This window comes from Streptomyces sp. NPDC059499 (assembly GCF_042749285.1).
GTDB lineage: Bacteria > Actinomycetota > Actinomycetes > Streptomycetales > Streptomycetaceae > Streptomyces.
This window is the reverse complement of the sequence record NZ_JBHYTT010000030.1, coordinates 1-43,363: the sequence shown is the minus strand read 5'-3', so window position 1 is coordinate 43,363 and position 43,363 is coordinate 1. Positions and strand designations below refer to the sequence as shown.

The following is a 43,363-nucleotide window of genomic DNA, read 5'->3' as shown; positions in this document are numbered from 1 at the left end:
CAAAACCCGCCTCCGCCCCCCCCCCCCCCCCCCCTCGCCTACTCGGCTCCCCCCCGCCACGGGCCCCCACCCCAAAGGGCCCGGGGGGGGGGGGTGGCCCCCCCGCCCCCCTACACCCCACTGGGCCCACCCCCCCCCCACCCCCCCCGCCGCCCCCGCCCTGGGGGGGGGGGGGGGCCCCCCCACTTTTCGACACGTCAGAAAGGGGCACGCGGGGTGCTGCGACTCGTCGTACGAAGACTGCTACAGCTCATACCCACCCTGCTCGGCCTGTCGGTTCTGCTCTTCCTGTGGCTGAACCGGCTGCCCGGCGGACCCGCCTCAGCGATCCTGGGCGAGCGGGCGACCGAAGCCGAAGTGGCGCGCATCAACCGGGTGCTGGGGCTCGACGAGCCCGTCCACGTCCAGTACTGGCGCTTCCTCAAGCGCATCTTCGAACTGGATCTCGGCACCTCCACCCAGACCGGTCAGCCGGTGTGGGACGAGTTCGTCCTGCGCTTCCCGGCCACCGTCGAACTCAGCGTCGCCGCGATCGTCATCGCGGTCCTGATCGGCATCCCGATGGGCTACCTCGCCGCCCGCCACCGCGGTGGCTGGCTCGACGTCGCCTCGGTGTCCGGATCGCTGATCGGCATCTGCATCCCCGTGTTCTTCCTCGCGCTGATACTCAAGGGCATCCTCGCCGTCCAGCTCCACATCTTCCCGAGCTACGGACGGCTCTCCACAGGTCTCGACGCCACGAACATCACGGGATTCGCCACCCTGGACGGTCTGCTGACCGGTGAGCTCGACGCGACCTGGGACGCGATCATGCACCTGGTGCTGCCCGCGATCGCCCTCGCGACCATTCCGCTCGCCGTGATCGTGCGCATGACCCGGGCGAGCGTCCTGGAGGTCCTCGGCGAGGACTACATCCGCACCGCCGAGTCCAAGGGCCTGGAGAAGCGGGTCGTTCGCGGCCGTCATGTGCTGCGCAACGCGCTGCTCCCCGTGGTCACCGCGGTGGGCCTGCTGACCGGCAGCCTGCTGTCGGGTGCGGTGCTGACCGAGTCGGTCTTCTCCTTCGGAGGAATCGGCTCCTTCATCCGTACCTCGATCGACGCCCGCGACTACCCGGTGCTGGTCGGGTTCATCCTCTTCATCGCGATGGTGTACGTCCTCATCAACCTGCTGGTCGACGTCGCCTACAGCATCATCGACCCGAGAGTGCGGGTGCACTGACGTGACGACATTGACCAACAGGGCCGACAAGATCGACCGGCTCGCCGAACTGACCCAGCAGACCGAGTCGACCACGGGCGCGAGCCTGTGGCGCGAGGCCCTGCGGCGGCTCAGGGGCAGCAAGATGGCCGTCATCGGCGCGGTCGTCATCGGCGTGTTCGTGGTGCTCGCGATCGTGGGACCGTGGATCGCCCCCTACAGCCCCACCGCCCAGACCTGGCGCGGCGAAGTCTTCACCAACCAGGGCAAGTTCGTCGGAATGCGCGGCGAGAACTGGTTCGGCCTCGACCACCTCGGCCGGGACCTCTTCTCCCGCATGCTCGTCGGCGCACGCCAGACCCTGCTCGTGGGTGTGGTCTCGATGCTCATCGGTCTGGTCATCGGCGCGGTCGTCGGTGTGCTGTCCGGTGCCGCAGCGACTCTCGGCGGCAAGGTCGGACAGCGGATCGACACCGTGATCATGCGCATCACCGACCTCATGCTGTCGCTGCCCTCGCTGCTGCTCGCAGTCTCCATCGCCGCCGTGATGGGCCAGTCCCTGACCACGGTGATGATCGCCGTCGGCGTCGTCCAGATCCCCGTCTTCGCCCGTCTGCTGCGTGGCTCGATGCTCGCCCAGGGCGGCGCGGACTACGTACTGGCGGCCAAGGCGCTCGGCATCCGGAAGAAGCGGATCGTCCTCACGCAGATCCTGCCCAACTCGCTGAGCCCGGTGATCGTCCAGGCGACGCTCAGCCTCGCCACCGCGATCATCGAAGCCGCGGCCCTGTCCTACCTGGGCCTCGGCAACCCCGACCCGGCGATCCCGGAATGGGGCGTCATGCTCTCCCAGGCGCAGCGGTTCTTCGACAACGAGCCGATGATGGCCGCCTATCCGGCCGTCGGGATCATCATCACCGCACTGGGCTTCACCCTGCTCGGCGAGGCCATGCGCGAAGCCCTCGACCCGAAGCTGCGAGGCTGATCTCCCATGGCACTGCTCAATGTTGACCAGCTCAGCGTCACCTTCGGCGGACGCGGCCGCAAGGACTCCGTCGCGGTCGACGGTGTCTCCTTCACCGTGGACCAGGGCGAGGTCGTCGGCCTGGTGGGCGAGTCCGGCTGCGGCAAGTCCGTGACCTCGCTCGCCCTGATGGGCCTGCTGCCCGACAAGGGCGTGAAGGTCGGCGGACGCGTGGAGTTCGACGGCCAGGACCTGCTGACCATGAGCCGGCGCAAGCTCCGCGACATGCGCGGCAGCCAGCTGGCGATGATCTTCCAGGACCCGCTGTCCTCGCTGAACCCGGTGATCCCGATCGGCATCCAGGTGACCGAGATCCTCCAGCGGCACCGCGGTCTGAAGGGGGAGGCCGCCCGCAAGGAGGCCGCCCACCTCCTGGACCGGGTCGGTATCCCGGACCCGCGCCGACGGCTGAAGGAGTACCCGCACCAGCTGTCCGGCGGTATGCGGCAGCGTGCGCTGATCGCCATGGCGGTGGCCTGCGCACCCCGGCTGCTCATCGCCGACGAGCCGACCACCGCGCTCGACGTGACCATCCAGGCCCAGATCCTGGAACTCCTCAAGGAACTGGTCGACCAGGAGGGCACCGCCCTGCTGATGATCACCCACGACCTCGGGGTCGTCGCCGGCATCTGCGACGAGGTCAATGTCCTGTACGCGGGACGGGCCGTGGAATCCGCCGACCGGCGTGAGCTGTTCGCCGCACCCACGCACCCGTACGCGCACGGGCTGCTCGGTTCCATCCCGCGTCTGGACGCACCGCGCGGCGAACCGCTCCACCCGATCCGCGGATCGATCAACGACAAGATCGCCTGGGCCGACGGCTGCGCCTTCGCGCCCCGCTGCGATTTCTACACGATGGAGTGCCTCACGGGCACTCCCGAACTGACCGAACCACGCACGGCCGGACACCAGGTGCGCTGTGTCAACCCGGTCCTGCCCAAGGCGGAGGTTTCGGCATGAGCCTGCTCGAACTCGACGATGTGAAGGTCCACTTCCCCGTCAAGAAGGGTGTCTTCTTCGACCGTACGGTCGGACACGTCTACGCCGTGGACGGCATCTCGCTGAGCGTCGAGGCCGGACAGACGTACGGGCTCGTGGGCGAGTCGGGCTGTGGCAAGACGACCTTGGGCCGGGCGGTGCTGCGCCTCGTGGACATCACCTCCGGTGAGGTCGTCTTCGACGGCACCGACCTGGCCAAGCTGCCGGACGAGGAGATGCGCCGGTACCGCCGCCGGCTCCAGATGGTCTTCCAGGACCCGCTCGGCAGCCTCAACCCGCGGCAGAACATCGAGTCGATCCTCTCCGAGGGCATGGCGGCCCACGGGATCGGCGCCGACCGGGACGACCGCCGGGAGAAGATCAAGGCCATCCTCGCCAAGGTCGGACTGCCCGCGAACTCGCTGTCCCGCTACCCGCACGAGTTCTCCGGCGGCCAGCGCCAGCGCATCGGCATCGCCCGCGCCCTGGTGCTCGAACCGGACGTGATCATCTGCGACGAGCCGGTCTCGGCGCTCGACGTGTCGATCCAGGCGCAGGTCATCAACCTGCTGGAGGAGCTGCAGCAGTCGCTGGGGCTCACCTACCTCGTCATCGCCCACGACCTCGCCGTCGTCCGGCACATCTCCGACGTCATCGGGGTCATGTACCTCGGGTCCCTCGTGGAGGAGGCGCCGAGCGACGCGCTGTACGCCGGCCCGAAGCACCCGTACACCCGGGCGCTCATGTCCGCGGTGCCGGTGCCCGACCCCGAGGTCGAGGACCGGCGGGAGCGGATCCTGCTCCAGGGCGACCTGCCCTCGCCGGCCAACCCGCCGGCCGGCTGCCGGTTCCACACCCGCTGCCCGTGGGTGCAGGACAAGTGCGCGCTCGAGCGTCCGGTCCTGACGGACCTGGGTGACGGGCACAAGGTGGCCTGCCACTTCGCGGCCGAGATCGAGGACGGGACGATCGGGCTGACCCGGGCAACCGGTATCGAGGCGGTCGTGGGGACACCCACCGAGGAGCCGGTCGCCGACAAGACGCCGGCTGTGAAGGTGCCCGCGCAGAAGGCACCCGCCGACTCGGTCGCCGTGGCGCCGGTGGCGGAGAAGTCCGCGGAAGCCGAGGGCGAGGCCGAAGCCGCAGCCGAGGCCGGAGTCGAACCGGAGAAGGCGTCCGGGGAGGCATCCGCGCCCGAGGACGAGGCAGCCGACACCGCCGACGCCGAGGTCGAGGTGGCAGACGCGGCCGACGCCCCGGACGAGCCCGAAGACGCGGCCCCGCCCGTGGCCGAGGCCGGCGCCGAAGGAAAGGCCGGCACCGTCTGACGGCCTCCGGGCGACATCGTGGGCACCGGACGTTGTAGAACTGTCCGGTGCTCAACGAACTCTTCACTCCCTCCGTCCAGCATGCGCTCGACCTCGTCGGGATCTTCGTCTTCGCGATCTCGGGCGCCCTGCTCGCCGTACGCAAGAACTTCGATGTCTTCGGCATCGCGGTGCTCGCCGAGGTGACAGCGCTGGGCGGAGGGATTTTCCGCGACGTGATGATCGGGGCGATCCCGCCCGCGGCCTTCACGGATCTCGGCTACTTCCTGACCCCGCTGCTCGCGGCCGGCCTCGTGTTCTTCCTGCACCCGCACGTCGAGCGGATCCAGGTCGGCGTCAACGTCTTCGACGCGGCCGGCCTCGGCCTCTTCTGCGTCGCCGGCACGGTCAAGGCCTACGACTACGGCCTCGGCCTCACCGCATCGGCCGCCCTGGGTCTGGCCACGGCCGTCGGCGGCGGTGTACTGCGTGACGTGCTCGCCAACGAGGTGCCGTCCCTGCTGCGCTGGGACCGCGACCTGTACGCGGTGCCCGCGATCGTCGGCGCGGTCATGGTGGTGCTCTGTATCCGCTTCGACGCCCTCAACGCCTTCACCAGCGGCACCGCGGTCATCACCGCGTTCGTCCTCCGGCTGTTGGCGATGCGCTTCCACTGGCGTGCTCCGCGCGCCTACAACCGGCGCTCGGCGACCGCGGAGGAGACCCCGGCGGTCATGTGACGCCGGAGAAAAGCTACCGCTCAGTAATGCAATCGGTGTACCGTGCATCGCATGGCACAGGCAGCAGCGCAGGCGCCGCGCACAGCGCAGGCAACCATCGGTGACAGCGAGTTCGACCGCGACACCGCCGTCACACTCCGTGAAGAGGGCGTCTACGACGCCGAGCTCTCCGCGGGATGGACGATCATCCACGCGGTCAACGGCGGCTATCTGCTGGCCATGCTCGGCCGGGCACTCGGAGAGGCGCTGCCGCACTCCGACCCGTTCTCGGTGTCCGCGCACTACCTCACGGCCTCCGTACCGGGCCCCGCCGTCATCCGTACCCAGGTGGTCCGCACCGGCCGCACCCTCTCCACCGGAGAGGCCTCGCTCTTCCAGTACGCGGAGGACGGCAGCGAGATCGAGCGCATCCGGGTGCTCGCCACCTACGGTGACCTGGACGGCCTGACCGGCGACGTCCTCACGTCCGCCGAACTGCCCGCCATCCCGCCGCGGGAGCACTGCCTCGGCCCGGCCGACGGCCCGGCGGCGATCCCCGGCAGTTCCGCCATCACCGAGCGGCTCGACATCAAGCTCGACCCGGCGACGATCGGCTGGGCCATCGGCGCACCGTCCGGCAAGGGCGAGATGCGGGGCTGGTTCGGACTCGCGGACGGCCGCGACGCGGACCCGCTCTCGCTGCTGCTCACCGTCGACGCGCTGCCACCGACGTCGTTCGAGCTCGGCCTGAAGGGCTGGACGCCCACGATCGAGCTCACCACCCACATCCGCTGCCGCCCGGCCCCCGGGCCGCTGCGCGTCTCCATCACCACCCGTAACCTCGCGGGCGGTTTCCTGGAGGAGGACGCGGAGGTCTGGGACAGCGCCGACCGTCTGGTGGCCCAGTCCCGTCAGCTGGCCCGCGCACCACGCGTCTGAGCGGCGGAGGGCCGGAGCGCCGGCCTTCGCGCCGCCCGCACCGGGCGGCGGGTCACGGGTGTGTGCGCAGGAAGCCGGCGAGGGCCGCGGTCAGCTCGGCCGGCGCGTCCTCCTGGACGAGGTGCCCGGCCCCGGCGACCAGCCGGAGTCCGGCGCCCGGAATCAGTGCGGCCAGTTCATGACCGCGGGCGACCGGGATCCAGGTGTCCTCGGTGCCCCAGCAGATCAGTACGGGCAGCTCCAGCTCGCCGTACCGGTGCTGGATGTCGTCGGTGAACCGTTGGTCGTTCTGGGCGATCTGCCGGTAGAAGGCGGGCTGCCCGGTCTCGGTGCACCACGGGGCGACGAGCCGTTCGAGCACCTGGGGGCGCAGTCCCGGATGGCTGGCGGAACTCATGTACTCCGTCACCAGGGCCCGGTGGAGGGCTGCCGGAAGCTGCCCGAAGACCTGGGCGTGGCCGCCCAGCAGCCGGTACGCGGGTGAACCCCACGGGGCCAGTGCCACGGGGTCGACGAGCGCGAGACGCCGGTAGCGGGCGCCGTGCAGGAGGTACGCGCGCAGAGCGACACAGCCGCCGAAGTCGTGGGCTGCCACGGCCGGTTCGGGCAGGTCCCAGTGGGCGAGGAGCTCGGTGAAGACCCAGGCCTGGGCGCGCAGGGACACATCCTGGTCCTCGAACTGGGCGGAAGCGCCGTAACCGGGCAGGTCCCACACGTACACGCGGTGGTCCTGGGCCAGCCCACGGGCGATATCGCGCCATACGTACGAGGAGAAGGGCGTGCCGTGCACCAGGACGACCGGCGGAGCGTGCTCCGGGCCGAGAGCGGCCCAGCGCACCTCGCCCGACGAACTGGTGAAGGTCCGGTCGAGAGTCCATTCGCTCATGGCGACGACCCTATGGGCTGTCCAGCCAGTGGGCCCGGCCCAGCGTGACCAGGCGCAGTCGGCGTCGCGCCTGCCGGACGACCGCCCGCTCGTCCTCGGGGCCCGCGTCCAGGAGCGCCGAGGCGGTGAGCACCATGTGGTCGACGTACAGCCCGCCCAGCATCAGGAGGTCCTCCCGGTCCCAGCCCGCCGACTCCGGCTCCGTACCGAGGGCCGCCGCCACCTCCTCGGCGAAGCGGCGCAGCTGGCAGGTTATGGCTTCGCGGACGGGGCCCACGCCGCCGTGCTGTTCGCGGGCGATGAAGCGGAAGTGGGCGGGCTGCTCGGCCACGTGGCGGGCGATCAGTTCGACGCTGCGGTCCAGTCGCTCCTCGCTGTCGCCCGTCTCGGCGAGGATCGCGCCGATCATGCCGTGCAGGCTGCCCAGGGTCTCCTCGACGAGGGCGACGCCCAAGGCCGCCGTGTCGTCGAAGTGGCGGTAGAAGGCGGTCGGGGCGACTCCCACGGCCCGCGTCACCTCGCGCAGGCCCAGGCTGCTCAGACTCTGGTGCTCCAGCAGCCGCAGGGCGGCGTCGAGGAGTGCCTGACGTGTCTTCAGCTTCTGGGCCTGGCGGATGCCGACGGTGTGACTCATGCCATTCAGTAAACAACCGTTCTCCGAGTCTTGGAAGGGGTCAGGGGTCTAGACTGCAAAGTCAGTGAACAGTCGTACTCTCAACTGCTCGCAGAAAGGGCCACACATGTTCGTCCTCGTCGCCGCCCTGCTCCTGCTGGGGGTCGTCCTCGGAGCGGTCGCGCATCTGCCGCTGCCCCTGGCGCTGACCGCAGGCGCCCTGATCGGTCTCTGGCTGGCGCTCTTCGGAGTCCGTGAGCGCCTCGGCCGCCGGACCCGCTGACCCGGCACCCGACCCCGTATCCCACCGGATCCGAAGGAGCACGCACCATGACCCTCACCACCGCACTCGCCCGCCGAACCCGGAACGGCACCGGGGCGGGGACCGCTCCGCGGACGGGCCGGAAGCCCGGCGTCCGTGAAGACTCCCGCGAGGCCTCCCGTGAGGCGGACGGGCTGGCCGTCGCCTCGTTCGTGCTCGGGCTGCTCGGCCTCCTGGTGATGAACATCCTGCTCGGGCCCGTCGCCATCGTCATGGCGGTCATCGCCCTCGCCCGATCCACCGCCCGCCGCGGCCGCGCCCTGCTCGGGCTCGCCCTCGGCATCGCCGACCTGGTCGTCCTCGCCGTCCTGGTCACCGAGAACGGCACCGTCTCCTGGAACTTCGGCGCCTGACCGGGGCGAGCGGGAAGCTTTCCCGGTACCGGATCGGGCTCCGTGCCGGGGCGGTCCGTACGCCTTCCGGACCCCCTGCGGGAGCCGTGACCCCATGCGCCCGGCATGAGCCCCGCCAAGGACTCGTAGAATCGTGTCCACCATGGCCTACCTCGACCACGCAGCGACCACTCCGATGCTTCCGGAGGCGATCGCGGCGATGACCGCGCACCTCGCCGTCACCGGCAACGCGTCCTCCCTGCACGCCGCCGGGCGCCGGGCCCGCCGCACCGTCGAGGAGTCCAGAGAGACGCTCGCGGACGCCCTCGGCGCGCGCCCCAGCGAGGTGGTCTTCACCTCGGGCGGGACCGAGGCAGACAATCTCGCCGTGAAGGGCCTCTACTGGTCCCGGCGCGACGCGGACCCCCGCCGCACCAGGGTCCTCGCCAGCCCGGTGGAACACCACGCCGTGATCGACGCCGTCGACTGGCTCGCCGAGCACGAGGGCGCCACCGTCGAGTACCTGCCCGTCGACCGGTACGGGCGCGTGCACCCCGAGGCCCTGCGTGAGGCGATCCTCCGCGACCCCGACGACGTCGCCCTGATCACCGTCATGTGGGCCAACAACGAGATCGGCACCGTCATGCCGGTACGTGAACTGGCCGATGTCGCTCGCGAGTTCGATGTGCCCATGCATGCCGACGCGGTACAGGCCTTCGGGCAGCTGGAGGTCGACTTCGCCCGGTCGGGGCTGGCCGCGATGACCGTCAGCGCACACAAGATCGGTGGCCCCTTCGGTGTGGGCGCGCTGCTCCTCGGCCGCGACCACACCCCCGTGCCCGTGCTGCACGGCGGCGGACAGGAGCGGCATGTGCGCTCCGGCACCCTCGACGTACCCGCCGTCGCCGCCTTCGCGGTCGCCGGACGGCTCGCCGCCGAGGGGCGTGAGGACTTCGCCCGCGAGATCGGTGCGCTCCGCGACGACCTGACCGCGGCGGTCCTCCAGGCCGTCCCCGATGCCGTGCTCGGCGGTGACCCGGCCCCCGGCGGCCGGCTGCCCGCCAACGCCCACTTCACCTTCCCCGGCTGCGAGGGCGACTCCCTCCTGCTGCTGCTCGACGCCCAGGGCATCGAATGCTCCACCGGCTCCGCGTGCACGGCCGGAATCGCCCAGCCGAGTCATGTGCTGCTGGCCACGGGCACCGACCCGGACCTGGCCCGCGGCACCCTGCGCTTCTCGCTCGGCCACACCTCCGCCAAGCAGGACGTCGAGGACGTCGCGCGGGCGATCGGCCCCGCGGTCGAACGGGCGAGGACGGCAGGGCTCAGCTAGTCCTTCGCCGCCTCCGCGGCCTTCGCCGCCCTGGAAGCGGCCCGGACCAGCTTCATGTAGCGGTCCCAGTCCCAGTGCGGTCCCGGATCCGTGTGGTCCGTGCCCGGCACCTCGACGTGCCCGATGATGTGCTCGCGGTCCACGGGTATCCCGTACCGCGCGCATATCGCGGCCGTCAGCCGCGCCGACGACTCGTACATCCGGGCCGTGAAGTCCTTCGGGCGGTCCACGAACCCCTCGTGCTCGATGCCGACGCTGCGTTCGTTGAACGAGCGGTTGCCGGCGTGGTACGCCACGTCCAGCTCGCGGATCATCTGCGTCACACGGCCGTCCTGGCCGACGATGTAGTGCGTTGCGGCGCGGTGCGCCGGATCCTGGAAGACCTTGACCGCGCTGGCGAAGCTGCCCTGGGTGACATGGATGATCACCCGGTCCACGCCGTAGTCGTCGGGGCGGTCGGCCCGCCGCCAGTTCGCGTCGGAGGCCGCCACCCACCGGGCACCGGCGAAGTCCAGCTCACCGGGCTTGCGGGGCTTCTCCACGCCCGGTACCCGCCACCAGACGCGCCGGATCTCCTCCGCGGCCAGCGCGGCCGTGCCCACGGCGGTCGCGGCGCCACCGATCAGCAGCGAGCGTCTGCTGATGCCGCGCGACCCGCTCCCCGATCCTTCGCCCCTGCCTCTGGTCCCCATGTGATCGTCAACGCATATCCGCGCGCATTCGGTTCCCGGAGCCCCGTACTCTGGATGGGCTATGACTCAGACCTCCCAGCGCCCCCTCCGTGTCCTCGCCGCCATGTCGGGCGGAGTCGACTCCGCCGTCGCGGCGGCCCGTGCCGCCGAGGCGGGCCACGACGTGACCGGTGTGCACCTCGCCCTCTCCGCGAACCCGCAGTCCTTCCGTACCGGGGCACGCGGCTGTTGCACCATCGAGGACTCCCGGGACGCCCGCCGCGCGGCGGACGTCATTGGCATCCCGTTCTACGTCTGGGACCTCGCGGAACGCTTCCGCGAGGACGTCGTGGACGACTTCGTGGCGGAGTACGAGGCGGGGCGCACCCCCAACCCCTGCCTGCGCTGCAACGAGAAGATCAAGTTCGCCGCACTGCTCGACAAGGCCCTGGCCCTCGGCTTCGACGCGGTCTGCACCGGCCACTACGCCACCGTCGTGCTGAACGACGACGGCACCCGGGAGATGCACCGCGCCTCGGACATGGCCAAGGACCAGAGCTACGTCCTCGGAGTCCTGGACGAGAAGCAGCTCGCGCACGCCATGTTCCCCCTCGGCGACACCCTCACCACCAAGGACGAGATCCGCGCCGAGGCCGAGCGCCGCGGCCTGGCCGTCGCCAAGAAGCCCGACAGCCACGACATCTGCTTCATCGCCGACGGCGACACCCAGGGCTTCCTCGCGGACCGTCTCGGAGGCCCCGCGGAGGGTGACATCGTCGACGAGTCCGGTGCGAAGGTGGGCACCCACGAGGGCGCCTTCGGCTTCACCATCGGCCAGCGCAAGGGCCTGCGCATCGGCCACCCGGCCCCCGACGGCAAGCCCCGCTACGTCCTGGACATCTCACCGGTGAACAACACGGTGACGGTCGGCCCCGCCGAGGCCCTCGACGTCACGGCCCTCACGGCCATCAAGCCCCGCTGGTGCGGTACGGCCCCGTCCGGCCCCGGCACGTACACCGCGCAGCTGCGTGCCCACGGCGGCGAGACCGAGGTGACGGCGGAGCTGACCGACGGCACCCTGCACGTCTCGTTCACCGAGCCCGTACGGGGCGTGGCCCCCGGCCAGGCCGTCGTCCTGTACGACGGCACCCGGGTGGTCGGCTCCGCCACGATCGCCACGACCGTACGCCGCGAGAGGGCGACAGCGGGCTGACGCATAGCCTCGGACCGGGTCGCTCCCCTGCGGCGACCCGGCCGGTTCGGGGGTCCGCTACGACACCTCGCGCAGGAACACGTCCCGGGCGAAGAAGTCCGCCAGGACCGGGGCGATCGCCTGCGGTGCCAGATCGCGCGTCTGGCCGGTCAGAGTGCGGTGCCGCGCCCTGGGGACCGCCGCCGCGAGGGCGAGAGTCGTCTCACGGGTCACGTCGGGACTGAAGCCGCCGCAGACCACCAGCGTGCGCGCCGTCACGGACGCGAACCGATCCGTCGGAATCGTGCCGTTGCCCAGCAGCGTGTCGTCGTACGCCAGGGTGTGCGCCAGCGCTTCCAGGCTCTTCCACAGCGGGGCGTGGCGCATACGGGCGATCGTCTCCTCCGGGACGCCGGTCCGGGACATGTACAGGGCGACGGCGCCGTCGCGGTCCCCTATGGACAGCATCCGGTGCAGCCGGGCCGTGCAGCGGGACTTGTAGAGGAGACCGGCCGGCCCGGGGGTGTACGGCGGCTCGTAGACCGCGAGGAGATCCACGGGCAGCCCCGCCGCCTGCGCCTCCAAGGCCAGCGCACCGCCCGACAGCATGCCGAAGAGCGACACCCGCTCACCCACCCGGGCCGCGACCGCCATCAGGTCCTCGACCTCGCGCCGCACCGCGTACGGACCGCTGTCGCCGCTGGCGCCGCGCCCACGGCGGTCGTACGTGACGACCGTGAACCGCGGCGCGAGCAGTTCGGCGAGCGGCTCCTCGGTCTCCGAGCTGCTCAATGCCCCGCCGACCAAAATCACCGGCGGCCCGTCACCCCGGCGCCGATAGGCGACGGACGTGCCGTCACGGGAGAGAGTCTTGTCCATGTGAGGGTGGACCGAGGCGGCCCGCAGAACTCATCGGTGGTGCCGAGAAATATTTTTGACGATCAGTCGGTGACCACTTCCGTGTCGTAGAAGCAGAAGTGGCCCTTGATCGCCGCCACTTGGTCCTTGGGTTCCTGGTAGGCCCAGACGAGGTCCGCCGCTCCGGGCAGCGACCAGTAGGACGCATCGCCCTTGAACGGGCAGTGCGTACGGGTGTCCGAGGGCGTCAGCAGCTCCGTACGGACGTCCTCGGGCGGCAGGTAGTACCTGACCGGACAGCCCGTCTCGCGCAGGGCGAGCGGCCGGTGGCTCTCGGCGAGCAGCTGCCCGTCGCGTACCGCGCGCACGTGCACGGCTTCGGGCTCGACGGTGATGCGGTGTCCTGGGGCGGAAGTCATGACTGGTTCAGCCGTGCGGCGGGCCGGTTTCTTCCCGCTCCCGGGGAGTGCCGGGGCGGCCCGTACGGTGGTCGCATGAACATCTGTGTCTTTCTCTCCGCCGCCGACCTCGACGACCGCTACACCGTGCCCGCCCGGGAATTCGCCGAACTGCTGGGCCGGGGCGGGCACACCCTGGTCTGGGGAGGTTCCGAGAGCGGGCTCATGAAGGTCGTCGCCGACGGGGTGCAGGCGGCCGGCGGACGGCTCGTGGGCGTGTCGGTGGAGTTCCTGGCGGCGAAGGCGAGGACCGACGCCGACGAGATGGTGATCGCCAAGGACCTGGCCGAGCGCAAGGCGCTGCTCCTGGAGAAGGCCGACGCGGTCGTCGTCATGGTCGGCGGCACGGGGACGCTCGACGAGGCCACGGAGATCCTGGAGCTGAAGAAGCACGGCAAGACCACCATGCCCGTCGTCCTGCTGAACACGGCCGGGTTCTACGACGGTCTGCGCCAGCAGTTCCAGCGCATGGAGGACGAGGGCTTCCTGCCGGTGCCCCTCACCGACCTGGTCTTCTTCGCCAAGGACGGAGTCGGGGCGCTCGCCTACCTGGAGGAGTCGGCCGGCCTGCGGTGAGGACCGGGCGGGGTGACAGCATGAGGGCATGCCTACTCATCTCATCACCGGGGCCGGCTCCGGTATCGGAGCGGCCGTCGCCCGCCGTCTCCAGGAGCGCGGCGACGAGCTCGTGCTGCTGGCCCGGGACGCAGGACGGGCCAAGGAACTGGCCGCCCTCCACCCCGGGGCCCGCACACTCGTCGGCGACCTCGGCAATCCGGACCGGCTCTCCTGGGCCTTCGGGCAGCAGCCCATGCCCGAACGGCTCGACTCGCTGCTGCACATCGCGGGGGTCGTCGAGCTCGGCAGGATCGGCGACCTCACCCCCAAGGCCTGGCACTTCCAGCTCAACGCCAATCTGATCGCCCCCGCCGAACTGACCAGGCTGCTGCTGCCGCAGCTGCGCGTCTCCAAGGGCCACGTCGTCTTCGTGAACTCCGGCGCCGGACTCGAGGCCCACGCCGAGTGGGGCGCGTACGCCGCCAGCAAGCATGGCCTGAAGGCCCTCGCCGACTCGCTGCGCCACGAGGAGCACGGCAACGGCGTCCGGGTGACCTCCGTCTATCCCGGCCGCACCGCCAGCCCCATGCAGGCCAAGGTCCACCAGCAGGAGGGCAAGGAGTACGACCCCTCCCGCTGGATCGACCCGGAGTCCGTGGCCACCACGATCCTGCTGGCCGTCGACCTGCCGCGCGACGCCGAGATCAACAACCTGACGGTCCGCCCCGGACGCTGAGAAACCGGGGGCGGTGCGGCCCGTAGGCTCTGCGCGTGAGCGAGAAGAGCAAGTTCAGCGGGTGTGCCGCCACCGGTATCGGGTCCATGCCGGGCGGCGACGCACGGGAGGCGGCCAAGACCGTCGCCGGGTCCTTCGCCGACGGGCAGGGAATGCCGTATCTGGCGGAGCTGCCCGCGCGGGGGCCCGGGGCGGACATGATCGGGCGGACCATCGGACTGCTCGTCGAGATGTACGGCCACGTCGAGCCCAGCGGCTGGCGGATCAGCGACCGGCCCGGCCGTGACACGCGCCGCGCCCGGTCCTGGCTCGGCGAGGACCTCGACGCCCTGGAGGAGCACACCCAGGGCTACGAAGGGCTCCTCAAGGTCCAGGCGGTCGGCCCCTGGACCCTGGCCGCGGGCCTGGAGCTGCGGGGCGGCGAGGCCATGCTCGGCGACCCGGGCGCATGCAGGGACCTGGCCGGTTCGCTGGCGGAGGGACTGCGCACCCACCTCGCGGACGTCCGGCGCAGAGTTCCCGGCGCCGAGGTCGTGCTCCAGCTCGACGAACCGTCCCTGACCGCCGTACTGCTGGGACGGGTCCGGTCCGCGAGCGGATACCGGACCTACCGGGCCGTGGACCGCCAGGTCGTCGAGGGAACCCTGCGCGAGCTGCTCGCGGTGAACGGCGAGGCGCCGACGGTGGTCCACTCATGTGCCCCGGAGGTGCCCTTCGCCCTGCTGCGCCGCGCCGGGGCGGGCGCCATCTCCTTCGACTTCTCCCTCCTCACCGAGCGTGAGGAGGATGCGATCGGGGAAGCCGTCGAAGCCGGCACCCAGCTCTTCCTCGGCGTGGTTCCCGGAGTCGACGCGGCCTCGACCGCATTGTCGGACCCTGGCGGTAGCGTCATGGATGTCAGGACGTTGTGGAGCAGGCTGGGGTTCAATCCGGGGACTCTCACCGAGTCCGTCGTGATCACCCCGTCCTGCGGGCTGGCGGGGGCGTCGCCCGCGTACGCGCGCGCCGCGCTCGCCCACTGCGCCCGGGCCGCGAGGTCACTCGCAGACAACCCTGAGTAACGGGGCAACGGGTCAACGGGAGGATCGGACGATGGCCGGCGAACAGCAGGCACAGCAGCTGACCGGTGTGCCGGCGGATGCGCAGGAGCAGCACGCGCTCCTGGCCGAGCAGATCGAGGAACACCGCTTCCGGTACTACGTGAAGGACCAGCCGGTCGTCAGCGATGCCGAGTTCGACCGGCTGATGCGAGCGCTGGAGGCCATCGAGGACCGGCACCCCCAGCTGCGTACGCCGGACTCGCCGACCCAGAAGGTCGCCGGGCCGTACACCACGGAGTTCACCTCCGTCGAGCACCGCGAGCGCATGCTCTCCCTGGACAACGCCTTCGACGACGGGGAGCTCGCGGCCTGGGCCGAGCGTGTCGCACGGGACGTCGGCACGGGCGGCTACCACTTCCTGTGCGAGCTCAAGGTGGACGGTCTCGCCGTGAACCTCACCTACGAGCACGGGAGGCTGACCCGCGCGGCCACCCGCGGCGACGGCCGGACCGGCGAGGACATCACGCCCAACGTCCGCACGATCGCGGAGATCCCGCACCGCCTGAAGGGGGAGCGGATCCCCGCGCTCGTCGAGATCCGCGGTGAGGTCTTCTTCCCGATGGAGGCCTTCGAAGGACTCAACGCCCGCCTGGTGGAGGCCGACGACAAGCCCTTCGCCAACCCGCGCAACGCGGCGGCCGGCTCCCTGCGCCAGAAGGACCCGAAGGTCACCGCGACCCGCCCGCTGCACATGGTGGTGCACGGCATCGGAGCCCGCGAGGGCCTCGACATCGACTGCCTCTCGCACGCCTACGACCTGCTGAGCGAATGGGGCCTGCCGACGGCCCGGCACAACAAGGTGGTCGACTCCCTCGACGGCGTACGGGAGTTCATCGCGTACTTCGGTGAGAACCGCCACTCCGTGGAGCACGAGATCGACGGGGTCGTCGTCAAGCTCGACGAGATCCCGCTCCAGGGCCGGCTGGGCTCCACCTCGCGCGCACCGCGCTGGGCGATCGCCTGGAAGTACGCCCCGGAAGAGGTCAACACCAAGCTGGTCAACATCCGGGTCGGCGTCGGACGCACCGGCAGGGTCACGCCGTACGCCCAGGTGGAACCCGTCGAGGTGGCGGGCTCCGAGGTCGAATTCGCCACCCTGCACAACCAGAACGTGGTGAAGGCCAAGGGCGTCCTCATCGGCGACACGGTGGTGCTCCGTAAGGCGGGCGACGTCATCCCGGAGATCCTCGGTCCGGTCGTCGATCTGCGCGACGGCAGCGAGCGGGAGTTCGTGATGCCGGCCGACTGCCCCGAGTGCGGTACGGCGCTGCGCCCCATGAAGGAGGGCGACATCGACCTCCGCTGCCCCAACGCGCGGTCCTGTCCTGCGCAGTTGCGGGAGCGGGTGGCCTACCTCGCCGGCCGTAAGTGCCTGGACATCGACCACTTCGGCTATGTGGCGGCGGCTGCTCTGACGAAGCCTCTGGAGCCCGCCGATCCGCCCCTGCTGGACGAGGGGGACCTCTTCGGCCTGACGGTGGAGCAGCTGCTGCCGATCCGGGCCTATGTCCTGGACCAGGACAGCGGGCTGCCCAAGCGCGATCCGAAGAGCGGCGAGGAGAAGATCGCGACGGTCTTCGCCAATCAGCAGGGCGAACCGAAGAAGAACGCCCTGGCCATGCTCGAAGGCATCGCGGCGGCACGGCAGGCCCCCCTGGCCCGGATCCTCACCGGGCTCTCGATCCGTCATGTGGGTCCCGTGGCCGCCGTGGAGCTGGCCAGGCAGTTCCGGTCCATCGACCGGATCGACGAGGCGTCGGAGGAGGAGCTGGCCGCCGCCGACGGGGTCGGACCGATCATCGCCAAGTCGGTCAAACAGTGGTTCGCCGAGGACTGGCACCGCGAGATCCTGCGCAAGTGGCGGGAGGCCGGTGTCCGGATGGAGGACGAGGGAGCGGGCGAGGACGAGGGGCCGCGACCGCTCGAAGGGCTCACCGTCGTCGTCACGGGCACGCTGGCCACCCACACCAGGGACGGTGCCAAGGACGCGCTGCAGAGCAGGGGGGCGAAGGTGACGGGGTCCGTCTCGAAGAAGACCTCCTTCGTCGTGGTGGGCGAGAACCCGGGGTCGAAGTACGACAAGGCGATGCAGCTGAAGGTCCCCGTCCTCGACGAGGACGGGTTCGCCGTTCTGCTCGAGCAGGGGCCGGACGCGGCGCGTGAGGCGGCTGTGCCGGTGGAGGCGTGATCGAGACCCGATGCCCCGAAGTGATCGAGGCTCGATCGAGACGCTGCGGGGGAGTGGCGGTGGACGAGAAGGGAATAAAGCGGACAAGAGGGGGGCGAGTGGTCCGGCCGAGCCGGTCGCTTTCACTCGTTCGGCGCAAATCGGGCGGTGGGACTGCGGGGTCCGCATTCGGGCAAGAGCTGTAGAGCGCTGCCCGCGAGGGCTGTTGGCGGCCTACTGTTGAACGTGCACCTGCCGTGCCCGGCCGCGTGGTCGGAATTGGGTCGCGGTGGCACGGGAGCGGGGGCCACTGTGGGACATCGGCACCGCCGGCTGTGAGAGGGACGGAATGAAACCGACCGAGAGCGCCGCAACGGTGTCGCGGCTGCAGGTTTTCGTCGGCCTCACGTCAAAAGTGGGAGCTGTCGTCGTGGGGGTTGCCACGGTTCAGCTGGCAACGGGGTTCTACCGGACGGTCCGTGACGGCGAGGCCCTCTTCCCGGACGGCACCGCCGGCTGGTCGCTCGCGGTGCTCACCGGCATCATCGTCGGCCACCTGGTCGCCCTCGGGCGCGACCGCTGGTGGGGCGGCACCGGTTCCGGCGCCGCCCTCACGGTCGCCGTCCTGCTGCTCTACGGCTGGGTGCCCGCCGGTCTGGTCAGCCTGGTCGTCGTGGTGCTCGTCGGCACCGCCCGTCGGCACCGCTGGTGGCAGGGACTGCTCCACGGAGCCGTGGACATACTCGGCATCGGAGCCGCGGCGCTCGTCCTGTCCGCCTTCGGGGAGGTGCCTACCGTCGCCACACCCTGGCGGCCACTCGACTGGGGCATCGACGCCGTCCCCGAAGTGCTGCTCGCGGCCGCCACGTACCTCCTCGTCACCCGTGTCCTGCTGTGGTACGCACGGGCTTCCCAGAGCGGGGGACTGCCGACGATCGCCCGCACGGCGCTCCTTCGCCAGGGACTCGTCGCGGTCGCCCTGCTCGGCATCGCCCCACTGATCTGCGTCGTCGCGTCGGCCATGCCCGTGCTGCTGCCGCTCTTCGCGGTCCCGCTGATCGCCCTCGACTCCACCCTCTGGATCGCCCGCGCCCGCGCCGAGGAGCAGCTGAGAGACCCGCTGACCGGTCTGCCCAACCGCCAGTGGCTGCTGGAGAGGACATGGACGGCGCTGGAGGAGGCCGGGAGCACCGGCTCCAGATCGGCGCTCGTCCTCATCGACCTCGACCGGTTCCGCGCCGTCAACGACACCCTCGGGCACCTGGCGGGGGACCGGCTTCTCCTTCAGATAGCGGACCGGCTGCGGCTCGCCCTGCCGCGCGGTGCGGAGGCCGCACGGCTGGGCGGCGACGAGTTCGCCGTCCTGCTGCCGACCGCGGACTCCACCACCAGCGCCCAGCGGGTCGCCCGTCACCTGGTCGCCGAGCTCTCCTCGCCCCTCGACCTGGACGGGCTCACCCTGGTCCTCGAGGCGAGCGCCGGGGTCGCCGTCCACCCCGACCACGCTCTGGACGCCGAAGGGCTGCTCAGGCGGGCGGACGTGGCCATGTACCAGGCCAAGCGGGACCGTACGGGTGTGGAGGTGTACGAGTCCAAGCGGGACAGCAACACCCCGGACAGGCTCGGGCTCCTCGGCGATCTGCGGCGCGCGCTCGACGCCCAGGAGGTCGAGCTCCACTACCAGCCGAAAGTCAGGTTCGACGGTCAGGTCGCCGGGCTCGAAGCCCTGGTGCGCTGGGTGCATCCCGAGCGCGGGCGGGTCCCCCCGGACGAGTTCATCGCGATCGCGGAGTCGTCCGGCCTGATGCCGCATCTCACCGAGTACGTGCTGGAGACCGCGCTGGCCCAGGTGGCCCGATGGCGCGCGCAGGGGCTGTTCGTCCCCGTCGCGGTCAACGTCTCGCCGCGCGATGTCCACACCCCCGGGTTCGCGGGAAGCGTCGCGGCCCGGCTCGCCCGGCACGGTGTACCGGCGGGAGCGCTCCAGCTGGAGATAACGGAGCACGTCCTGCTGGAGGACCCGCAGCGGGCCGCGGACACCCTGGCCGGGCTGACCGGGCACGGGGTGAAGATGTCCCTCGACGACTTCGGTACGGGCTACTCCTCGCTCGTCCACCTGCGCAAGCTGCCGGTCAGCGAACTCAAGATCGACCGGTCGTTCGTCGCCCGGCTCGCCATCGACAACGAGGACGCGGAGATCGTCCGCTGCACCATCGACCTGGCCCACTCGCTCGGTCTGCTGGTCGTCGCCGAGGGCGTCGAGGACGACGAGACCTGGGAGCGGCTGCGGGACCTGCGCTGCGACGCGGTGCAGGGGTGGCTCGTCGCCGCCGCCATGCCGCCCCTGGAGACGACGGCCTGGCTGCGGGCGCGGGGCGAGCACGGCTGGCGGCGGCCGGCGGAGCTGGAGGCCGCGGCCGCTGCCGCCGCGGCGGCGGTGACGCCCGAGCTGGAGACCAGGCCCGCGGGACGCGCGCTGAACCCCGGTCCCGCGACGGCCTGAACGACGGAGCAGGTGCGCCGGGACCACCCGGCGGGCGTTTTGTCCTCAATCGCCGGACGGGCTCGATGTGCCCCGGGCGCGATTGCGGGGCAGTGGCGGGCGACCCCATAGGATTGGGCCAAAACCACACACCGAACCCTGAGGATCGCTGCATGCCTGGCATCACGCGCGAGGAGGTCGCCCACCTCGCACGGCTGGCGCGTCTGGAGCTGAAGGGCGAAGAGCTCGAGCACTTCGCCGGTCAGCTCGACGACATCATCGGCGCGGTCGCCCGCGTCTCCGAGGTCGCCGACCAAGACGTACCGCCGACCTCCCACCCGCTGCCGCTGACGAACGTCATGCGCGCGGACGAGGTCCGTCCGTCGCTCACCCCCGCGCAGGCGCTCTCGGGCGCCCCTGCCCAGGAGCAGCAGCGTTTCAAGGTGCCGCAGATCCTGGGGGAGGACTAACAGCCATGACGGACATCAGCACCATCATCAAGCTCACCGCGGCGGAGATCGCCGCGAAGATCGCCTCCGGCGAGCTGACGGCCGTCGAGGTCACCGAGGCCCACCTGGCCCGGATCGAAGCCATCGACGAGAAGGTCCACGCCTTCCTGCACATCGACCGCGAGGGCGCCCTCGCGCAGGCCCGCGCCGTCGACGCCAAGCGCGAGGCGGGCGAGAAGCTCGGCCCGCTGGCCGGCGTCCCGCTCGCGCTCAAGGACATCTTCACCACGCAGGACATGCCGACCACCGTCGGCTCGAAGATCCTCGAGGGCTGGGTCCCGCCCTACGACGCGACCGTCACCAAGCGGCTGAAGGCCGCCGACGTCGTCATCCTCGGCAAGACCAACATGGACGAGTTCGCCATGGGGTCCTCCACCGAGAACAGTGCCTACGGCCCGACCGGCAACCCGTGGGACCTCACCCGCATCCCGGGCGGATCCGGCGGCGGCTCCTCGGCCGCGCTCGCCTCCTTCGAGGCCCCGCTCGCCATCGGTACGGACACCGGCGGCTCCATCCGCCAGCCCGCGGCCGTCACGGGCACCGTCGGCGTCAAGCCCACCTACGGCGGCGTCTCCCGCTACGGCATGGTCGCCTTCTCCTCGTCCCTCGACCAGGGCGGTCCCTGCGCCCGTACGGTCCTGGACGCGGCGCTCCTCCACGAGGCCATCGCCGGCCACGACCCGCTGGACTCGACGTCCATCGACGCCCCGGTCCCGCCCGTCGTCGAGGCCGCGCGCAACGGCTCCGTACAGGGCATGCGCGTCGGTGTGGTCAAGCAGTTCTCCGGCGAGGGCTACCAGGCAGGTGTCGTCCAGCGCTTCAACGAGTCGGTCGAGCTGCTGAAGTCGCTCGGTGCCACGATCGTCGAGCTGGACTGCCCGTCCTTCGACCTGGCCCTGTCGGCGTACTACCTGATCGCGCCGTCCGAGTGCTCCTCGAACCTGGCCCGCTTCGACGCCATGCGCTACGGCCTGCGGGTCGGCGACGACGGCACGCGCTCCGCGGAGGACGTCACCGCCCTCACGCGTGAGGCCGGCTTCGGCGACGAGGTCAAGCGCCGCGTCATCCTCGGTACGTACGCGCTCAGCTCCGGCTACTACGACGCGTACTACGGCTCGGCGCAGAAGGTCCGCACCCTCATCACGCAGGACTTCGAGAAGGCGTTCGAGCAGGTGGACGTCATCGTCTCGCCGACGACGCCCACCACCGCCTTCCCGATCGGCGAGCGCGCCGACGACCCGATGGCGATGTACCTCGCGGACCTGTGCACCATCCCGACCAACCTCGCCGGCAACTCGGCCATGTCGCTGCCCTGCGGCCTGGCTCCTGAGGACGGCCTGCCGGTCGGGCTGCAGATCATCGCCCCCGCCATGAAGGACGACCGGCTGTACAAGGTCGGAGCCGCCGTCGAGGCCGCATTCGTGGAAAAGTGGGGACACCCGCTGCTTGAGGAGGCTCCGTCGCTATGAGCGCAATGGCTAAGAAGGCCAAGAACTTCAAGAAGTCCAAGACCGGCGCGTACGTGTCCATGGGCACCACCGCCTTCGGCGCGCTCAGCGTGTTCAAGCAGGTGAAGATGGCCCGCCAGGAGAACGACACACTGCGGCTGATCGACGCCGCCGTATCCGCCGCCGCGATCGTGACCGGACTCGCGATCCTCTACCGCGAGCTCAAGCGTCTCGGCGACGACGACGTCCTGCTGGGCTGAGAGGGAAAGTTTCAGTGACTGTCATTGACCTGGAGTCGTACGAGGACGCCCTCGCGACGTACGACCCCGTCATGGGCCTCGAAGTCCATGTCGAGCTCGGCACCAAGACCAAGATGTTCTGCGGCTGCTCCACGGAGCTCAAGCAGGACGCCAACTCGCAGACCTGCCCGGTCTGCCTCGGGCTGCCCGGCGCGCTGCCGGTCGTCAACGAGATCGGCGTCGAGTCCGCCATCAAGATCGGCCTCGCGCTGAACTGCGAGATCGCCGAGTGGTGCCGCTTCGCCCGGAAGAACTACTTCTATCCGGACATGCCGAAGAACTTCCAGACCTCCCAGTACGACGAGCCGATCGCCTTCAACGGCTATCTGGACGTCCAGCTGGAGGACGGCGAGATCTTCCGCGTGCAGATCGAGCGCGCCCACATGGAGGAGGACACCGGCAAGTCGACGCACGTCGGCGGTGCCACCGGCCGTATCCACGGCGCGTCCCACTCCCTGCTCGACTACAACCGTGCGGGCATCCCGCTCATCGAGATCGTCACCAAGCCGATCGAGGGTGCGGGCGCGCGCGCTCCCGAGGTCGCCAAGGCGTACGTCGCCGAGCTCCGCGAGCTCATCAAGGCGCTCGGTGTGTCGGAGGCCCGGATGGAGATGGGGCAGATGCGCTGCGACGTGAACCTGTCGCTGCGGCCCCACGGCCGGGAGGAGTTCGGTACGCGCTCCGAGACGAAGAACGTGAACTCCCTGCGTTCCGTCGAGCGTGCCGCCCGCTTCGAGATCCAGCGCCATGCCGCGGTGCTGAACTCCGGCGGAAAGATCGTGCAGGAGACCCGGCACTTCCACGAGGAGGACGGCTCCACCACGGCCGGCCGCATCAAGGACAACGCCGAGGACTACCGGTACTTCCCGGAGCCGGACCTCGTGCCCGTCGCCCCGGCCCGTGAATGGGTCGAGGAGCTCCGCAAGGGCCTCCCCGAGCTGCCGCGGCTGCGCCGCGCGCGGCTCAAGGAGGAGTGGGGCGTCTCCGAGCACGACATGCAGTCCATCCTCAACGCGGGCGCGGTCGACCTGATCGTCGCCACGACGGAGGCGGGTGCTCCGGCGGACCAGGCCCGCAAGTGGTGGATGGGCGAGCTCGCCCGTAACGCCAACGAGACCGGCCGCGGCCTCGACGAGCTGGGCGTCACCCCTGTGCAGGTCGCCAGGGTCGCCGAGCTCGTCACCTCGGGCGATCTCAACGACAAGCTGGCACGCCAGGTCCTCGAGGGTGTCCTCGCGGGCGAGGGCGACCCGGACACCGTCGTCGAGAAGCGCGGCCTGAAGGTCGTCTCCGACGAGGGCGCGCTGGGCACGGCCGTCGACGAGGCCATCGCGGCCAACGCCGCGATCGCCGACAAGATCCGTGGTGGCAAGGTCGCCGCTGCGGGCGCCCTGGTCGGCGCGGTCATGAAGGCCACCCGCGGTCAGGCGGACGCGGCGCGTGTACGTGAGCTGATCCTGGAGAAGCTCGGCGTCGAGGGCTGAGGCCTCCCCGCAGGACCGTGTGAGCGAAGGGCGGTGCCCCCGGACAACCGGGGCACCGCCCTTTCGTGTGATGCGGGATGTCTGTGACCATGGCCACGAACAGGACAATTGATCACTAATGCCTGACAGAGTGACGGTTCTCAGGTCATGCGACTTTTTCGGGATGTTCCCCTTATTCCCGTCGACGGTCCACGAACCCGCAGGGAGCACGTCCGTTGGCCGCCATCGCACGCTGGTGCCTCAGGCACCGTCTCGCCGCTGTCCTCATCTGGCTTCTCGCCCTCGGCGGCACGGCAGGAGCAGCGGTCTTCGCGGGCTCCGCGTACTCCAACAACTACGAGGTGCCGGGAACCGAGTCCGGCCGCGCTGGTGAACTCCTCCAGGCGGGGTTCACGAACCTCGGGGGCGACACCGACACCGTCGTCTGGCACACCACGGGCCCCACGGTCCGTGCCGCCGACGTCGAGCAGACCATGACCAGGACGCTGCAGGCCCTGGACGCGCTTCCCGGAGTCGGCGACGTCACCGGACCCTACGGGGCCGACGGCAAGGGACAGGTCAGCGCGGACAGCCGCACCGCCTACGCCACGATCACCTTCACCCACGGGGCCGACGAGATCCCGCGGGAACAGGCCCAGGCCGTCGTCGACACCGCGAAGACAGCCGAGAGCGACGGCCTCCAGGTCGAGCTCGGCGGCAGCGCCGTCGCCCTGACCGAAGCGCCGGGCGTCCACCTCAGCGAGGCGGTCGGAGTGGTCGTCGCCGCCGTCGTGCTCTTCCTTGCCTTCGGCTCGCTCGCCGCCAGCCTGCTGCCCATCGCCACCGCCCTCGTCTCCGTCGGCACGGCGTACGCGGGGATCGTCCTGCTCGGCCATGTCATGACCGTCGCCGACTTCGCACCGATGCTGGGCATGCTGATCGGGCTCGGCGTCGGCATCGACTACGCGCTGTTCATCGTCACCCGGCACCGCAGAGGCCTCAGACGCGGACTGTCCGTACCCGAAGCGGCGCAGAACGCCGTCGCGACCACGGGGCGGGCCGTCGTCTTCGCCGGAGCGACCGTCTGTGTCGCGCTGCTCGGCATGCTCGTCCTGCGGCTCGGCTTCCTCAACGGTGTCGCGATCGCCGCCTCGCTCACCGTGGTGCTGACCGTCGCCGCCTCCGTCACCCTGCTGCCCGCCCTGCTCTCCTTCATCGGCATGCGGGCGCTGAGCCGGCGCGAGCGCAGGCAGCTCGCCGAGCACGGACCGCAGCGCGAACACGCCACCGGCTTCGCCGCCCGCTGGTCCGCCTTCGTCGAGCGGCACCCCAAGCTCCTCGGAGTGGTCGCCGCCGCGATCATGGCGGTACTCGCCCTGCCCGCCTTCGGGCTGCATCTGGGCACCTCCGACCAGGGCAACAACCCGGCCACCGCCACCACCCGGCAGGCGTACGACCTGCTGGCCGACGGCTTCGGCCCCGGAGTCAACGGGCCGCTGACGATCGCCGCCCACCTCGACGGAGCCGACGACCGGCTCGCCCTCGACGGTCTGCCCGGCGTGCTGCGGGCCACCGACGGCGTCGCCTCCGTGAGCCCGGTGACGTACAACAACAGCGGCGACACGGCGTTCGTCACCGTCGTCCCCGAGTCCGCGCCCCAGTCGCAGCGGACCAGCGAACTCGTCGACCGGCTGCGTGACGACGTGCTGCCGCCCATCCAGGACAACACGTCTCTCCAGGTCCACGTGGGTGGCGTGACGGCGAGCTACGACGACTTCGCCGAGGTCATCATCGGCAAACTTCCGCTCTTCGTCGGGGTCGTCATCGGACTCGGCTGCCTGCTCCTGCTCCTGGCCTTCCGGTCCCTCGCCATCCCGCTGAAGGCCGCTGTGATGAACGTGGCCGCCGTCGCCTCCTCCTTCGGGGTCGTCGTCGCGGTCTTCCAGTGGGGCTGGGGCAGCGAACTGCTGGGGCTCGGCAGCGCCGGCCCGATCGAGCCCTTCCTCCCGGTGATCATGGTGTCCGTGCTCTTCGGGCTCTCGATGGACTACCAGGTCTTCCTGGTCGGCCGGATGTACGAGGAGTGGCTGGAGACCGGGGACAACCGCAGGTCGGTCCGTGTGGGCCTCGCCGAGACCGGCCGGGTGATCAACTCCGCGGCGGTGATCATGATCTCGGTCTTCCTCGCCTTCGTGCTCAGCGGAGACCGCGTCATCGCGATGTTCGGCATCGCGCTGGCCGCCGCCGTCGCACTCGACGCCTTCGTCCTGCGCACCCTGCTGGTGCCCGCCCTGATGCACATGCTCGGCGGCGCCAACTGGTGGCTGCCCGCCCGGCTCGACCGGCTGCTCCCGCGCATCAGCATCGAGCCCCCGGACCGGATCGCGCCGCATGCGAAAATTCCGGGGGAGCGCACCGGCGACCCGGACCGGGCCGTCGCGCAGCGCGTCCACTGAGACCGAGGAGAAGTCCCTATGTTCGCGGTGTCCCTGGGGGATGACGGGGCGGAGCTGCGCCCGCTGGAGCCCTGGCAGGCGGAGGAGTTCCTGGCCCACATGGACCGGGCGCGGGGCCTCGTCGACCCCTGGATCCCGTTCGCCGCAGCCGCGACGGACCTCTCCTCGGCGCGCGACCTGCTCCAGAGGTACGCGGACAAGCAGGCTGCCGACACCGGCCGGCTCTACGGAATCTGGCTGGACGGCACGCTCGTCGGAGGCGTCCTGTTCCGGATATTCGAGGCGGAGACCGGGAACTGCGAGATCGGCTGCTGGCTGGAGCCCGCGGGGGAGGGCCGGGGGCTCGTGAACCGGGCGTCGCGCAAGCTGATCGACTGGGCCGTCGACGTACGCGGCATGCACCGGGTCGAGTGGGTCGCCTCTGCCGCGAACACCCGCAGTGTCGCGGCAGCCGCGCGGCTCGGCATGTCGCGCGAAGGCGTGCTGCGCGAGGCCTACCTCTACCGGGGCGTGCGGCACGACGAGGAGATCTGGTCCGTACTGGCCTCCGAATGGCGTGCCGGGCGGGAGTGAGCGGCACCGCGCGTTAAGGAGGTTCTCATCCTGGCCCCCTAGCGTGCGGCGCATGAAGACCACCCCCTCCAAGACCACCTCCGCCGTCGACGACGACCGCGAGGAGACGTCCGCAGCGGACGAGAGCGCCGTGGCGGACCTGACGAAGAAGGAGCCCGCCGACGGCGCCTCCGACGACAGCGCGTCCGACGATGCCGTAGGGCACGCGGCCGCGGAGGACGACGACGACCTGGAGCCCGACCCGTACGCCGAGGCGGAAGCCGCAGCGTCCACCGGGGTCGGTGCCGGAGCCGCGGCCGTCGTCGCCGCCGGGCTGGGCGTCGTCTCCCTCACCGGGGCCTGGACCGGCCGGGTCGCCGCCGAGCGCGAGACCCTGATCGGCCAGATCAAGACCTCCGGCGGCGGCAGCGCGGCCCAGCAGATCTCCGAGATCTACGCCGACGCCTGGCACACCACGGCCCTCGTCAACGGGCTCTTCGCCCTCGTCGCCCTGCTGGTCGGCGCCTTCGCCCTCCTGCGCCCCGCCTTCGGCTCGCCCTCCGACCGCCCGCAGCCGGGCTGGATCCGCGCTGTCGCGCTGGCAGGCATCGCCCTCGGCGTCCTCGGCGTACTCATCTCCGTGGGCATGTACTTCGACCTCTTCGTCTCCCTGCCGAGCGCGGCCGCGGCGACGACCGGAGGCTGACCGCACCGAGGGACCGACCGTTCGCCTAAGGCACCCGGCACCCGGGCCTAAGGCACTGGACCGCGCTCGGATGCGGCACTCGCCCGATGCGACGGCACCCCCTGGCAGACCACAGTGGGGGCACGGCAGGAAGCCGTGCCCCCACTGGCCGTCGTCACCAGGGAGAAGACCATGTACGCCTACGAACTCCACCGGATCAACTCCGCCGAGCTGATCCGCGAGGCGGACGAGCAGCGCACCGTGCGCCAGGCCGTCCTCGCCCGCCGGGCCGCCCGCCGCTCCGTCCGTCGTGCCGGACCCGATGACACGGAGGGGCGGGTGACGAAGGACAGCGACCGGTTCGTGCACGCCGCGTGACGATGGGCGTCCGTCCCTCCACCGCCACCGTGCTGTCGCACGCATATGCGATGCTCAGCGATGTGGAGACCAACACCGTCAGCCCCGTGTTCGTCGGCCGAGCCGGTGAACTCGCCTCGCTCACCGATGCGCTCGCCCGCGCCTCGGCAGGGGAACCGCAGGCACTGCTCATCGGTGGCGAGGCCGGCGTCGGCAAGACCCGGCTGGTCGAGGAGTTCCTCGCCGCGGCCTGCCGCCGCGAGGCCGTCGTGGCCGTCGGCAGCTGCGTGGAGATTGGCGCCGACGGCCTGCCGTACGCACCGTTCTCCACGGCCCTGCGCGCCCTGCGCCGCGCGCTTCCCGAGGAACTGACCGAGGCACTCGCCGGCCAGGAGGGCGAACTGGCCCGGCTGCTCCCCGAACTGGGCGAAGCGGACCGGACGTCGAACGACGAGCACGGCACCGCCCGTCTCTTCGAACTGGCCGCCCGGATGCTGGAGCGCATCTCCGCCGCCCGCACGGTCGTCCTCGTCCTGGAGGACCTGCACTGGGCCGACACCTCCACCCGGCACCTCCTCGCCTACCTCTTCCGCACCCTGCGCGACGGCCGCCTCGTCATCATCGGTACGTACCGCGCCGACGACGTCCACCGCCGCCACCCCCTGCGCCCCCTCCTGGCAGAGCTGGACCGGCTCCGCACGGTCCGCCGCATCGAACTCGACCGGTTCAGCCTCGCCGAGGTCTGCCGGCAGCTCACCGGCATCCTCGCCGCGACTCCCGACGCCGCGCTCGTCGACGAGATATTCGACCGCTCCGACGGCAACGCCTTCTTCGTCGAGGAGCTCGCCCGCAGCGTGGAGTGCTGCGGTGACAGCTCGCGGCTCTCCGAATCGCTGCGCGACCTCCTCCTCGTACGCGTCGAGGCGCTGCCCGAGAACGCCCAGCGGATCGCCAGGATCCTTGCCGAGGGCGGCTCCACGGTCGAGCACAGACTCCTCGCCGCCGTCGCCGGGCTGGCCGAGGACGACCTCGACGAAGCACTGCGGGCAGCCGTCGGCGCCAACCTGCTGCTGCCGGCCCCGGACTCCGACGGATACCGCTTCCGGCACTCCCTGGTCCGCGAGGCCGTCAGCGACGATCTGCTGCACGGCGAACGCAACCGCCTCAACCGCCGCTACGCCGAAGCCCTGGAGGCCGACCCGTCCCTCGTACGCGCCGAGGAGCGCGCCCCCCGGCTCGCCAGCTACTGGTACGCCGCACACGACCCGGCCAGAGCCCTGCCCGCCGTCCTGGGCGCCTCGGTGGAGGCCCGCCGCCGCTACGCCTACTCCGAGCAACTGCGGTTGCTGGAACGGGCCATGGAACTGTGGGACGACGTACCGGAAGAGGTACGCGCCACCCTGCGCCCGATCGACTACGCCGAGGTCTACCCGGGCTGCGGCTGCGACCCCGAGACGGCCCCGATGCGCTACCTCGACCTCATGGCCGAGGCCACCGTCGCCGCGCGCTTCGGCGGCGACCGCGAACGGGCCCTGGCCATCGCCAAGAAGGCCCTGCGCGTCCTGGACGGCGACACAGATCCCCTGCGCGCGGCATGGTTCTGGGTGCAGCGTTCCCTGCTGACGCACCACCTGTCCCGGGGCGACGGCTGGCAGGAACTGGCCACGGCCCAGGAGCTGGTGCGCGGCCTGCACCCCTCGTCGGTGCACGCCGACGTACTGGCCAACGTGGCGAGCTGGGGCGCCCTGCACCGGCCGGGCCCGGACACGCTGGTCGCGGCCGACCGTGCCGTGGAGTACGCACGCCTCGTCGGCGACGAGTACATCCAGCTGCACGCCCGGCTCACCCGTGGCTGGCTCACCATCGACGCGGGCGACGTCGAGGAGGGCATCGCCGAGATGTACACCGTCCGCGACCGGGCCGAAGAGCTGCACCTGGTGGGCGTGATGAGCCGTGCCAGCATCAACCTGCCGTCCTCGCTGGAGTCCGCGGGGCGCTCCACGGAAGCGGTGGCCGCCGCCGACCACGGCATCCGGATCTGCCACAGCCACGGCATCCCCGACTCCGAGGCATGGGTCCGGGCCAACCAGGCCCAGTCGTACTTCTCCCTCGGGCAGTGGGACGAGAGCCGGGCGGCCCTCGACGCGGCGGACCTGGTCGCGCGGTCCCGCAAGTCCCAGGGGCTCATCGCCTCACGCCGCGCGGAGCTGGCACTCGCCCGCGGCGAATACGGTGAGGCGGAGGAACAACTGACGCTGAACCGGCGCCTTCTGGGCCGTCACGACCCGCAGCCCCAGCATTTGATCAGCCCCGTCCGGTACGCCATGGAACTGGCCGCCCAGCAGGGCCGGCTCCCCGAGGCGCGGGCGGCGTTCGAGGCGCAGTCCGAGGGGGGCTTCCCGCAGGGCACCCAGCGCTACGCCCTGCCACTGCTGGACGTCGCGGCGTCGATCGAGGCCGATGCGCGCGGGCTGCCCGCCACCGAGCCGGGCCGTCCGGCGATCCTGGAACGCATCCGCGGCCACCTCAAGCGGCTGCCGATGCTCGTCCCCGTATGGGCGGCCTACGGCGTGCTGATCGAGGCGGAACTGGCCCGTGCGGAGGGCGCCGACACCCCGGACCACTGGTCCCGCGCCGCCGCGGCCTTCCGGCCCCTTCAGCGGCCCTTCGAACTGGCCCGGATCCGGCACCGCTGGGCGGAGGCGATGCTCACCGCGTCCGCGGCCGGTGACAGAGCTCCGGCGGCGGCCCTCCTGCGCGAGGCCCACGCGGTGGCGGAACGGCTCGGAGCCCGTCCGCTCGCGGAGAGCGTCGAGCTGCTCGCCGGCCGTGCCCGCATCACGCTCGCGTCGCCCGCGCGGGGAGTGAGGGCCGCGGGGGCCGCCGGGGGCGACGTGCACGAGGCGGACATCGTGGACGCCGGGGACGCCGACGGCGGGAGTCACCCGGCCGCACCCGCCCCGGCCGTGGACGCGATCGAGTCCTTCGGCCTGACGACCCGGGAGCAGGAAGTGCACCGCCTGGTCGCTGCTGGTTACACCAACCGCAGGATCGCCGAGGAGCTCTACATCTCGCCGAAGACCGCGAGTGTGCACGTCTCCAACATCCTCGCCAAACTGAACGTCTCCAGCCGCGGCGAGGCCGCCGCGCTCGCGCACCGGTTCCGCCTGTACCAGGCACGGTGAGGTGACGTGTTGCACCCGGCACGGTGAGGTGACGTGCGGACGCGGCGCGCACGCGGACGCGGAGGCCGCACGTGCCCGCTCGGGCGGTGGCAGCGGTGTCCTCAGTCGCCGGACCGGCCTCGTTCGGCCGGGTCCGCTGTCGGGCGGCGCACCGTCACCCTGCCGGAGGTGAGGTCTATCGGGCCCCGGGCCGGATCGCCGATGCCCAGGTCCACCCGGCTCAGCTCCAGCCGTCTCTGCTCCTCGGCCGTGTGCTTACGGCCCGGCGCGAACAGCTCCTCGAAGAAGTTGAACACCGTCCGTGCTCCCTCCGACATGCCACCCGTTGAGTCGCTACCGCACCTTCAGCAGCAGGATCCGGTCGTCCCCCGGCTTCGGCGTGCCACGTCCGTCCCGATTGCTCGTGACCAGCCACAGCTTGTCGCCGCCCGCAGCGAGGACGGTCCGCAGCCGGCCGTACTCCCCTTCGAAGAACGCCTGGGGTGCCGCCAGAGGTTCCTTGTCCGCCGTGCCCGACAGCGGAATCCGCCAGAGCCGCTCACCGCGCAGGCCCGCCATCCAGATCGAGCCCTCGACGTACGCGATACCGCTCGGGGACGCCTCGGAGGTCTTCCACTGGGCCACCGGGTCGACGAAACCCTCCTTGCCCTCCTTGCCCTCGGCGTCCGGCCAGCCGTAGTTCTTCCCCGGCTCGATGCGGTTCAGCTCGTCCCAGGTGTCCTGGCCGAACTCGGCCGCCCAGAGCTGCTTCCGGCCGTCCCAGGCCAGCCCCTGAACGTTTCGGTGCCCGTACGAATACACCACCGAGTCCGCCTCGGGGTTGCCGTGCACCGGTTCACCGTCCGGCGTCATCCTCAGGATCTTGCCCGCGAGAGACGTCCTGTCCTGGGCGAGACCCGTGTCGCCCGTTTCGCCCGTGCCCGCGTACAGCATGCGGTCCGGGCCGAACGCGATCCGTCCGCCGTTGTGGACGGAGCCCTTCGGGATGCCCCGCAGGATCGTGTCCGGGGCGCCGAGCTGCCGGCCGGCCGGCTTCTGCTCGTCGTACTGCATGCGTGCGATGCGGTTGTCCGATTCGGTGGTGAAGTACGCGTACACCAGATGGTCCGCGCCGTACGTCGGGGCGACCGCCAGGCCCAGCAGCCCGCCCTCACCGCCGGGGGACACGCCGGGAACGGAGCCGAGCAGGGTCTTCTTGCCGCTCTTCCCGTCGATCCGGCTGATCGTCGCCCCGTCGCGCGAAGCCACCAGCAGATCACCACCGGGCAACGCCGCCAGCCCCCACGGTGACGCGAGCTCCTCCGTGAGCGTCGAGACCACCTCCACGGAACCCTTGGCCGGCGGCAGATCGGCCGCGGGGCTCGACGAGGCGGGCGAGGGCGAGGAAGAGCTCGCCGTTGGCGAGGCGTCCCCCTCACGGCCCGCCGTGTCACCGGACCCACCGCCGGAGGAACAAGCGGCGGACAGCAGCAGCGAAGCGGCCGCCAGCACGGCCACTACCCCCTTGCGCACCGCAGGAGTTTGCACAGATCCGAACACAGCACCGCGCACAGCACCGATCCTTTCGACGGCCGCATGACTACTGTTCTTACACCGCTGCCGGCCAACGGGTTCCCGATCTCCGTCAATTCTCCCGCCGCGTGATCAGTCCCACGACCCGCGCGCCCGCGGCAGACCGGCGATCTCCGCCATGTCCCGGTCCGTGAGGACCAGGTCGGCCGCCCCCGCGTTCTCCATGGCCCACCGCTCCCGCTTCGCGCCCGGCACGGGGACCACGTGCCGGCCCTGCCGCAGCACCCAGGCCAGTGCCACCTGGGCAGGGGTGGCGCCGTGCCGCTCCGCGATCCGCCGCAGACCCGCCACCACCGGCTGGTTGGCCGCCATCATCTCCGCCGTGAACCGCGGGTGCCTGGCCCGAGGGTCGTCCGGTTCGAAGCCCTGGCCCGGCTTCAGCGTCCCTGTCAGATAGCCGTTGCCCAGCGGCATCGCCGCCAGCAGACCGACACCCCGCGCCGTGCACCAGGGCAGCAGTCGCTCCAGTGCCTCCGGAGACCACACGGAGAGCTCCGCCTCGACCGCGCTGACGGGGAACACCTGCTGCACCCGTTCCAGCTGCCGGATCGTTCCGTCGTGCATCCGTGCCCCCGGCCGCCGTTCGGCCCGTGCTCCCACCGCGCACAGTCCCAGCGACCGGACCTTGCCCGCGGTCACCAGGTCCGCCATCGCGCCCCAGGTCTCCTCCACCGGCACTTCGGGGTCTGCCCTGTGCAGCTGGTAGAGATCGATCACGTCGGTCTGCAGCCGCCGCAGCGAGGCGTCGCAGGCCCGACGGACATAGCCGGGGCGCCCGTTGGCGACGATGTGCTGATCGCCCACCAGCAGCCCGCACTTGGTGGAGAGGAAGGCTTCGGAGCGCCGCCCCTTGAGCGCGCGCCCGACCAGCAGCTCGTTGGTGAACGGGCCGTACATGTCCGCGGTGTCGAGCAGTTGGACGCCGGCGTCCAGTGCGGCGTGCACCGTCCGCAGCGAACGGTCGCCGCGCTGCTGCGACGTGCTGTAGGCCCAACTCATCGGCATGCACCCCAGCCCGACCGCGCCCACGGCGAGTGCCGCCGCACCGATAGTCCTGCGCTCCAACTCCCCGAACCCTCCCTCGGTCCCGCCGTCGCGGGGCACTCCGGACCCCAAAGTAGCCTCTGCCGTCCCGTGACCTTCGCATAGCCTCCTGACCATGACTTCGACACCTGCCACCGACGTGTGGCTGCCGATCGCGGCCGATGAGATCGAGGGACTCCCCGAGGGTCTCGACTACCGGTTCTGGGACGGCGGCCGTGACTACCCGGCGGACCCCGCGGACTGCGCCTTCTACGTCGTTCCGTACATGAAGGGACCGGAGGTCGCCGTCCGCCCGCTCAAGGAGATGACCGGCGTCCGGGTCGTACAGACGCTGTCCGCGGGCATCGACCATGTGCAGCCGGGGCTCGGCCTCCTGCCCGGCGGCGTACGGCTGTGCAATGCCAAGGGTGTTCACGAGGCGTCGACCGCCGAGCTCGCCCTCGCACTGGTCCTGGCCTCGCTGCGCGGATTCCCCGGCTTCGTGCACGGCCAGGACAAGGAGGAGTGGCTCTCCGGCTTCTACCCCGCTCTCGCCGACAAGTCCGTACTCGTCGTGGGGTACGGATCGATCGGCGCGGCCATCGAGGACAGGCTCGAACCCTTCGAGTGCGCGCGGGTGGTGCGCGTCGCGCGCTCCGCGCGGGCATCCGCGCGCGGCCCCGTACACGCACTCGAGGAGCTGCCCGCACTGTTGCCCGAAGCCGACATCGTCATTCTGTCCACCCCGCTGAACCCTTCCACACAAGGGCTGGTCGGCGCCGAGTTTCTCGCCGCGATGCCCGACGGCGCCCTGCTCGTGAACGTTGCCAGGGGAGCCGTCGTCGACACGGCGGCCCTGCTGTCGGAACTCGAGTCCGGAAGGCTGCGTGCCGCACTCGACGTCACCGATCCCGAACCCCTGCCCGCGGGCCATCCGCTCTGGCATGCTCCCAACGTCCTGATCACCCCCCATGTGGGCGGCAGCACCTCGGCGTTCCTGCCGCGCGCCAAGCGTCTGCTGGCCGGCCAGATCACCCGCTTCGCCGCAGGGGAACAGGTTCACAACCTGGTGCTCACGACCGGCTGAGCACGTCCCGGAACAGTGCGGCCGCACGCGGTTTCCGACAACACCCCAGGTGGTCACGGAGAGTAGAGAAGCTATGTCCCTGCGTGACGGCTCTGGTGTATCGTCCAGAAGGGGGCAGCGCCACGGCAGGGGCGGTGCCGGGGAGGAAGCGCGACGCGAGGGGGCGACGGACGGTGTGCGGCCGATGGAGAGACGACCCGACGCGACAGAGCGGACGGCGCCGGTCACCGGTGCCGAGGACCCCGGGCCCGACCCGGGGGGCTCCCCGGTGAGCGCCCTCGGGGCGCTGCTCTCCCGGCGGCCGGTCTCCGGCCGGAGCGCGGGACTGCGCTCCCAGCTGCTCCTCGCCGCCATCTGCGCCGGTTACGCCGTGGGGGCGGCGGTCGGCTGGGGCTCACCCGGACTGGCCCTGTTCATGGGCGACTTCGGCCTCAGCATCGCCGCCCTGATCGCCGCCGTGTCCTGCTTCCTCCACGCACGCAGGAGCGGCAGCCGCTTCCGGCCCGCCTGGCTGCTGTTCTCGCTCTCCTCCGCGATGGCGGCCGGCGGCAACGCGGTCTGGGGCTGGTACGAAGTGGTACTGGGGCTCCCCGTGCCCTCCCCGTCCCTGGCCGACGTCTTCTTCCTCTGCTTCGCCCCGCCCGCCATCGTCGGGCTGCTGGTCCTCGCCAAACGGCCCGTCACCCGGGCCGGCTGGGTCTGCCTGGTGCTGGACGCCTGGCTGATCGGCGGGTCACTGCTCACCCTCTCCTGGAGCCTCGCGCTCGCCCACACCGCCCACGTCGCGAACGCCGAGGGGGAGAGCGTCGCCAGGGCCGCCCTCTCCCTGGCCTACCCGCTGCTCGACATCGTGCTGGTCTCCATGGTGCTCGCCCTCCACTTCCGGCGGGTCCACGTCAATCGCTCAGCGGTGAACACGGCCATCGCCGCCCTCGCCCTGACGGTCCTGTGCGACGCGGTCTTCACCTCGCCGCTGCTCCGCTCGACCTACCGGTCCGGCCAGCTCCTCGACGCGGGATGGTTCGCCGGATCCCTGCTGCTCGCCTATGCGCCGTGGGGTGCACGTCGCAGCCAGGACAACGCTGTCGAGCCCAGCGCGGAGCCGCGGACCACGAGCCGTCCCATCGCCGGCTCCCTGGCGGCGCTCACGCCGTACCTGGCCGCCGCCGTCTGCACCCTCGGCATCCTGTACAACGTGGTCGAGGGCCGCACCGTCGACCGGGTCGTGGTCTTCACCGGCTGCGCGGTGGTGCTCGCCCTCGTCGTCCGACAGGCGATCATGCTCCTCGACAACATCGCACTCACCCACGAGCTGGCGCAGAAGGAGAACCACTTCCGCTCCCTGGTGCAGGGGTCCAGCGACGTCATCATGATCGCCGCGCCCACCGGCATACTCCGCTACGTCAGCCCCGCGGCGGCCGGGGTCTACGGCCGCGACGCCGACGACCTCGTCGGCTCCGAACTGTCCTCGATCATCCACCCCGAGGATCTCGGAGGGGTGGTCCACGAGGTCCGGCGGTTCCTCGCCGCACCGCCACGGGAGGAACCCACCACCCGGATCGAATGCCGCTTCAGGTCGGGCACCGGCGACTGGCTCCACGTCGAGTCCACCGTCAACCGGCACCAGGGCGGCCTGCTGCTCAACAGCCGCGACGTGACCGAACGGGTCCGGCTGCAGGCCCAGTTGCAGCACAATGCCGAGCACGACCCGCTCACCGACCTGCCCAACCGGGCCCTGTTCACCACACGCGTCAGCCAGGCACTCGGCGGCCGGCGTTCCGGCGACCCCGGCACCGCCGTGCTCTTCATCGACCTGGACGGCTTCAAGGCGGTCAACGACTCCATCGGCCACCAGGCGGGTGACGAGCTGCTCATCCAGGCCGCCCGCCGCCTCCAGGAGTCCGTACGCGCCTCCGACACGGCCGCCCGCCTCGGGGGCGACGAATTCGCCGCGCTCATCGTCGGGGACGGCACCCGCGACCAGGCCGCCCGGGAGTGCCAGGTCCACGAGATCGCGGACCGGCTGCGCCTCACGCTCTCCCAGCCGTACCGGATCGGCACCGGCGAGGTCAGGGTGGCGGCCTCCATCGGGGTCGCCTTCGCCGAGCCCTCCATCACCCCCAAGGACCTCATGCGCAATGCCGACCTGGCCATGTACCGCGCCAAGGCGAGCGGGAAGGACCGGGTCGAGCTCTACGCCCCCCAGATGCAGGCCGACGTCGTCCGGCGTTCCGAGGTCGCGGCGCGGCTGCGCACGGCCCTGCGGGACGGTGAGTTCGCGCTGCTGCACCAGCCCGTGATCCATCTGGCCAGCGGCACCGTCGCGGCCGTCGCCGCCCAGGCGCGCTGGCGCTCCGCGCAGGGCATCCTGTTCACCCCCGCCGAATTCCTCCGCGTGGCCGAGGACAGCGACCGCGCCTCCGAACTCGGCGGCTGGCTGCTGGAGGAGGCCGTCGAACAGGCCGCCGAGCGGGCCAGGGCCGGCCACCCCGTCTCGGTGTCCGTGCGCGTGTCGGCCGGACGGCTGCTCGACCGCGCACTGCCCTTCGGCACCGTGGAAGCGCTCCTCACCCGGCACGGGCTGCCCTCCGGCGCCCTCATGATCGAAGTGGCCGACAGCGACCCGCGGATCGCCTTCGACGACCTCGAGCAGCGCCTGGTCGCGCTGCGCAGGCAGGGCGTACGCATCGCGCTCGACGGCTTCGGCAGCGGCTATGCGGCGATCAACGCGCTGCGCCGCCTTCCCATCGACGTACTGAAGCTGGACCGCGGCCTGGTCGAGGGTGTCGTGGAGTCCGCCCGGCTGCACAAGATCACCAGTGGGCTGTTGCGCATCGCCTGCGATCTCGGTATGCAGTCGGTGGCCGACGGGGTCGACCTGCCCGAGCAGGTGCGCGCGCTGCGTGCCATGGGTTGTACGCACGGACAGGGGATGGCCTTCTCCGGACCACTTGACGAATACCGGCTGCGGCGCACCCTGATTCGTGGCAAGTTTCCTGTTCCAGGCGGTGGCCCCACCGCGCAGCCGGTTCTGGCGGGTGGCTCGATCCCGCTCCAGAGCCGCTCACATGATGAGACGGCCGTCCCACCTACTTGACACCGTGTGCGTGCCGGAGAGAGGGTCAATGCCATGCGCACCCGAATTCTCGTACTTGGAAAGCGCGTCGGCTGAAGCAGGGTCACTCATGGACACCTTGCAGACCGCACCGGCGCGCTCCCCTCGCTTGCCTCACGGCACGAGGGGTTTTTTGTTGCACCGGCACCACTCAAAACCCCACAAACACGCCGCATAAACCCTCAGCTTCGAGAAGAGAATGCCGATGACCGAGCAGGCCACCGGGGCCCACCACCCGCAGCCGCGGGCCCGTAACGGCGGACCGTCCTCCGCCACCGTTGAGCACCTCACGGGCGCGCAGTCCCTCATCCGCTCTCTCGAGGAAGTCGGGGCCGACACCGTATTCGGCCTCCCTGGCGGTTGCATCCTCCCGGCGTACGACCCGCTGATGGACTCCACCCGGGTCCGGCACATCCTGGTCCGCCACGAGCAGGGTGCCGGGCACGCGGCCACCGGTTACGCACAGGCCACCGGCAAGGTCGGTGTCTGCATGGTCACCTCGGGCCCGGGTGCCACCAACCTGGTCACCCCGATCGCCGACGCGGCCATGGATTCCGTGCCCCTGGTCGCGATCACCGGCCAGGTGGCCTCCGCCGCCATCGGTACGGACGCCTTCCAGGAAGCCGACATCTGCGGCATCACCATGCCGATCACCAAGCACAACTTCCTGGTCACCCGCGCCGAGGACATCGCGCACACGATCGCCGAGGCCTTCCACATCGCCTCCACCGGCCGCCCGGGACCGGTCCTCGTCGACATTGCCAAGGACGCGCTGCAGGCGAAGACGACCTTCAGCTGGCCGCCGACGCTGGACCTGCCCGGCTACCGCCCGGTCACCAAGCCGCACGCCAAGCAGATCCGTGAGGCCGCCAAGCTCATCACCCAGGCCAAGCGGCCGGTGCTGTACGTCGGGGGCGGCGTCATGAAGGCCGGCGCGACCGCCGAGCTGAAGGTCCTGGCAGAGCTCACCGGAGCGCCCGTCACCACCACGCTGATGGCTCTCGGCTCCTTCCCCGACAGCCACCCGCTGCACGTGGGAATGCCCGGCATGCACGGTTCGGTCACCGCCGTCACCGCACTGCAGAAGGCCGACCTGATCGTCGCGCTCGGTGCCAGGTTCGACGACCGCGTGACCGGCAAGCTGGACAGCTTCGCCCCGTTCGCCAAGATCGTCCACGCCGACATCGACCCGGCCGAGATCGGCAAGAACCGCGCCGCGGACGTGCCGATCGTCGGTGACGCCCGCGAGGTCATCGCCGACCTCGTCCAGGCGGTCCAGGCGGAGCACACCGAGGGCAACACCGGCGACTACGCCGCCTGGTGGAAGGACCTCAACCGGTGGCGCGACACCTACCCGGTCGGCTACGACCTGCCGGAGGACGGCAGCCTCTCGCCGCAGCAGGTCATCGAGCGCATCGGCCAACTCGCCCCCGAAGGCACGATCTTCGCGGCGGGCGTCGGCCAGCACCAGATGTGGGCCTCGCACTTCATCAACTACGAGCAGCCCTCCACCTGGCTGAACTCCGGCGGCGCCGGGACGATGGGGTACGCGGTTCCGGCCGCGATGGGCGCCAAGGCCGGGATGCCGGACCGCGCCGTCTGGGCGATCGACGGTGACGGCTGCTTCCAGATGACCAACCAGGAACTCACCACCTGCGCGCTCAACAACATCCCGATCAAGGTCGCGATCATCAACAACGGCGCGCTCGGGATGGTCCGCCAGTGGCAGACCCTGTTCTACAACCAGCGGTACTCCAACACCGTGCTGCACTCCGGCGCGGACACGGACGGCGCCCCGGCGAAGGGCACCCGGGTGCCGGACTTCGTCAAGCTGTCCGAGGCCATGGGCTGCTACGCGATCCGCTGCGAGGACCCGGCCGACCTGGACAAGGTCATCGCCGAGGCCAACGCGATCAACGACCGTCCGGTCGTCATCGACTTCATCGTCCACGAGGACGCCATGGTGTGGCCGATGGTCGCCGCCGGCACCTCCAACGACGAGGTCATGGCAGCCCGCGGTGTCCGCCCCGACTTCGGCGACAACGAAGACGACTGAGAGACAGAGAGAGACCGACTCCTATGTCCACCAAGCACACGCTCTCCGTCCTGGTCGAGAACAAGCCAGGTGTCCTCGCCCGGATCACTGCCCTGTTCTCCCGGCGCGGTTTCAACATCGACTCGCTCGCGGTCGGTACCACCGAACATCCCGACATCTCCCGCATCACCATCGTGGTGAATGTCGAGGGCCTGCCCCTGGAACAGGTGACCAAGCAGCTCAACAAGCTGGTCAACGTCCTGAAGATCGTCGAACTCGAGCCCGCCGCTGCGATCCAGCGGGAGCTCGTCCTGGTGAAGGTCCGCGCCGACAACGAGACCCGCTCCCAGATCGTCGAGATCGTCCAGCTGTTCCGCGCCAAGACCGTCGACGTCTCCCCCGAGGCCGTCACGATCGAGGCGACCGGGGGCGCCGACAAGCTGGAGGCCATGCTCAAGATGCTGGAGCAGTTCGGCATCAAGGAGCTCGTCCAGTCCGGCACCATCGCCATAGGGCGCGGCGCGCGCTCGATCACCGACCGTTCTCTGCGCGCACTCGACCGCTCGGCGTAATCATTCAGGGGCCGCCTCGCCGCTCGCATGGCGAGACCCGACAACGTATCTGACGCACCCCGCCGTACGGTGGGACGCAACACCTGCACACCAAGGAGAAGACCCAGTGGCCGAGCTGTTCTACGACGACGATGCCGACCTGTCCATCATCCAGGGCCGTAAGGTCGCGGTCATCGGATACGGCAGCCAGGGCCACGCCCACGCGCTGTCGCTGCGCGACTCGGGTGTCGACGTCCGAGTCGGTCTGCACGAGGGTTCGAAGTCCAAGGCCAAGGCCGAGGAGCAGGGCCTGCGCGTGGTGACCCCCGCCGAGGCGTCCGCCGAGGCCGACGTCATCATGATCCTCGTCCCGGACCCGATCCAGGCCCAGGTCTACGAGGAGTCCATCAAGGACAACCTCAAGGACGGCGACGCGCTGTTCTTCGGCCACGGCCTGAACATCCGCTTCGACTTCATCAAGCCGCCGGCCGGCGTCGACGTCTGCATGGTCGCCCCGAAGGGCCCGGGCCACCTGGTCCGCCGTCAGTACGAGGAGGGCCGCGGCGTTCCGTGCATCGTGGCCGTCGAGCAGGACGCCACGGGCAAGGGCCTGGCGCTCGCCCTCTCCTACGCGAAGGGCATCGGCGGCACCCGCGCCGGCGTCATCAAGACGACCTTCACCGAGGAGACCGAGACCGACCTCTTCGGCGAGCAGGCCGTCCTCTGCGGTGGCACCGCCGCTCTGGTCAAGGCCGGTTTCGAGACCCTGACCGAGGCCGGTTACCAGCCGGAGATCGCGTACTTCGAGTGCCTGCACGAGCTGAAGCTCATCGTGGACCTGATGTACGAGGGCGGCCTCGAGAAGATGCGCTGGTCCATCTCGGAGACCGCCGAGTGGGGCGACTACGTCACCGGCCCGCGCATCATCACGGACGCCACCAAGGCCGAGATGAAGAAGGTCCTCACCGAGATCCAGGACGGCACCTTCGCCAAGGCCTGGATGGCGGAGTACCACAACGGTCTGCCCAAGTACAACGAGTACAAGAAGGCCGACAGCGACCACCTGCTGGAGACCACCGGCAAGGAGCTGCGCAAGCTCATGAGCTGGGTCGACAACGAGGCCTGAGCCTCTTGGCCGAGGGGCGGGTCCGCACGGGCCCGCCCCTCGGCGCACGGTCTGTCCCACGCCCCGTGTCACTGCGGGGGGAGGGGCGGTGGGAGGCGACGGCACCGTACGTCTGTACAGGCCGTCCACCTCGTGCGGGTGATCCTTCCACCGGGGCGCAGATCGCGTCCGGCCGCATGACTACACTTCTCAACACATACACGCGTCAGGGCCCACAGTGTCGTGCGTCTTCCACGCGGCTAGCCCCTCCACCGCCTGCGGCCGTCGGGACGGCCGTCCGCACTGGACTTGTGAGGACACACGTGAGCTCGAAACCTGTCGTACTCATTGCTGAAGAGCTGTCGCCCGCCACGGTCGACGCTCTGGGTCCGGATTTCGAGATCCGGCACTGCAACGGCGCGGACCGCGCCGAACTCCTCCCCGCGATCGCCGATGTCGACGCGATCCTGGTGCGCTCCGCCACCAAGGTCGACGCCGAGGCCATCGCCGCCGCGAAGAAGCTCAGGGTCGTCGCCCGCGCGGGCGTCGGTCTGGACAACGTCGACGTCTCCTCGGCCACGAAGGCCGGCGTGATGGTCGTCAACGCGCCGACCTCCAACATCGTCACGGCCGCCGAGCTCGCCTGCGGTCTGCTGGTCGCCACCGCGCGCAACATCCCGCAGGCCAACACCGCCCTGAAGAACGGCGAGTGGAAGCGTTCGAAGTACACGGGCGTCGAGCTCAGCGAGAAGGTTCTCGGCGTCGTGGGCCTCGGCCGCATCGGCGTGCTCGTCGCACAGCGCATGTCCGCGTTCGGCATGAAGATCGTCGCGTACGACCCCTATGTGCAGCCCGCGCGTGCCGCGCAGATGGGCGTCAAGCTCCTCACCCTGGACGAGCTGCTCGAGGTCGCCGACTTCATCACGGTGCACCTCCCCAAGACCCCCGAGACGCTCGGCCTCATCGGCGACGACGCGCTGCACAAGGTGAAGCCCTCGGTGCGGATCGTCAACGCCGCTCGCGGTGGCATCGTCGACGAGGAGGCGCTCGCCTCCGCCCTCAAGGAGGGCCGGGTCGCCGGCGCCGGTCTGGACGTGTACACGAAGGAGCCCTGCACGGACTCCCCGCTGTTCCAGTTCGACCAGGTCGTCTGCACCCCGCACCTCGGCGCTTCCACCGACGAGGCGCAGGAGAAGGCGGGCATCGCGGTCGCCAAGTCCGTCCGTCTCGCGCTCGCCGGTGAGCTCGTGCCGGACGCGGTCAACGTCCAGGGCGGCGTGATCGCCGAGGACGTACGTCCCGGCCTGCCGCTCGCCGAGAAGCTCGGCCGCATCTTCACCGCCCTCGCGGGCGAGGTAGCGGCCCGCCTCGACGTCGAGGTCTACGGCGAGATCACCCAGCACGACGTGAAGGTGCTCGAACTCTCCGCGCTCAAGGGTGTGTTCGAGGACGTCGTCGACGAGACGGTCTCCTACGTCAACGCGCCGCTCTTCGCGCAGGAGCGCGGTGTCGAGGTCCGCCTCACCACCAGCTCCGAGTCGCCGGACCACCGCAACGTGGTGACCGTCCGCGGCACCCTGTCCAGCGGCGAGGAGGTCGCGGTCTCCGGCACGCTGGCCGGCCCCAAGCACCTCCAGAAGATCGTCGCCATCGGCGAGCACGACGTGGACCTGGCGCTCGCCGACCACATGGTCGTCCTGCGGTACGAGGACCGTCCCGGCGTCGTCGGCGCGGTCGGCAAGATCCTCGGCGAGGCCGGGCTGAACATCGCGGGCATGCAGGTCTCGCGGGCGGACGTGGGCGGCGAGGCGCTCGTGGTGCTCACCGTCGACGACGACGTCCCGCAGTCGGTCCTGACCGAGATCGCGGACGAGATCGGCGCCACCTCGGCCCGTTCGGTGAACCTCACGGACTGAGCCGCCCCCTCGCTACGGCCGCGGCCGGCGGGGCGCTTGCGCGCTGGCCCCCCGGGGGGGCCGGGGGGGGGGGCGGGGGGGCGCCCCGCCCGGGCCCCGACGCCCGCCCCCCCCCGCGCCCCCCCCCGCC

General features: G+C 70.8%; 38 protein-coding genes. 30 read left to right on the top strand and 8 right to left on the bottom strand.

The features are described from left to right. The first annotated feature begins 216 nt into the window (after positions 1–216). The 6 genes from ACFW9O_RS36435 to ACFW9O_RS36410 are packed head-to-tail and all read left to right on the top strand — an operon-like array spanning position 217 to position 6,167. Positions 217–1,221 (top strand): ABC transporter permease, encoded by a 1,005-nt coding sequence (locus ACFW9O_RS36435; RefSeq protein WP_351176712.1) that lies wholly within the window; start codon positions 217–219, stop codon positions 1,219–1,221. Position 1,222: 1 nt separating this feature from the next. Continuing rightward, on the top strand, positions 1,223–2,185 hold the full coding sequence (locus ACFW9O_RS36430; protein WP_351176706.1) for an ABC transporter permease: 963 nt from the start codon (positions 1,223–1,225) through the stop codon (positions 2,183–2,185). Positions 2,186–2,191: 6 nt separating this feature from the next. Next, entirely contained in the window at positions 2,192–3,184 is a 993-nt protein-coding gene (locus ACFW9O_RS36425) for an ABC transporter ATP-binding protein (protein WP_384615437.1), read from the top strand. Further along, entirely contained in the window at positions 3,181–4,530 is a 1,350-nt protein-coding gene (locus ACFW9O_RS36420) for an oligopeptide/dipeptide ABC transporter ATP-binding protein (RefSeq protein WP_384615434.1), read from the top strand. Before ACFW9O_RS36425 ends, ACFW9O_RS36420 begins: the two co-directional genes overlap by 4 nt. A 47-nt stretch (positions 4,531–4,577) precedes the next feature. Then, positions 4,578–5,249 (top strand): trimeric intracellular cation channel family protein, encoded by a 672-nt coding sequence (locus ACFW9O_RS36415; protein WP_351176697.1) that lies wholly within the window; start codon positions 4,578–4,580, stop codon positions 5,247–5,249. Positions 5,250–5,300: 51 nt separating this feature from the next. After that, entirely contained in the window at positions 5,301–6,167 is an 867-nt protein-coding gene (locus ACFW9O_RS36410) for a thioesterase family protein (protein ID WP_383176995.1), read from the top strand. A 52-nt stretch (positions 6,168–6,219) separates the two neighbouring features. On the opposite strand, the gene ACFW9O_RS36405 is transcribed toward ACFW9O_RS36410, so the two are convergent. Both ACFW9O_RS36405 and ACFW9O_RS36400 read right to left on the bottom strand, forming a co-directional pair. Further along, positions 6,220–7,053 (bottom strand): alpha/beta fold hydrolase, encoded by an 834-nt coding sequence (locus ACFW9O_RS36405; RefSeq protein ID WP_384615431.1) that lies wholly within the window; start codon positions 7,051–7,053, stop codon positions 6,220–6,222. A gap of 10 nt (positions 7,054–7,063) precedes the next feature. Further along, positions 7,064–7,687: a TetR family transcriptional regulator gene (locus tag ACFW9O_RS36400; RefSeq protein ID WP_351176688.1), complete on the bottom strand. Its 624-nt coding sequence runs from the start codon at positions 7,685–7,687 to the stop codon at positions 7,064–7,066. 64 nt (positions 7,688–7,751) lie between these two features. Here ACFW9O_RS36400 and ACFW9O_RS36395 point away from each other — a divergent pair, with 64 nt between their 5' ends. The 3 genes from ACFW9O_RS36395 to ACFW9O_RS36385 all read left to right on the top strand — a co-directional run bounded on the left by ACFW9O_RS36395 (position 7,752) and on the right by ACFW9O_RS36385 (position 9,653). Continuing rightward, the gene (locus ACFW9O_RS36395; protein ID WP_351176715.1) at positions 7,752–7,949 is read left to right on the top strand and encodes a hypothetical protein; all 198 of its coding nucleotides are present in this window, start codon (positions 7,752–7,754) and stop codon (positions 7,947–7,949) included. A gap of 47 nt (positions 7,950–7,996) precedes the next feature. Further along, entirely contained in the window at positions 7,997–8,341 is a 345-nt protein-coding gene (locus tag ACFW9O_RS36390) for a DUF4190 domain-containing protein (RefSeq protein WP_384615429.1), read from the top strand. 142 nt (positions 8,342–8,483) lie between these two features. Further along, positions 8,484–9,653 (top strand): cysteine desulfurase family protein, encoded by a 1,170-nt coding sequence (locus ACFW9O_RS36385; protein ID WP_384615442.1) that lies wholly within the window; start codon positions 8,484–8,486, stop codon positions 9,651–9,653. Here ACFW9O_RS36385 and ACFW9O_RS36380 read toward each other — a convergent pair. After that, entirely contained in the window at positions 9,650–10,345 is a 696-nt protein-coding gene (locus tag ACFW9O_RS36380; RefSeq protein ID WP_384615427.1) for an N-acetylmuramoyl-L-alanine amidase, read from the bottom strand. The genes ACFW9O_RS36385 and ACFW9O_RS36380 overlap by 4 nt on opposite strands. A 61-nt stretch (positions 10,346–10,406) precedes the next feature. Here ACFW9O_RS36380 and mnmA point away from each other — a divergent pair, with 61 nt between their 5' ends. Further along, on the top strand, positions 10,407–11,537 hold the full coding sequence (gene mnmA / locus ACFW9O_RS36375; protein ID WP_384615425.1) for a tRNA 2-thiouridine(34) synthase MnmA: 1,131 nt from the start codon (positions 10,407–10,409) through the stop codon (positions 11,535–11,537). A 57-nt stretch (positions 11,538–11,594) separates the two neighbouring features. On the opposite strand, the gene ACFW9O_RS36370 is transcribed toward mnmA, so the two are convergent. Further along, complete coding sequence (locus ACFW9O_RS36370) at positions 11,595–12,395, bottom strand: alpha/beta fold hydrolase (protein WP_384615423.1); 801 nt, start codon at positions 12,393–12,395, stop codon at positions 11,595–11,597. Between the two features lie 62 nt (positions 12,396–12,457). Beyond that, complete coding sequence (locus ACFW9O_RS36365) at positions 12,458–12,793, bottom strand: DUF427 domain-containing protein (protein WP_384615421.1); 336 nt, start codon at positions 12,791–12,793, stop codon at positions 12,458–12,460. Between the two features lie 75 nt (positions 12,794–12,868). Between ACFW9O_RS36365 and ACFW9O_RS36360 the strand changes: the two genes are divergently transcribed. The 14 genes from ACFW9O_RS36360 to ACFW9O_RS36295 all read left to right on the top strand — a co-directional run bounded on the left by ACFW9O_RS36360 (position 12,869) and on the right by ACFW9O_RS36295 (position 30,829). Continuing rightward, positions 12,869–13,408 carry a TIGR00730 family Rossman fold protein gene (locus ACFW9O_RS36360; RefSeq protein ID WP_384615419.1) on the top strand — a complete coding sequence of 180 codons (540 nt, stop codon included), beginning with the start codon at positions 12,869–12,871 and terminating at the stop codon, positions 13,406–13,408. A 28-nt stretch (positions 13,409–13,436) separates the two neighbouring features. After that, positions 13,437–14,126, top strand: coding sequence for an SDR family oxidoreductase (locus ACFW9O_RS36355; protein ID WP_384615417.1), 690 nt, complete (start codon positions 13,437–13,439; stop codon positions 14,124–14,126). A 35-nt stretch (positions 14,127–14,161) separates the two neighbouring features. Continuing rightward, positions 14,162–15,187 carry a methionine synthase gene (locus tag ACFW9O_RS36350; RefSeq protein ID WP_384615415.1) on the top strand — a complete coding sequence of 342 codons (1,026 nt, stop codon included), beginning with the start codon at positions 14,162–14,164 and terminating at the stop codon, positions 15,185–15,187. Between the two features lie 31 nt (positions 15,188–15,218). Then, positions 15,219–17,414 (top strand): NAD-dependent DNA ligase LigA, encoded by a 2,196-nt coding sequence (gene ligA, locus ACFW9O_RS36345; protein ID WP_384615412.1) that lies wholly within the window; start codon positions 15,219–15,221, stop codon positions 17,412–17,414. 328 nt (positions 17,415–17,742) lie between these two features. After that, positions 17,743–19,896: a putative bifunctional diguanylate cyclase/phosphodiesterase gene (locus tag ACFW9O_RS36340; protein ID WP_384615410.1), complete on the top strand. Its 2,154-nt coding sequence runs from the start codon at positions 17,743–17,745 to the stop codon at positions 19,894–19,896. 152 nt (positions 19,897–20,048) lie between these two features. After that, positions 20,049–20,345: an Asp-tRNA(Asn)/Glu-tRNA(Gln) amidotransferase subunit GatC gene (gatC, locus tag ACFW9O_RS36335; protein WP_014048481.1), complete on the top strand. Its 297-nt coding sequence runs from the start codon at positions 20,049–20,051 to the stop codon at positions 20,343–20,345. Positions 20,346–20,350: 5 nt separating this feature from the next. Further along, positions 20,351–21,853 (top strand): Asp-tRNA(Asn)/Glu-tRNA(Gln) amidotransferase subunit GatA, encoded by a 1,503-nt coding sequence (gatA, locus tag ACFW9O_RS36330; protein WP_351176654.1) that lies wholly within the window; start codon positions 20,351–20,353, stop codon positions 21,851–21,853. Then, on the top strand, positions 21,850–22,092 hold the full coding sequence (locus tag ACFW9O_RS36325) for a hypothetical protein (RefSeq protein ID WP_350991065.1): 243 nt from the start codon (positions 21,850–21,852) through the stop codon (positions 22,090–22,092). The genes gatA and ACFW9O_RS36325 overlap by 4 nt, the downstream gene beginning before the upstream one ends. A gap of 14 nt (positions 22,093–22,106) precedes the next feature. Beyond that, positions 22,107–23,615 carry an Asp-tRNA(Asn)/Glu-tRNA(Gln) amidotransferase subunit GatB gene (gene gatB, locus ACFW9O_RS36320; RefSeq protein ID WP_329207135.1) on the top strand — a complete coding sequence of 503 codons (1,509 nt, stop codon included), beginning with the start codon at positions 22,107–22,109 and terminating at the stop codon, positions 23,613–23,615. A 215-nt stretch (positions 23,616–23,830) separates the two neighbouring features. Further along, complete coding sequence (locus tag ACFW9O_RS36315; protein WP_384615408.1) at positions 23,831–26,050, top strand: MMPL family transporter; 2,220 nt, start codon at positions 23,831–23,833, stop codon at positions 26,048–26,050. An 18-nt stretch (positions 26,051–26,068) separates the two neighbouring features. Further along, positions 26,069–26,623: a GNAT family protein gene (locus ACFW9O_RS36310; RefSeq protein WP_351182115.1), complete on the top strand. Its 555-nt coding sequence runs from the start codon at positions 26,069–26,071 to the stop codon at positions 26,621–26,623. A gap of 52 nt (positions 26,624–26,675) precedes the next feature. Beyond that, positions 26,676–27,308: a hypothetical protein gene (locus ACFW9O_RS36305; RefSeq protein ID WP_384615406.1), complete on the top strand. Its 633-nt coding sequence runs from the start codon at positions 26,676–26,678 to the stop codon at positions 27,306–27,308. A 135-nt stretch (positions 27,309–27,443) separates the two neighbouring features. Beyond that, positions 27,444–27,665: a hypothetical protein gene (locus ACFW9O_RS36300; RefSeq protein WP_384615404.1), complete on the top strand. Its 222-nt coding sequence runs from the start codon at positions 27,444–27,446 to the stop codon at positions 27,663–27,665. A gap of 2 nt (positions 27,666–27,667) precedes the next feature. Continuing rightward, a complete protein-coding gene (locus ACFW9O_RS36295) occupies positions 27,668–30,829 on the top strand; it encodes an AAA family ATPase (RefSeq protein ID WP_384615402.1) in 3,162 nt (1,053 codons plus the stop codon). Between the two features lie 101 nt (positions 30,830–30,930). On the opposite strand, the gene ACFW9O_RS36290 is transcribed toward ACFW9O_RS36295, so the two are convergent. The 3 genes from ACFW9O_RS36290 to ACFW9O_RS36280 all read right to left on the bottom strand — a co-directional run bounded on the left by ACFW9O_RS36290 (position 30,931) and on the right by ACFW9O_RS36280 (position 33,430). After that, a complete protein-coding gene (locus ACFW9O_RS36290; protein ID WP_351179279.1) occupies positions 30,931–31,146 on the bottom strand; it encodes a DUF6191 domain-containing protein in 216 nt (71 codons plus the stop codon). Between the two features lie 16 nt (positions 31,147–31,162). Continuing rightward, the gene (locus tag ACFW9O_RS36285; protein WP_384615400.1) at positions 31,163–32,380 is read right to left on the bottom strand and encodes a PQQ-dependent sugar dehydrogenase; all 1,218 of its coding nucleotides are present in this window, start codon (positions 32,378–32,380) and stop codon (positions 31,163–31,165) included. Positions 32,381–32,473: 93 nt separating this feature from the next. Then, a complete protein-coding gene (locus ACFW9O_RS36280) occupies positions 32,474–33,430 on the bottom strand; it encodes an aldo/keto reductase (protein WP_384615440.1) in 957 nt (318 codons plus the stop codon). A gap of 130 nt (positions 33,431–33,560) precedes the next feature. Here ACFW9O_RS36280 and ACFW9O_RS36275 point away from each other — a divergent pair, with 130 nt between their 5' ends. The 6 genes from ACFW9O_RS36275 (at position 33,561) to serA (ending at position 43,233) form a co-directional block, all read left to right on the top strand. Further along, positions 33,561–34,511, top strand: coding sequence for a 2-hydroxyacid dehydrogenase (locus ACFW9O_RS36275; protein ID WP_384615398.1), 951 nt, complete (start codon positions 33,561–33,563; stop codon positions 34,509–34,511). A 268-nt stretch (positions 34,512–34,779) separates the two neighbouring features. Continuing rightward, entirely contained in the window at positions 34,780–37,608 is a 2,829-nt protein-coding gene (locus ACFW9O_RS36270) for an EAL domain-containing protein (RefSeq protein ID WP_351179299.1), read from the top strand. Between the two features lie 217 nt (positions 37,609–37,825). Then, positions 37,826–39,682: an acetolactate synthase large subunit gene (locus ACFW9O_RS36265; RefSeq protein ID WP_384615397.1), complete on the top strand. Its 1,857-nt coding sequence runs from the start codon at positions 37,826–37,828 to the stop codon at positions 39,680–39,682. A 23-nt stretch (positions 39,683–39,705) separates the two neighbouring features. Beyond that, complete coding sequence (ilvN, locus tag ACFW9O_RS36260) at positions 39,706–40,233, top strand: acetolactate synthase small subunit (RefSeq protein WP_099174327.1); 528 nt, start codon at positions 39,706–39,708, stop codon at positions 40,231–40,233. A gap of 106 nt (positions 40,234–40,339) precedes the next feature. Next, positions 40,340–41,338, top strand: a complete 999-nt coding sequence (gene ilvC, locus ACFW9O_RS36255) for a ketol-acid reductoisomerase (protein WP_329207115.1) — start codon at positions 40,340–40,342, stop codon at positions 41,336–41,338. Positions 41,339–41,640: 302 nt separating this feature from the next. Further along, positions 41,641–43,233, top strand: coding sequence for a phosphoglycerate dehydrogenase (gene serA / locus ACFW9O_RS36250; protein ID WP_351179293.1), 1,593 nt, complete (start codon positions 41,641–41,643; stop codon positions 43,231–43,233). Positions 43,234–43,363 lie beyond the last annotated feature (130 nt).

What these genes read in the sequence shown, in the direction of transcription:
- ACFW9O_RS36425 (WP_384615437.1), top strand. Translation starts at nt 2,192, where the DNA reads ATGGCACTGCTCAATGTTGACCAGCTCAGCGTCACCTTCGGCGGACGC.
- ACFW9O_RS36420 (WP_384615434.1), top strand. Translation starts at nt 3,181, where the DNA reads ATGAGCCTGCTCGAACTCGACGATGTGAAGGTCCACTTCCCCGTCAAG.
- ACFW9O_RS36410 (WP_383176995.1), top strand. Translation starts at nt 5,301, where the DNA reads ATGGCACAGGCAGCAGCGCAGGCGCCGCGCACAGCGCAGGCAACCATC.
- ACFW9O_RS36405 (WP_384615431.1), bottom strand. Translation starts at nt 7,053, where the DNA reads ATGAGCGAATGGACTCTCGACCGGACCTTCACCAGTTCGTCGGGCGAG.
- ACFW9O_RS36400 (WP_351176688.1), bottom strand. Translation starts at nt 7,687, where the DNA reads ATGAGTCACACCGTCGGCATCCGCCAGGCCCAGAAGCTGAAGACACGT.
- ACFW9O_RS36390 (WP_384615429.1), top strand. Translation starts at nt 7,997, where the DNA reads ATGACCCTCACCACCGCACTCGCCCGCCGAACCCGGAACGGCACCGGG.
- ACFW9O_RS36385 (WP_384615442.1), top strand. Translation starts at nt 8,484, where the DNA reads ATGGCCTACCTCGACCACGCAGCGACCACTCCGATGCTTCCGGAGGCG.
- ACFW9O_RS36380 (WP_384615427.1), bottom strand. Translation starts at nt 10,345, where the DNA reads ATGGGGACCAGAGGCAGGGGCGAAGGATCGGGGAGCGGGTCGCGCGGC.
- mnmA (WP_384615425.1), top strand. Translation starts at nt 10,407, where the DNA reads ATGACTCAGACCTCCCAGCGCCCCCTCCGTGTCCTCGCCGCCATGTCG.
- ACFW9O_RS36370 (WP_384615423.1), bottom strand. Translation starts at nt 12,395, where the DNA reads ATGGACAAGACTCTCTCCCGTGACGGCACGTCCGTCGCCTATCGGCGC.
- ACFW9O_RS36365 (WP_384615421.1), bottom strand. Translation starts at nt 12,793, where the DNA reads ATGACTTCCGCCCCAGGACACCGCATCACCGTCGAGCCCGAAGCCGTG.
- ACFW9O_RS36360 (WP_384615419.1), top strand. Translation starts at nt 12,869, where the DNA reads ATGAACATCTGTGTCTTTCTCTCCGCCGCCGACCTCGACGACCGCTAC.
- ACFW9O_RS36355 (WP_384615417.1), top strand. Translation starts at nt 13,437, where the DNA reads ATGCCTACTCATCTCATCACCGGGGCCGGCTCCGGTATCGGAGCGGCC.
- ligA (WP_384615412.1), top strand. Translation starts at nt 15,219, where the DNA reads ATGGCCGGCGAACAGCAGGCACAGCAGCTGACCGGTGTGCCGGCGGAT.
- ACFW9O_RS36340 (WP_384615410.1), top strand. Translation starts at nt 17,743, where the DNA reads ATGAAACCGACCGAGAGCGCCGCAACGGTGTCGCGGCTGCAGGTTTTC.
- gatC (WP_014048481.1), top strand. Translation starts at nt 20,049, where the DNA reads ATGCCTGGCATCACGCGCGAGGAGGTCGCCCACCTCGCACGGCTGGCG.
- gatA (WP_351176654.1), top strand. Translation starts at nt 20,351, where the DNA reads ATGACGGACATCAGCACCATCATCAAGCTCACCGCGGCGGAGATCGCC.
- ACFW9O_RS36325 (WP_350991065.1), top strand. Translation starts at nt 21,850, where the DNA reads ATGAGCGCAATGGCTAAGAAGGCCAAGAACTTCAAGAAGTCCAAGACC.
- ACFW9O_RS36310 (WP_351182115.1), top strand. Translation starts at nt 26,069, where the DNA reads ATGTTCGCGGTGTCCCTGGGGGATGACGGGGCGGAGCTGCGCCCGCTG.
- ACFW9O_RS36305 (WP_384615406.1), top strand. Translation starts at nt 26,676, where the DNA reads ATGAAGACCACCCCCTCCAAGACCACCTCCGCCGTCGACGACGACCGC.
- ACFW9O_RS36295 (WP_384615402.1), top strand. Translation starts at nt 27,668, where the DNA reads ATGGGCGTCCGTCCCTCCACCGCCACCGTGCTGTCGCACGCATATGCG.
- ACFW9O_RS36290 (WP_351179279.1), bottom strand. Translation starts at nt 31,146, where the DNA reads ATGTCGGAGGGAGCACGGACGGTGTTCAACTTCTTCGAGGAGCTGTTC.
- ACFW9O_RS36275 (WP_384615398.1), top strand. Translation starts at nt 33,561, where the DNA reads ATGACTTCGACACCTGCCACCGACGTGTGGCTGCCGATCGCGGCCGAT.
- ACFW9O_RS36265 (WP_384615397.1), top strand. Translation starts at nt 37,826, where the DNA reads ATGCCGATGACCGAGCAGGCCACCGGGGCCCACCACCCGCAGCCGCGG.
- ilvN (WP_099174327.1), top strand. Translation starts at nt 39,706, where the DNA reads ATGTCCACCAAGCACACGCTCTCCGTCCTGGTCGAGAACAAGCCAGGT.